The organism is Devosia sp. MC532 (assembly GCF_016461625.1).
Taxonomy (GTDB): Bacteria; Pseudomonadota; Alphaproteobacteria; order Rhizobiales; family Devosiaceae; genus Devosia.
Genome location: NZ_JAEMNZ010000008.1, coordinates 113,049 through 170,719 on the forward strand (window position 1 = coordinate 113,049; position 57,671 = coordinate 170,719).

Annotated in this window: 49 protein-coding genes and 2 tRNA genes (2 of these 51 cut by a window edge); 24 read left to right on the forward strand and 27 right to left on the reverse strand. The window is 57.6% G+C overall.

Features of this window, described 5'->3' with window-relative positions:
• Together rnpA and rpmH are read right to left on the reverse strand one after the other, a co-directional pair.
• Positions 1 to 345, reverse strand: partial view of a ribonuclease P protein component gene (gene rnpA, locus JHC09_RS11645; protein WP_169195984.1) — the 5' portion only. It extends 57 nt beyond the left edge of the window; 345 of the gene's 402 nt are visible here — the first part of the coding sequence; it begins with the start codon at positions 343 to 345; its stop codon lies off the left edge, out of view.
• Positions 346 to 359: 14 nt separating this feature from the next.
• A complete protein-coding gene (gene rpmH / locus JHC09_RS11650; protein ID WP_169195983.1) occupies positions 360 to 494 on the reverse strand; it encodes a 50S ribosomal protein L34 in 135 nt (44 codons plus the stop codon).
• Between the two features lie 225 nt (positions 495 to 719).
• Here rpmH and JHC09_RS11655 point away from each other — a divergent pair, with 225 nt between their 5' ends.
• From JHC09_RS11655 to JHC09_RS11680, 6 genes are all read left to right on the forward strand, one after another.
• Positions 720 to 2,153 (forward strand): FAD-dependent oxidoreductase, encoded by a 1,434-nt coding sequence (locus tag JHC09_RS11655; protein ID WP_199532063.1) that lies wholly within the window; start codon positions 720 to 722, stop codon positions 2,151 to 2,153.
• Between the two features lie 36 nt (positions 2,154 to 2,189).
• Positions 2,190 to 3,617, forward strand: coding sequence for a HAMP domain-containing sensor histidine kinase (locus JHC09_RS11660; RefSeq protein ID WP_199532064.1), 1,428 nt, complete (start codon positions 2,190 to 2,192; stop codon positions 3,615 to 3,617).
• A gap of 129 nt (positions 3,618 to 3,746) precedes the next feature.
• A tRNA-Arg gene (locus tag JHC09_RS11665) sits at positions 3,747 to 3,823 on the forward strand.
• A 55-nt stretch (positions 3,824 to 3,878) separates the two neighbouring features.
• Positions 3,879 to 3,955, forward strand: a tRNA-Arg gene (locus JHC09_RS11670).
• A gap of 403 nt (positions 3,956 to 4,358) precedes the next feature.
• A complete protein-coding gene (locus tag JHC09_RS11675; RefSeq protein ID WP_199532065.1) occupies positions 4,359 to 4,697 on the forward strand; it encodes a hypothetical protein in 339 nt (112 codons plus the stop codon).
• Between the two features lie 205 nt (positions 4,698 to 4,902).
• Entirely contained in the window at positions 4,903 to 8,055 is a 3,153-nt protein-coding gene (locus JHC09_RS11680; protein ID WP_199532066.1) for an AsmA family protein, read from the forward strand.
• A 187-nt stretch (positions 8,056 to 8,242) separates the two neighbouring features.
• On the opposite strand, the gene JHC09_RS17190 is transcribed toward JHC09_RS11680, so the two are convergent.
• Positions 8,243 to 8,809: a diguanylate cyclase gene (locus tag JHC09_RS17190; protein WP_169195978.1), complete on the reverse strand. Its 567-nt coding sequence runs from the start codon at positions 8,807 to 8,809 to the stop codon at positions 8,243 to 8,245.
• A gap of 250 nt (positions 8,810 to 9,059) precedes the next feature.
• On the opposite strand from JHC09_RS17190, the gene JHC09_RS11690 reads away from it, so the two are divergent.
• Positions 9,060 to 9,836: a transglutaminase-like cysteine peptidase gene (locus JHC09_RS11690; RefSeq protein ID WP_199532067.1), complete on the forward strand. Its 777-nt coding sequence runs from the start codon at positions 9,060 to 9,062 to the stop codon at positions 9,834 to 9,836.
• A gap of 9 nt (positions 9,837 to 9,845) precedes the next feature.
• On the opposite strand, the gene JHC09_RS11695 is transcribed toward JHC09_RS11690, so the two are convergent.
• From JHC09_RS11695 to JHC09_RS11720, 6 genes are all read right to left on the reverse strand, one after another.
• Positions 9,846 to 10,466 (reverse strand): ribbon-helix-helix domain-containing protein, encoded by a 621-nt coding sequence (locus JHC09_RS11695; protein ID WP_199532068.1) that lies wholly within the window; start codon positions 10,464 to 10,466, stop codon positions 9,846 to 9,848.
• A complete protein-coding gene (locus JHC09_RS11700; protein ID WP_199532069.1) occupies positions 10,456 to 11,784 on the reverse strand; it encodes an HlyD family type I secretion periplasmic adaptor subunit in 1,329 nt (442 codons plus the stop codon). The genes JHC09_RS11695 and JHC09_RS11700 overlap by 11 nt, the downstream gene beginning before the upstream one ends.
• Entirely contained in the window at positions 11,781 to 13,937 is a 2,157-nt protein-coding gene (locus tag JHC09_RS11705) for a type I secretion system permease/ATPase (protein WP_199532070.1), read from the reverse strand. Before JHC09_RS11705 ends, JHC09_RS11700 begins: the two co-directional genes overlap by 4 nt.
• Before the next feature lie 82 nt (positions 13,938 to 14,019).
• A complete protein-coding gene (locus JHC09_RS11710; protein WP_199532071.1) occupies positions 14,020 to 15,438 on the reverse strand; it encodes a TolC family outer membrane protein in 1,419 nt (472 codons plus the stop codon).
• A gap of 14 nt (positions 15,439 to 15,452) precedes the next feature.
• Positions 15,453 to 15,653, reverse strand: coding sequence for a hypothetical protein (locus JHC09_RS11715; protein WP_199532072.1), 201 nt, complete (start codon positions 15,651 to 15,653; stop codon positions 15,453 to 15,455).
• 558 nt (positions 15,654 to 16,211) lie between these two features.
• Positions 16,212 to 17,234 carry a glycosyltransferase family 2 protein gene (locus JHC09_RS11720; protein ID WP_199532073.1) on the reverse strand — a complete coding sequence of 341 codons (1,023 nt, stop codon included), beginning with the start codon at positions 17,232 to 17,234 and terminating at the stop codon, positions 16,212 to 16,214.
• 338 nt (positions 17,235 to 17,572) lie between these two features.
• Between JHC09_RS11720 and JHC09_RS11725 the strand changes: the two genes are divergently transcribed.
• Complete coding sequence (locus tag JHC09_RS11725; protein ID WP_199532074.1) at positions 17,573 to 18,181, forward strand: hypothetical protein; 609 nt, start codon at positions 17,573 to 17,575, stop codon at positions 18,179 to 18,181.
• Between the two features lie 8 nt (positions 18,182 to 18,189).
• Here the strand turns inward: JHC09_RS11725 and JHC09_RS11730 are convergent, their stop codons facing one another.
• Genes JHC09_RS11730 through JHC09_RS11745 form a run of 4 tightly spaced genes read right to left on the reverse strand, consistent with a single transcriptional unit; the run spans position 18,190 to position 23,055 of the window.
• Complete coding sequence (locus JHC09_RS11730) at positions 18,190 to 19,383, reverse strand: glycosyltransferase (RefSeq protein ID WP_199532075.1); 1,194 nt, start codon at positions 19,381 to 19,383, stop codon at positions 18,190 to 18,192.
• An 8-nt stretch (positions 19,384 to 19,391) separates the two neighbouring features.
• On the reverse strand, positions 19,392 to 20,513 hold the full coding sequence (locus JHC09_RS11735) for a glycosyltransferase family 4 protein (RefSeq protein WP_199532076.1): 1,122 nt from the start codon (positions 20,511 to 20,513) through the stop codon (positions 19,392 to 19,394).
• Positions 20,510 to 21,880, reverse strand: a complete 1,371-nt coding sequence (locus tag JHC09_RS11740) for an O-antigen ligase family protein (RefSeq protein ID WP_199532077.1) — start codon at positions 21,878 to 21,880, stop codon at positions 20,510 to 20,512. Before JHC09_RS11740 ends, JHC09_RS11735 begins: the two co-directional genes overlap by 4 nt.
• Positions 21,877 to 23,055: a glycosyltransferase gene (locus JHC09_RS11745; RefSeq protein ID WP_199532078.1), complete on the reverse strand. Its 1,179-nt coding sequence runs from the start codon at positions 23,053 to 23,055 to the stop codon at positions 21,877 to 21,879. Before JHC09_RS11745 ends, JHC09_RS11740 begins: the two co-directional genes overlap by 4 nt.
• A gap of 445 nt (positions 23,056 to 23,500) precedes the next feature.
• On the opposite strand from JHC09_RS11745, the gene JHC09_RS11750 reads away from it, so the two are divergent.
• A complete protein-coding gene (locus JHC09_RS11750) occupies positions 23,501 to 24,286 on the forward strand; it encodes a carbon-nitrogen hydrolase family protein (protein WP_199532079.1) in 786 nt (261 codons plus the stop codon).
• Entirely contained in the window at positions 24,283 to 25,500 is a 1,218-nt protein-coding gene (gene coaBC, locus JHC09_RS11755; RefSeq protein WP_199532080.1) for a bifunctional phosphopantothenoylcysteine decarboxylase/phosphopantothenate--cysteine ligase CoaBC, read from the forward strand. The genes JHC09_RS11750 and coaBC overlap by 4 nt, the downstream gene beginning before the upstream one ends.
• Before the next feature lie 35 nt (positions 25,501 to 25,535).
• Here coaBC and JHC09_RS17195 read toward each other — a convergent pair whose 3' ends face one another.
• Both JHC09_RS17195 and JHC09_RS11765 read right to left on the reverse strand, forming a co-directional pair.
• Positions 25,536 to 26,243 carry a GntR family transcriptional regulator gene (locus JHC09_RS17195; RefSeq protein WP_199532081.1) on the reverse strand — a complete coding sequence of 236 codons (708 nt, stop codon included), beginning with the start codon at positions 26,241 to 26,243 and terminating at the stop codon, positions 25,536 to 25,538.
• A gap of 276 nt (positions 26,244 to 26,519) precedes the next feature.
• Positions 26,520 to 27,038 (reverse strand): lipocalin family protein, encoded by a 519-nt coding sequence (locus tag JHC09_RS11765; protein WP_199532082.1) that lies wholly within the window; start codon positions 27,036 to 27,038, stop codon positions 26,520 to 26,522.
• A gap of 160 nt (positions 27,039 to 27,198) precedes the next feature.
• On the opposite strand from JHC09_RS11765, the gene JHC09_RS11770 reads away from it, so the two are divergent.
• The 4 genes from JHC09_RS11770 (at position 27,199) to JHC09_RS11785 (ending at position 33,108) form a co-directional block, all read left to right on the forward strand.
• The gene (locus JHC09_RS11770; protein ID WP_199532083.1) at positions 27,199 to 27,666 is read left to right on the forward strand and encodes a MarR family transcriptional regulator; all 468 of its coding nucleotides are present in this window, start codon (positions 27,199 to 27,201) and stop codon (positions 27,664 to 27,666) included.
• On the forward strand, positions 27,663 to 28,859 hold the full coding sequence (locus JHC09_RS11775) for an efflux RND transporter periplasmic adaptor subunit (protein ID WP_199532084.1): 1,197 nt from the start codon (positions 27,663 to 27,665) through the stop codon (positions 28,857 to 28,859). The genes JHC09_RS11770 and JHC09_RS11775 overlap by 4 nt, the downstream gene beginning before the upstream one ends.
• 3 nt (positions 28,860 to 28,862) lie before the next feature.
• Positions 28,863 to 32,009, forward strand: a complete 3,147-nt coding sequence (locus JHC09_RS11780) for an efflux RND transporter permease subunit (RefSeq protein ID WP_199532085.1) — start codon at positions 28,863 to 28,865, stop codon at positions 32,007 to 32,009.
• A gap of 112 nt (positions 32,010 to 32,121) precedes the next feature.
• Positions 32,122 to 33,108, forward strand: coding sequence for a UDP-glucuronic acid decarboxylase family protein (locus tag JHC09_RS11785; protein ID WP_199532086.1), 987 nt, complete (start codon positions 32,122 to 32,124; stop codon positions 33,106 to 33,108).
• 14 nt (positions 33,109 to 33,122) lie between these two features.
• On the opposite strand, the gene JHC09_RS11790 is transcribed toward JHC09_RS11785, so the two are convergent.
• From JHC09_RS11790 to fgd, 6 genes are all read right to left on the reverse strand, one after another.
• Positions 33,123 to 34,124, reverse strand: coding sequence for a TIGR03842 family LLM class F420-dependent oxidoreductase (locus JHC09_RS11790; RefSeq protein ID WP_169195956.1), 1,002 nt, complete (start codon positions 34,122 to 34,124; stop codon positions 33,123 to 33,125).
• A gap of 80 nt (positions 34,125 to 34,204) precedes the next feature.
• Positions 34,205 to 34,984 carry an ABC transporter ATP-binding protein gene (locus JHC09_RS11795; RefSeq protein ID WP_199532087.1) on the reverse strand — a complete coding sequence of 260 codons (780 nt, stop codon included), beginning with the start codon at positions 34,982 to 34,984 and terminating at the stop codon, positions 34,205 to 34,207.
• Positions 34,981 to 35,982 carry an iron chelate uptake ABC transporter family permease subunit gene (locus JHC09_RS11800; RefSeq protein WP_199532088.1) on the reverse strand — a complete coding sequence of 334 codons (1,002 nt, stop codon included), beginning with the start codon at positions 35,980 to 35,982 and terminating at the stop codon, positions 34,981 to 34,983. Before JHC09_RS11800 ends, JHC09_RS11795 begins: the two co-directional genes overlap by 4 nt.
• Positions 35,983 to 36,043: 61 nt before the next feature.
• Positions 36,044 to 36,973: an ABC transporter substrate-binding protein gene (locus JHC09_RS11805; protein WP_199532089.1), complete on the reverse strand. Its 930-nt coding sequence runs from the start codon at positions 36,971 to 36,973 to the stop codon at positions 36,044 to 36,046.
• A 27-nt stretch (positions 36,974 to 37,000) separates the two neighbouring features.
• Positions 37,001 to 37,897 carry a coenzyme F420-0:L-glutamate ligase gene (gene cofE / locus JHC09_RS11810; RefSeq protein ID WP_199532090.1) on the reverse strand — a complete coding sequence of 299 codons (897 nt, stop codon included), beginning with the start codon at positions 37,895 to 37,897 and terminating at the stop codon, positions 37,001 to 37,003.
• A gap of 2 nt (positions 37,898 to 37,899) precedes the next feature.
• A complete protein-coding gene (fgd, locus tag JHC09_RS11815) occupies positions 37,900 to 38,904 on the reverse strand; it encodes a glucose-6-phosphate dehydrogenase (coenzyme-F420) (protein WP_199532091.1) in 1,005 nt (334 codons plus the stop codon).
• 127 nt (positions 38,905 to 39,031) lie between these two features.
• Here fgd and JHC09_RS11820 point away from each other — a divergent pair, with 127 nt between their 5' ends.
• The 5 genes from JHC09_RS11820 to JHC09_RS11840 all read left to right on the forward strand — a co-directional run bounded on the left by JHC09_RS11820 (position 39,032) and on the right by JHC09_RS11840 (position 42,258).
• Positions 39,032 to 39,982, forward strand: coding sequence for a nucleoside hydrolase (locus JHC09_RS11820; protein ID WP_199532092.1), 951 nt, complete (start codon positions 39,032 to 39,034; stop codon positions 39,980 to 39,982).
• Between the two features lie 204 nt (positions 39,983 to 40,186).
• Positions 40,187 to 40,351 (forward strand): hypothetical protein, encoded by a 165-nt coding sequence (locus tag JHC09_RS11825; protein ID WP_182394274.1) that lies wholly within the window; start codon positions 40,187 to 40,189, stop codon positions 40,349 to 40,351.
• Positions 40,352 to 40,509: 158 nt separating this feature from the next.
• On the forward strand, positions 40,510 to 40,938 hold the full coding sequence (locus tag JHC09_RS11830; protein ID WP_182394273.1) for a hypothetical protein: 429 nt from the start codon (positions 40,510 to 40,512) through the stop codon (positions 40,936 to 40,938).
• Positions 40,939 to 40,979: 41 nt separating this feature from the next.
• Positions 40,980 to 41,951, forward strand: coding sequence for an acetylxylan esterase (locus JHC09_RS11835; RefSeq protein WP_199532093.1), 972 nt, complete (start codon positions 40,980 to 40,982; stop codon positions 41,949 to 41,951).
• A gap of 85 nt (positions 41,952 to 42,036) precedes the next feature.
• Complete coding sequence (locus tag JHC09_RS11840; RefSeq protein WP_199532094.1) at positions 42,037 to 42,258, forward strand: DUF2934 domain-containing protein; 222 nt, start codon at positions 42,037 to 42,039, stop codon at positions 42,256 to 42,258.
• A 49-nt stretch (positions 42,259 to 42,307) separates the two neighbouring features.
• Here JHC09_RS11840 and efp read toward each other — a convergent pair whose 3' ends face one another.
• On the reverse strand, positions 42,308 to 42,874 hold the full coding sequence (gene efp / locus JHC09_RS11845; protein ID WP_182394270.1) for an elongation factor P: 567 nt from the start codon (positions 42,872 to 42,874) through the stop codon (positions 42,308 to 42,310).
• A gap of 127 nt (positions 42,875 to 43,001) precedes the next feature.
• Between efp and epmA the strand changes: the two genes are divergently transcribed.
• Both epmA and JHC09_RS11855 read left to right on the forward strand, forming a co-directional pair.
• Positions 43,002 to 44,060, forward strand: coding sequence for an EF-P lysine aminoacylase EpmA (gene epmA, locus JHC09_RS11850; RefSeq protein WP_199532095.1), 1,059 nt, complete (start codon positions 43,002 to 43,004; stop codon positions 44,058 to 44,060).
• An 89-nt stretch (positions 44,061 to 44,149) separates the two neighbouring features.
• Complete coding sequence (locus JHC09_RS11855; RefSeq protein WP_349236543.1) at positions 44,150 to 45,190, forward strand: lysine-2,3-aminomutase-like protein; 1,041 nt, start codon at positions 44,150 to 44,152, stop codon at positions 45,188 to 45,190.
• Between the two features lie 32 nt (positions 45,191 to 45,222).
• On the opposite strand, the gene fabV is transcribed toward JHC09_RS11855, so the two are convergent.
• The 5 genes from fabV to JHC09_RS11880 all read right to left on the reverse strand — a co-directional run bounded on the left by fabV (position 45,223) and on the right by JHC09_RS11880 (position 50,726).
• Positions 45,223 to 46,392, reverse strand: a complete 1,170-nt coding sequence (gene fabV, locus JHC09_RS11860) for an enoyl-ACP reductase FabV (RefSeq protein ID WP_199532097.1) — start codon at positions 46,390 to 46,392, stop codon at positions 45,223 to 45,225.
• Between the two features lie 100 nt (positions 46,393 to 46,492).
• A complete protein-coding gene (locus JHC09_RS11865; RefSeq protein WP_199532098.1) occupies positions 46,493 to 47,143 on the reverse strand; it encodes a glutathione S-transferase in 651 nt (216 codons plus the stop codon).
• A gap of 3 nt (positions 47,144 to 47,146) precedes the next feature.
• The gene (locus JHC09_RS11870; protein ID WP_199532099.1) at positions 47,147 to 48,859 is read right to left on the reverse strand and encodes a Rieske 2Fe-2S domain-containing protein; all 1,713 of its coding nucleotides are present in this window, start codon (positions 48,857 to 48,859) and stop codon (positions 47,147 to 47,149) included.
• Between the two features lie 102 nt (positions 48,860 to 48,961).
• Positions 48,962 to 49,858: an aromatic ring-hydroxylating dioxygenase subunit alpha gene (locus JHC09_RS11875; protein ID WP_199532100.1), complete on the reverse strand. Its 897-nt coding sequence runs from the start codon at positions 49,856 to 49,858 to the stop codon at positions 48,962 to 48,964.
• A gap of 91 nt (positions 49,859 to 49,949) precedes the next feature.
• Entirely contained in the window at positions 49,950 to 50,726 is a 777-nt protein-coding gene (locus JHC09_RS11880) for an SDR family NAD(P)-dependent oxidoreductase (RefSeq protein ID WP_199532107.1), read from the reverse strand.
• Between the two features lie 294 nt (positions 50,727 to 51,020).
• On the opposite strand from JHC09_RS11880, the gene JHC09_RS11885 reads away from it, so the two are divergent.
• The 3 genes from JHC09_RS11885 to JHC09_RS11895 form a co-directional block, all read left to right on the forward strand.
• Positions 51,021 to 52,922: an autotransporter assembly complex family protein gene (locus JHC09_RS11885; protein ID WP_349236544.1), complete on the forward strand. Its 1,902-nt coding sequence runs from the start codon at positions 51,021 to 51,023 to the stop codon at positions 52,920 to 52,922.
• Positions 52,922 to 57,256 carry a translocation/assembly module TamB domain-containing protein gene (locus JHC09_RS11890; protein WP_199532101.1) on the forward strand — a complete coding sequence of 1,445 codons (4,335 nt, stop codon included), beginning with the start codon at positions 52,922 to 52,924 and terminating at the stop codon, positions 57,254 to 57,256. Before JHC09_RS11885 ends, JHC09_RS11890 begins: the two co-directional genes overlap by 1 nt.
• Before the next feature lie 133 nt (positions 57,257 to 57,389).
• Positions 57,390 to 57,671, forward strand: the 5' portion of a protein-coding gene (locus JHC09_RS11895) for an MFS transporter (protein ID WP_199532102.1). 957 nt of this gene lie beyond the right edge of the window; only the first 282 of its 1,239 coding nucleotides appear in the window; it begins with the start codon at positions 57,390 to 57,392; its stop codon lies off the right edge, out of view.

Consider the following 57,671-nt stretch of genomic DNA (forward strand, 5'->3'; position numbering starts at 1 on the left):
GTGCACGCGGGTAATGAGGGAGCCGAGATCGGCAACCAATTTGGCGAACGGCAGGCTTATAGCCTCTCGTCGCGCCAGAAGCACATAGTCATGTCCGGGATGAAAGTCACGCGCGCAAGCATCCGCGGCGGCGCGTAAGCGGCGCTTTATGCGGTTGCGCTCGGGCGAATTGCCGATTTTTTTGGTGACAGTGAAGCCAACCCCAGCATCCTCCTGCGGGGCGGTAACCACTTGCATCCCAAACGCAGAGCGCCCGGCGCGATTGCCCCGGGCAGCTCTTTGAAATTGCGTGCGCCGCTTGAGGCGGCGCAATTTAGCTTTCGACTGAGAATCGTCGGCCGTCATCCGGCCACCAATCCTTAGGCGGTCAGCTTCTTGCGGCCGTCTGCACGGCGGCGATTGATAATCGCACGGCCGTCCTTGGTTGCCATACGTGCACGGAAACCGTGACGACGGGCACGCACGAGCTTGCTGGGCTGGTATGTACGCTTCATAACATCAGACCGCGCTCGCGCACGGTTCCTCTAAATTCTAGCTGCTAAACGCAGGAATTGTCTTTGGGGCAGGCCCACGAGACCCACCTACAGGCTGGTGCGGTCTATAGGGAAAAGCTGACATCAAGTCAACGCGCCTCATGCCTAAAGCCGCGAATTCAGCAACAGTTGTAAACCGAACCAATCACCCTCATAAGTGAAGAAACCTTATACGCCTAGGAAGATATGGCTGAACCTCTTCGACCTGAGCTGTGCATTATTGGCGCTGGTGCGCTGGGGATTGCGTTAGCCAAATATGCCCAGAGCTTGGGTGCCAACGTCGTTCTGGCCAGCCGAGAGGCTGCAGAATCGGGCGATAATCCTCATTTAAACCTGCATTTGGCAGCTTTAGGCGCCAGTGCGGGCCTCGTGTCTGCCTTGCGCAATGGCCAATCTATGGGGCTCACCTCCGTTGACGCAAAGGTGAGTGTCAAAGCGGTTCAAGAGCGCGCCGCGCGCATTGTCGAGGCGGCGAAGGCGCAGGTTGCGCCCTCTACCCTTGCGGCCAGCGACATCGAATTTGTCGCAGGTCCGGTACAGTTCTTGGATCAGCGCACCATTGTTGTCGGCGAAAAGCAGATTCGTCCTCGCAACACGATTCTGGCTCTGGGCGCGCAATGGACGGTGCCACCGATTCCAGGCCTTTCAGAAATTGACTATCTCACGCCTGAGGCCTTGCTGGAAAACACGCGAAAGCTTTCGCACCTTCTGGTTATAGGCGGGTCTGGCGAGGCGTTCACCATTGCCCAGATTTATGCCCGCCTAGGCTCAATGGTCACCCTAGTTCCGCAAGGCGATGCTCTTCCCGGATTTGATCGGGAAACGGTCAATCTTCTCCTCGCCGATTTGCGGCGCGAAGGTGTACGCGTTTTTGAAGGCGCCTATGTGCAGTCCATTCATCCTCGTACCCAAGGCACGGGGGCGACTGTTGCCCATCCCAATGGCGACATCGAATCTCTTGATCTCTCGCATGTCGCAATTGCCGGTACGCGACACACAATGAGCGATGGTCTCGACCTCGATAAGGCGCGGGTACGCTCGCTGCCGGGGCTTGAAGCGCTGTTTGCTTCTGCCTCTTTGGGCGAAACGACCAATCCGCGTGTGCGGGTTGTCGGCTATGCGGCTGGCATGCCCCATTGGCAGATGGCGCTCGATCATGGCCGCGCGGTTGTAGACTCTCTTATACAAGGGCAAACCACAAGGCGCTGGCAAGGTTCGGCCCGCATGGTGGGAACCGACCCCGTCATCATCGAGATCGGTACCGTCCCTGATGCAGCGAGCATCGCCAAAGCTGGTTACAAAATTTACCGCTCCAATCTGGCCGAAAATGAATTGGCTCAAGCCGCCGATAAGGCGCGTGGGCTCGTCAAAATCATTACGCGCGCCAATGGCTCGATTGTGGGCGTCAGCGCGGTTGGCCCAGGGGCGAGTGAAATCTGCAGTGTCCTGTCATTGGCAATGGCTGCGGACATGCCAATCCAACGTCTCGGAGAGCTGCCGAGCCCTCAGTTAAGTTATTTATCAAACATAATTCGGCTGGTGGCGAACCAAACCACGCCCAAAACCGTATCTTGGGTAGATGTCCAATTGCGCACCTTACGAAAGCACCTGCCTTGGTAAGCTGAAAACGCGCAGTCGCGGGATATCTAGGTCAGAATGGAAAACTTGGTAACCGCGCTCAAGCGACGCTTTTCAGGACTGTCCTACCAGTTGATCACGACGATCACCTGCGTGATTCTGCTTGTCGCGGTCGTGATCTATCTGCCCGCTGTCGCCAGCTATCGCACAACTTGGCTTGAGGATCGCGTTCGTATCGGCGTCACCGCCACACGTGTTCTCGATGCCGTCCCCGACGTGCTGGCTTTGCCGCGTGAGTTGACCGACCGCCTCTTGGATTCGGCGGATGCCTTGGCGATTGTTTACCGCCGCGAAGGGCATTCCCAACTGATTGAACATGCCGAGCCTACGCAGGTGCGCAGCGTGGTGGTGGCCGATCTGCGCGATAATGGCCTGATCCAGTCCATTGTTGGCGCGCTCGACATCTTGTTCTCGACAGAGAACCGCACCTTGCGCGTGATTGGCGCGGCTGATGAGGGCGATACGCTTGTCGAGCTGCTCATGCCCGAGCGTCCGCTGCAGCGGGATCTTGTCGACTTCTCGCGCTCTATCGCACTGGTCTCGGCCGGCATTGCCGCCGTCACCGCCTTTGTTCTCTATCTCTTGGTCAGTCGGCTCTTCCTCGCGCCGGTCTATCGCCTCACCAATAATATCCTGCGCTTCCGGCAGGCGCCCGAGAATGCTGCGCTCATCTTAAAGCCTACCAAGCGCAAGGATGAGATCGGGATTTTGGCGCGTGAGCTTTCTGCGATGGAAAGCGAACTCTTCACCATGCTGCGTCAGCGACGCCATTTGGCTGACCTTGGCTTGGCTGTTGCCAAGATCAATCATGATCTGCGCAACACCTTGGCCTCCGCCCAAATGCTCTCCGATCAAGTGGCGACGCTCGACGATCCAAAAGTGCAGCGTCTCGCGCCGCGCCTTGTGACAACGCTGGATAAGGCCATCGGCTTTGCGCAGTCCGTTTTGGATTATGGTCGTCAGGCGGAGTCTATTCCCAATTTTGAAGCGGCCAAGCTGCGGCCTTTGGCGGAAGACGCAGCATTTGAGGCGCGCCTCATCAATCATCCGGGCATCAGCTTTATCAATGCCGTGCCGGACCAGCTCACGATGACTGTCGATCGGGGACAGTTCTCACGCGTCCTCGTCAATCTCCTAAAGAATGCCCGCGAGGCGCTCGAAACCCAAGCGGCCGATGCGCCGGACAATCAGGTGCAAGTGGATGCTCGTGTGGTGGGCTCTCATATAATTGTCTCCGTTAGTGATAACGGTCCGGGCCTGCCCGAGCGCGCCAAGAATAATCTCTTTGTTGCCTTCAAAGGTTCTGCGCGGGCAGGGGGCACGGGACTGGGTCTCGCCATTGCCCGAGAAATCACTGAGGCGCATGGTGGGCGGCTCACCCTCGCCAACGCCCCGATTGGCACGCGTTTCGATATTGCTATCCCCATTCATCCACAGGCAGTTTAATCGATCACAGTGAAATTTTTCCTGCCCTGCTTGCCAATCCCGATAACGCACTGTAGGTAATGCGCATCTTCAGAGGGGCGCCGCAGACGCGGGGTTCTAAAGAAGATGAAGCCACTAAAAATGGCATGCGCGCCCGTAGCTCAGCTGGATAGAGCATCAGACTACGAATCTGAGGGTCGGACGTTCGAATCGTTCCGGGCGCGCCATTTACATCACTTCCTGTGATGCGACGATGTTGAAAGACATCACTGAAATATATGCGCGCCCGTAGCTCAGCTGGATAGAGCATCAGACTACGAATCTGAGGGTCGGACGTTCGAATCGTTCCGGGCGCGCCATTTCACTGACAACCTCCCAACAAAAACGATCTTTGTTATCACGCCGTTAGCGCGTGATATGCGCTGTTTCTAAGCCCTGACACCTCAGTCGCTCCCCGGACACTCTGCACGCGTAGAGGTTGGTCGCTGTATGTCTCCGCCCCATCGCATCCACTGCGCCTCGGGCAGGACCCGCAAGCGTTCCACTTGGCATTACCTCCTGGCAAACTGGTCCTTTGAATGCGCTATCTCGACATCTGCACTTAACGCAGAGCGTTCTGTTCATGGTCGCGGGTGACGGGCGGTGGGGAGCGCGCCGGTGTCGGGGGTATGGCTGATTTCGATCCCATTGCTGACGTTCGCGCGGGTTGCATGAAGTGACCAAACCGGTCAGTCTTCTTGCATCATTTTCTGGGGTAACCGGATGTTGAGTAGGATTCCTATTGTTGTTGCTGGGGCGATAGCAATCGCCGTGCTCGGCGTCTGGTTAGGCTACGCCATTGCGTTTGAAATTTACAAACCGGATGAGGAAAGGCTTATGCAGATTGTCTCTGCCGAATACCTGCGGGATTGGTCCAGCTATACAAATCTACCGACCATCAAACCGGACGACTGCACTGTGAGAGCGGCCAGCCCTGATGAACTGCGCATCAACGTTTATTTCGTCGGTATTTGCCAATCCGATGTTGATGGCGAACTGATCACCTTCGAGGTCAGCCTCAACCAAGTAGGACGAGTCGAACGCTTCGAAATGGGGCTCTGAAGAACTAGGACAAGTCTGTTTACCATCACTCTCTTCCAAAACCCGCCAGTCCGCATCCCACCCCAAAAGCGCAGCGCCCTGACGCACCCATTCAGTGGTTAACGAATTACACTGTCATTTGCGGTAGTGCTGAATAATCATCGCGCTCCGAGCCATTGGGGGCGCTGCACCATACTATCTCTTGCCGCACCGCCGGGGGCTCCACATGAAGAAAACCGCTATAGTCGTGGGGCTCCTCTTCCTGACGCTTTTGGGACTGGTTTTTCTGCTGCCCTTTGCGGTCAGTTCCACGGCGTTGCGGACCGCGCTTGCCGATCAGCTGTCTCGTGCCTCCGGCGCAACCATCGCGCTGAATGGACCGCTGCAGTTTTCCATCGTGCCGGAATTTGGCATTGTCGTAGAAGACTTCTCTTTTGCGGCAGAGGACGGCTCCCTCTCAATGACAGCGGCCCGCTCGGTCGCCTCGGTCGCGCCACTGTCGCTGCTCTCTGGCCAGATCAAGGTGACCGGCATCGAGATCAAAAATCCCCGGATTGTGCTGTCTGCAGGCGCAGGGGAGACGGTGGCAGTGCCACAAGAGCCTAGCACCGAAGATATTTTTCAGGTCCTCGCCGGCTATCTGGAGAAAATCTCCATCGATCATATTGGGGTGATTGACGGCGAGGTCGTGCAAGACCAAGCGGGGACACTCGCGTCTCTCGCCAGCGCCATTAACCTGAAGATGTCCTTCCCCAGCATCAGCGCGCCAGTTTCCGTTGCCGTTTCCGGTGTTATGGATGGCAATAAATTGGAGCTTGGCGCTGAAATCGGCTCGCTCCGAGATCTGTTGGCGCGACAGCCTGCAACATTCGCCATTTCAGTCAAAGCGTCCCAGCCGCTGCATCCTGCGCTCGCCGATGTCAAAGCCTCGGGCAATATTCAACTGGCCGACGATGGCAGCTACCGCGTCACGGGTGGTGAAATCGACAGTATCGGCCAAAAGATGCTGCTCGACGCCAGCTATGTTCCCGGTGAGCAGCCTGTCGTTATTGCGCGTGTCAAAGCCGGTGTTCTCTCTTACGCAGATTTCCAACCGGTAAACGCCGATCCGGCTCCAAACGCCGCGCCTTCCACCAATGCAGCGGCCAGCGCGCCCGACCTCTCCGCGCTGAAGGCGCTGGATGCCGATATCGAGTTGCATGCCGAAGCCATCCAAGTCGGTGACGCTGTCGCGCGGGACGTGGTCATCGCAGCGCAACTGCAAAATGGTCGTCTCGTCTCAACCGTCGATTCCACCAGCGTGGCAGGCGGTAGCCTTGTTGCCAGTGTCGCCCTCGACGCCAATGACAGTCCTTCGGTCGCCAGCGGCTCAGTCAATCTGACCTCAATCGATATTGAACAACTGACAAAGTTGCTGGGCCAGAAAACGCCTGTAACGGGTCGGCTCTCCTCCGAGCTGCAGTATGCCTTCAAGGGGCTGGATGGTGCGTCCATTCGCAACTCCCTCAATTTGCGCGGATCGGTGTCGATCGCTGGCGGCAGCGTCGCTGTTCCTCAGCTTGTCTCTATTGCCGGGCAAGGGGCGGGCGTGGTGGACGCGCTGGAAGCAAATGTTCAAATCGACGACATTCGCCAGCCTGTTAGTGCGTCCGGATCGGCGCGTTGGAACGGCGAAGCCGTTAGTTTTGCGGCCTCCGTCACCCCGACGCAATTCCTATGGGAGGAGCCGGGCGCAGTCGCCTTCGATCTTAAATCCCAGCCTCTCAATGCCAACTTCTCGGGGACAGTCACACCCTCCGGGCAGGTCAGTGGCAAAGCGGATATCGCAACGCCATCCATGACCCGCGCTCTCGCTTGGCTCGGGCAATCTGTCGGGAGCCCGCTCGGCCAGTTCGCCTTCTCTGGCGGCGTGTCGGCTGGCGGCAACCAGTTCGCCGTGACCGATGCAACAATCCGCCTTGATGACATTCGCGCGAATGGTTCGGTGTCTGTGGCAATGGCGAGCAAGCCCAGTGTCACGGCGTCTTTGTCCGTTGACACGCTTGATCTGCGCTCGCTGGTCGGCGGTGGAGGCTCTGCGCCGGCCGCTGCCGCTTCCGGTCCATCGCCCATAGATCTTTCTATGTTGCGCCTGTTCAATGCCGACATTCGGTTTGCAGCAAACCAGCTGGCCTATGGCGATGTGAAACTGGGCCCCACCACGGCCACGCTGTCGGTTGCTGAGGGCGTTGCCAAGCTCAATATTCCGCAGGCGGGTTTTTATAATGGCGTGGTCGCGGCCAGCGTCACCGCCAATGGCGCTGGAAGCGTTCCCGCGATTGACCTTACGGCTTCCATGGAAAATGTGCAGGCACTGCCGCTGCTGACCGACGCCGCAGGGTTCGACAAGATTGAAGGGCAGTTGCAGGCCAGCGTTCAGGTGAGTGGCGCTGGCGCTGATAGCCAAGCCTTCGCGCGCTCGCTCAATGGCCCGGTTAATGTCGTTGTGTCGAATGGCGCGATACGCGGGATCGACGTGGCGGGCCTTGTGCGCAATGTGCGCTCGCTCATCGACGCTGGTTATACGCAGGATGCCGAGGCCAAGACCGAATTCACCGAATTGTCGGTGAACGTCAATATTGCCAATGGTGTCGCCACGGCCGAGACAATCCGCGTTCTCGGGCCGTTTGTCCGCATGAGCGGCGCTGGCAGTGTTGATCTGGCTGCTCAGACCATCGACATGCGTCTTGACCCGCGCGTTGTCGGGTCTCTGGATGGGCAAGGTGGGGACTTTGACGTTTCTGGCCTCGGTATGCCGATCATCATCAATGGGCCATTGTCCGGCCCGCGCATTTATCCCGATCTCACGGCCGTTCTGTCCGATCCCAATCGTGCTCTACAGGCGCTGTCACAGCTTGGCGTAGACGTCGGTGGTCTCACCGGCGGTGCTTCGGGCGTGCTCGACGGCATCGGTAGCGCACTTGGCGGCGAAGCCGGCGGGCTCAACAATGAGGTGTTGACCAATGCCATCGGACAGATGATCGGCGGGCAGGGTCTCGCGACCGATCCGAACGCTCCGCCAAGCCAACAGAGTATTCTGAACTCGGTGCTGGGCAATGTTCTCGGGCAGCAGGCCCCGACCACCACCCCCGCTCCAACTGCGCCTCTGCCAGCTCCAATGGAGACGATAACTTCTCCGGCGCAGCAGCCGGTCAATATTGCCCTGCCCAGACCCGATCCTCGTGGGCCAGCGCCTGTAGTGCCGTCGACACCAGCGCCTGCAGCTCCTCCAACGCCGCAGGACATCATCACCGACTTCCTTGCTCCGCAAGCGGCGCCGCAGCCTGAACAGATAGGACGCGATGCTCTTGAAGGTCTGATCAATCAACTCGGTCTGTAACCAGGCCGAGCGACAACGTGCTTTGGCCAGACATGATCCGGCTTTGTCAAAGGCTCAAGAGCGCGAGGCGACGCTGCGGTGCTGAACCTGCGTCGTTAGTGACGCTCGACGCTCACGGACATTGTCGTCGTCTCCGAGGCCCTTCGATCAGGGCCCGCCAATACGGCTCGTACGGTTTGGGATTGGCTTAGACGACGCAGATGCGTCGGTCTGTTGTGCGGGCGGTGTCGAGATTGTCTGAAGCCGAGCGCACCAAATCATCGGTAGGCTTGTCAAACTCTGCAAACACGATGCCGCCAACATCCACGCCAAGCGGGGCGATGCCGTCGCTGGTTAAAAAGATGGTGTTGTCGACCGACTGCAGAATACGTTCGGCCACGCTTGCCGCGATCTCTTGCTGCGCCCCGCGCAGCAGCACGGCAAACTTGTAGCCCTCAACGTGGGAAACAAGGTCGTCACTGCGCACGCATTGCACGATGGCCTGCGCCAGCCAGATCAGGGTCTCGTCGTGCAGTTCGGCAATCTCTGGCGTCATCCGCGCTGATTTTGCGTTGAGATCGATGAACAAGAGCGCCCCGCCGGGATGGCTCTTTTCCTGCTCCACCACGCGCGTAAATGTAGAGAAAGTAATCGTGCCGAGCGATGGGTCTCGATCCGCATCAGAGATGTCTGCTGGCACAATTGGCGCAGAGGCGCGACGCTGTTCGGGTTCCACATCGCCTGCGGCAAATTTGCTCAACCAAGATCTGACCACTGGGTCACTCCACTTCTAGACTTTGCGGATGGTGCACCAAAAAACCCAACTTGGCATCAGTTTACACGGTAAAGTTTTAGAGATTTACTAGTGTCGATCAATAAAAACTTATGCATGGACACGAATGATTTATAACCGTTCGGATTGTCAAATGTTTAGGCGTTGTGTTGGAAGCTCTCGATGAAATTTTATGGAGAGTTCCGTTTTGCCTATAAGGTCAGTTTCCCAGTTTGCAGCCATGATGGTTGTAATGTGTTCCGTCGAGGGAGCCTCTGCACAGTCGCTTTCCGATAACGGGCAGGGGGCTGCGCAGCTTATAGAAACGGCGACGATTTCTCCGACTGCGGGCGCTTTCCCAGAAGCAGAAACGGTTCTTCCAAAGGCCAAACTTGACGTTTTTCAGTCTGTGGCGATCTCGGCGCAGCGCCTTCCGGTCGCCTCAAAATGGCATGACATTCGCGCTCAGGATCACAGCGGGTTCTTCTCTGACAACTGCGTCGAGTTTGGATTTGATAGGTGTGAGACACAGTTTGCGCAGTCCTTGCGTGATGTTGTCTCTCAGGCCGAAGGTCGCTCGACACTCGATCAGCTGACTATGGTCAATGCTGCCGTTAATGGCGCAATCACCTATCGGGACGATCGCACGGTTTGGGCTCAAACCGACTATTGGGCGACACCCAGCGAAACCGCTGAGCTTGCTTGGGGCGACTGCGAAGATTACGCGATCACAAAATACTGGATGCTTCAGGAACTCGGGTTCGATGAAAGCCAGCTGCAGGTTGTCGTGCTGCAAGACACGCGCCGCCGGCTGTTCCATGCCGTGCTTGTGGTCCACACGGACCAAGGCGCATACGTGCTCGACAACACGACCGACCGCCTAGAGCTCGATACTGCTTACTCGCGTTATTTGCCCCTGATGAGTTTTGCGGGCAGCAAAAGCTATATCCATGGCTTTGCGGGCGGCAGTGTCTCGGTTGCCGATATGCCAAAGGACCTCAGCGCGATCTCGCCGGGCTCCTCGTTCTAAGCGTCTGGCCTAGTTGATGATGAACCCGACCAGAATATTGGCGGGGGCAGGTGGTGGGATGATGATCCGCGCCTGCGTCCGCCGCTCATGATTGTCGACGTGGATCGAGAGGCCACACTCGATGGACGATCCGGCCGGGATTTCGGTTAGAAGCACATCGGCAGGGCGTTCAAGCCGCAACTGCGCCCGCTCGACCGCACCTGCCTTTGCCATGACCGAGCGCAGATAGCGCACAAACTCATCGTTCACGCGCACCAGCTGCTTGTTTTTGTCGAGCGCGAACGAGGGCGTCGGTACGGTCTGCAACAGCCGCACCACCGATAGGGCTGAAGCGAGGGGGGCAAGGCGGTCGTTTTCGACGAGGAGTTGATGGGTGACGATGCTGCGCAGCGCACTCGAGAGATTGGTTGCCTCTTCACTGCTCCGCGAAATCAAGTCGCGCACCATGTCGGTTGGCTTGACGCTAGCGCGATGGGCCATAGTGGCGATGGCATCCCAGAACACCGCCTCCAGCCGCAAGGCCACACGCCCCTTGTGCGTATTCACAGTCCGAAAGATCGGCGTGGCATAATCGGCATGAGCCAGATCGCTCGCGATGACGCCATTTGTGTCAGGAGCGCTATCGTTCAATCAGGGCCTCCTGTTGGACCTTGTTCAATGGCTTGAGCAAATATTGTAAAATCGAGTGCTTGCCGGTGATGATGTCGACCGTTGTCACCATGCCGGGTAAAATCGCCAGATCGATCCCTCTGTGGTGCAGCACGGTTTCATCAGCCCGCACTGTCACGAGGTAATAGGTTTCGCGGGTTTGCTCATCGACGAGGCTGTCCGCTGAGATCGTCTCCACCACGCCCTGCAATCCGCCGTAGACCGAGAAGTCATAGGCCGTGAATTGAATGCGGGCGGACTGGCCGGGAATAACGAAGGCCACGTCAGCTGGCTTGAGCCGCGCTTCGACGAGCAGGAAATCGGATTTGGGCACCACATCCATCAGGCGCGAGCCAGCGGTTACGACCGCTCCGATGGTTGTGACTTCAATGGCATTGATAACCCCATCAACCGGAGAGCGCACTTCGGTGCGGCTCACGCGGTCGACGGCGCCGCGCAATTGCTGTTGCGCGCTAGCCAATTCGGCCCGCCTAAGCGTCAGTTCAGCCAAAGCCTCCTGCTGCATTTGCTGATCGGCTTGGCCTACCTGCAATTGCGCTTCTTGGAGTGCCGCCCGCAGCCGCGCCATGCTTTCTTCGGCGGCACTGATTTGCCCGCTGAGATCAGCAGCCTCCGAGCGCAAGGCCAAGAGATCTGTTTGTGCCACGAGCGCGCGTTGCGCCATCGGCTCGATCAAGTCGAGACGCTCTTGGGTGATCGCGAAGGTAGTCTGCATCCGCGTCCGGTTGATCTGCACCTCATTGAGCTCGCGCTGCCGCTGCTCAACACGCTGTTGCAACACCTCCGCATTGCCAGCTTTGCTCGCGAGGCGCGAATGGAGCAGGGCCAATTCGGTGGCGCAAACGTCCGGCGCCTGCTCTTGCACAAAATCCGCGCAAACAAAGTCGGTCGCGGGTAGCCCTTCGCTTTCAACGCGTAGGCGTTCGCTCTGTGCCGTCAGGGCCAAAACGCGCGCCTCGACCTCACCCGCACTGGAAGACGTGTTGGTATCATCGAGCCGGATCAGCAATTGCCCCGCGCTCACCTGCTCGCCCGAGCGCACCAAAATATCGCTAATCACGCCGGGCTCGGCGCTTTGCACAATTTGGGTTTTACCGGATGGGATCACTTTGCCTTCCGCGCGGCTGATCTGGTCGACCTCTGCCCAGTTTGACCACGCTAGAAACGCCACGACCGTAATGATCACGAGGACGATAATAGTCGTCCATTCCCGTGGGGGGCGGCTGGAGGGGTGATGGTGTTTATCGATGGCTTCTGCGTTCGGGCGATGCTGGTTCATGAGGCGTCAGCCCGCATGCGCAACTGCTTGAGAACCTCTTCTTTGGGTCCGTCAGCAACCAGCTTGCCATTGTCGAGCACCATCATGCGGGTGACCAGCGAGAGCAGGCTATAGCGGTGGGTGGCAATCAGCACTGTCTGATCCGGCATGAGGCTGTTTTCCAAATGCTTGATCAGCTGCTTTTCAGTCGCCAAATCCATTGAACTCGATGGTTCGTCGAGGAACAGGATTTTAGGCTCAACTAGCATGGTGCGCGCCAGCGCAATCGTTTGGCGTTGCCCGCCCGAAAGCAGCACGCCGCGCTCGCCCACGGGCATGTCGTAGCCCTGCGGATGGCGCGAGACAAAGCCTTCAACGCCAGCGCGCCGAGCGGCTGCCATTATGCGCTCTTCGCTCGCGCCAGGGTCGCTCATAATGATGTTGTCGCGCACGCTGCCGTTGAAAATCTCCGGGTCCTGCACGACGAGCCCCACAGCGCGCCGCAAGTCTTCAGGGTGATATTGGTCGATATCGACCCCATCGAGCAGCACTTCGCCTTCAGTGGCGCGGTGGAAATTGACCAGCAGCCGCCCAATAGTAGTCTTGCCCGAGCCAATGCGGCCGATAATGCCGATCTTTTCACCCGGCCGGACACTGAACGATATGCCATCGAGCACGTAGCTCTTGGACCCCGGATAGGTGAACCGCACCTTGTTGAAGGAAATCCTGCCTTCCCGCACGACGCGCTGCGCTTGCGCAGGGCGGTTGGGACGCTCATCGGGCAGTTTCATGATCTGGTCGACAGATCGATAGGCCTCAATCGCTGCGCGGGTTTTGAGCAATGTCCCGGCGATCATTCCAATAGGCGCAATGAGGCGGTTAGACAGCATCATCGCCGCAATGATCGATCCGGTGGTGACATCGCCGGAGGTGAACATATAGCTGCCGCCAACAATGATCCCGACCAGCGAGAGCTGCGAAAGCGTTGCGGTCGTGTTGGTGGCCAAAGATTGATAGGAGCGCAGTTTATCCTGCGTATGGGAGGAGGCCAAAACCGCCGCTTCCCAACGGTGCAGCAATTGCCCTTCGGCGCGCGAGGCTTTGACCGATTGGACGCCTGTCAGCGCCTCAACCAGAACGGCATTACGGGCCGAGGACTCTGCCAATGCCGACTTCACCGCTTTGCTTGAGAGCACAGCGATAACGATGGTGATAATCAGCGCGATCAGGCCCGCCAAAAGGGGGAACAGCACCAACCAGCCGACGAATATCGCAATGATGTAGGCGAAGAGGCCGAGAAACAGCAGGTCAACAAACATGACCAGCGTGCTCGCCGCCACAAATTCGCGCAGCACCTCATACTGGCCGATTTTGCTGATGAAAGCGCCGGTGGAATTGGGACGCGATGACATGGGGGTATTGAGCACCCGATCAAACAATGCTGACGACAAGCGGAAGTCGATCGAGCGCCCCACGTATTCGATAACGCCCGAGCGGGCGAGTTTGAGCAGCAGGTCAAAAATCGAGACCATGCCGATGCCGATGGCCAAAACCCAGAGCGTTGTCTGGGCCGAATTGGGCAGCACGCGGTCATAGACGTTCATGGTAAAGAGCGGGAAGGCCAGCGCAAACACGTTGACGAAAGCCGCCGCCAAAAGCACGTAGACAATACTGCGTGTATGCCCGCGCACAGCGGACCAAAACCAGTGTTTGGTATTGGCAAAGCGCGTGCCTGTGCTCTCCTGCACCACGGAGTAGTCAGGGGAAATCTGCAGCAGATCCACACTCTGGCGTGCATCCAGCGCCTTGGCCGAAATCGTTTTCTCGTCACCAATGCTCGGATCGAAGACGCGATAATTGCGGGAATTGAGCCGCCTCAGAATGACCAGCGGAGGCTGTTCGGAGCGCAGCAGGACGACGGGAAAATCAAAAGGCTGTAAGCGCGCAATCGATTGATGCAGCGGGTTTGCTGAAACACCCACTCGGGCCAATGCTGGCTCGATCAACTGGGTGGTCATTCGCCCGTTCTGTAGGGGAAGCCCGGCGGTGAGGATAGCCGGGGAGTCTGACTTGCGCCACGCACGGGCCAGAAACCGCACACAATCCAAAACCGGATCTGCCGTACCAAAGCTTTGGGCATTTTCAGGTGGTGTGGCAGAACTCTGTTCTGCCACGTCCGGGATTCTCATGATTTCCTACCGCAATGACCCAAATCTACGTTAGTAATAACGCTCAATTTGATCGAAGGTTCGGCTCTCAGTAGTTGCCTACTTTTTGCAGGTTCAGCGGTTCCAAAGTGCGTGGTTCGAACTGTTCCCAAGACTTCAAGTCAAAGGCCGAGAATGTACCAGCACTGGCGGCGTCGTGCGTTTGAACACCAAGGAAGTCGATCAGTGTGCCGCTTGCTGCCAACACGCGGTATTCGGCAAACATGACGCTGTAGCGTGCTGTTTCCTGCAGAATTTGCACGTTGAAGCGGGTGTTCTGGGAGTCGAGCAGATCCAGCAGTGATCTCTCACCAATGGTGAACTGTTCGCGGTAGGAGTCGACGAGGCCCGATGAGGAGTTCAACTGCTCATTATAGACCCGCGACAGCTCCGCTTGGCTCTTCATGCGGAGCCAGCTTTCCCGTACCGCCTGTTCAACTTCACGAGCGGTCTGGTCAAACACCATCTTGGCTTCGTTTTCACGGCGCATTTCTTCCTGCACGTGATTGCGTGCAATGCCGCCGTCATAAATGTTCCAGCGCAGCGACACGCGAGCGCTCAAATCGTTCTGCCATTCATGGGCGCCCGAGACGTCGTAACCAGTTGCGGCACGGCCTTCGAGCTGGATTTTCGGCATAAAGTCAGAGGCTGCCTGCTCAACCAAGGCCGAAGCGGCGTTGATGTCTGCGCCTGCCGTCTTCACCCGAGGGTTGTTGACGATGGCATTGGCGACAGCAATTTCCAGCGAGCCCGGAATGCCAGACGACGCCCGGGGTGGTGCATTTACCGCGCCAGGCATCAGTCCAACGAGCGTTTTGTATTCGATCTGCGCGGCGGCAAGTTCCACACCGGCTTCCGTCACCCGAGCGCGCGCTGCTGCCAGACGTTCAATCGACTGCAGGCGGTCTGCCTCGGTGAGTTGACCATTTTCGATGGCGCTCGAGACGTCCGAGGCGATGCCCTCGTGGAAGGAGGAATTCTGGCGTGTCAGGTTGACGATCTGCTGCTGCAACAGCACCTGATAATAAACGCGTGCAACTTGCAGAGCGATAAACTCGCTGCGTTCCAGCACGCGATAAGCCGCGCTGTCGACGCGCGCTGCTTGCCGGGAAAGCTCTGCGTCACGAAAACCGCCGTCGTAAAGGTCCCAGCGTGCGGTGACGCCCACTTGCGATGGATAGAGTGCATCATCTTCGATGCCGGTCGCGCGGCGCGATGGCGTGTTCAAATATTGGATGCCGGTTGACGCTTCAAGATCAACGCGTGGTGCCCAAAGACCTTGTGCTTGACGCAGTTCAAAGCCGATTGCGTCATGGTTTTGGATCGCCGCGCCGATTTGCGGATTGCTGTCGAGTGCCGTCTGCACAGCTTCACGCAAGCCCATGGCCTGCGCCGATAGCGGCATGACAAAAGCGATCCCGGCCAGCAGAGCGGACTTGAGGAGGGAGTTCATGATCTTGATGCTCACTTTATGTCTGCCCTCTACCGAAACGACAGATAGCGTTGGTGGAAGCAGTCGCACTTTTGGACGGACTCAACGTCCACAGTGCCGCCGTTCAGATACCCAACTGCGCCAGCACAGGCCCAACGTGCTTCCATCGCCCAGATGAATGCTGGGTCGCTGTCGCGTAGAACGGATTGGCTATTCATGCCGTCAATGGCGCTGGCCAAATTCTGGGACACGGTTTGACGTATCTCGCTGACTTGGCGTTGTGGCAGCACCGACTGGCGGTGGTTGGAGCAGTAGCTCCCTGATGGGGATTGATAGCTAGGTAGATCTGCCGCACTTACGGAGCCTACCAGTGTCGAAAACAAAACAAGCGCGGAAAGTCGTCTCTTCCAGGGGCTATTCATGGACGATTCCTTAAGCATAACAACGTTCGATTTATATCAACATTTTCCACGACTTCTGGGAAGGTAGATGAGTGGGTTTCGTCGATCACTTCTATTGCTTGTGTCTTGTTTTAAATCGAGTTTTACGCTGGTTTCTTATTATGTTTATGGTGCGGCGCGGCTGTCTTCTTTTTCGGATTTTGTGAAATTATAGTGTTCGTGTTCAACATTATTTGAACACGGAAACGCCCTCGTCTTCAGACGTCAGCGTGCTGTCCGAAACGGTCGGAACAGCTTCCGACCCCCGGCTTTTTCCCTAGGTGAAAATTTTTCCGTAATTTTGCCGGGTTTATATTTGGGTATACCTTCGCCTCTGAGCCTAGCTCCCGCGGCTACGTATTTTCCGAATCACACGTCTGTGATTCGAGATCCACCCTTGTCTTTTTGTGGTTGGATTTTGGACTTAGTCTGCCATCTCGTGGCCTTTCCGGGGGGCTCGACCCGAAAGCGCTTGGCCAGTCTCAGTCCTGCGCCAAAGCCAGACCAGCCGCCAACCACCATCCCAGTCAGGGCCCAAGGGCGTCTGATAAGCGCGTGAAGCGCATAGTACACACCCGGGCAATAGCGCTGTCCGATGGCAATAAAATAAGAGAAGTACTTGACCCTTTGCCAAAGAGTGGCGAAGGCGAGGTCCGTGGCGACAGTATTTGCTGTGTGGATGAAGCAATTGTCGGCGCTATAGTTCTCGCGCGCACCATCGGCGCGATCGGCCGCAAAGTGGTCGACGTCGACTTCTGGGCTCAGCACGATATGCCATCCCGCGTGAATGAGATTGGTGCAGAGCCAGCTTTCATTGCGATACTGTGCGCCTTGGCCGAGCAGTCGCGTGTCAAAATGAAGGCTGCCGAGGGCCGCTCTCCGCACTAGGAAATTGCAGCCCTTGATGCTGTCGACCACGCGCGCGGCGCCATAGGCGAGGTGGTGATCGCCGCGCAGAACGCCAAACCAGTTTCGCACGCCGGGGTGCTTGGCCACGCCCTCGATCACATGCCCGCGCTCATGTAGTCGATCGCGCGCACCGGCTGCCGCGACGCGCGGGTCTCTCATGATCCTCAGTAGCCTCCGAAGCCAGTCGGGGCTTATCAGAACGTCGTCATCCAAAAACGCGATGTAGTCACCATCCGCGACCGCGAGTCCCGCGTTGAGTGCTGCGACTTGGCCTGGAACGTCGACGGTGATGATCTTTAACTCCGGCGCTAAGCTCAACTGCGCCGTCAGCCACAACAAGCTTTCCGGGTCTTCTGTGGGGCGCACCACGACAATGATTTGCGCAAAGGGGTGATCGGAAATCCGCAGCCCCGTCAGGCAGCGGCGTAGGGTGTCGAGACGTCGAAAGGTGGGTACGACTGCGCTAACGCGCGTTGCGCTCATGACCAGACACCGTCGCCCCGCGTGGGCCAAGATACATCCGGGATGAAGTCTTGCGACAACCGATGTTTGGACAATTTATCCCCCAGCAAAAACGACTGACGATAATCGTGGTCCTTGGCGTGGCGCGTGTAGGCATGAATAGCTTTTCAGTTCATCAATAAAGCGCGCCGCTTCTGCTCATTCTGTAGAGGGGATTTATAAACTTGCTAGAGAATTCTTTGTCTATCAGCGCTGCGCCACGATCTGCGGCTGCGCTTCGACATGGTCTGCCGTCATCGGCATCCTGTATTGGGCTCTATGATCCTTCTGATCGTTCGAGCCTTTTTCAGGATGCCGCCATGACCATAGCGGTCTTGGCTGATGGCGACCCGGTCGGCGCGATGCGTGATCTCAGTGGCCGCGGCCATCACCTGCTTCAGACGAGCAGCGCTTCGCGTCCCGTGTATAAAACGAACTCAGGTCTGCACTGGCTTGAGGGCGACGGGATTGACGACTTTCTGGTCAGCACCATTGCTCTCGACAGCTATCCCTTCCAGATCATGGCGGGATTTTCGATGCTGGCTGCAGCCGACGAGGGCGGTATTGTTGCTTTGCGCAAAGATAACAGTGCTTACAAAACTCTGATGCAATCCAGTGCTGGCAGCTACCAGCTTCGGGCGACGGATCGGGCCAGTCTTACGCTCGATGCACGCTCGAACGTCAGCGACGCACAACAGATCGCCACAGCCAGTTTTGATGCTGGTGCCATGTCCTTAGCGGTCAATGGCGTGGTTAAAAACACCACGACGAACACAAATACTTCCGGTGACATGGTCGACCTAAGGCTCTTCTCTTTCCGCGATAATGACCGCTGGCAGGGCAGAATTTACGCTGTCGCCCTTGCCACAGGCAGCGTCGGGCCGGAGGTGCAGGTGTGGTTAGCCGCGCGCAGCGGTGTCACCCTTTAATGCTGCTCTCATGCGCGCCTGCAGCGAGAGCTGGCACTCCGGTCCGTCCCGTCTGGCTGTGCCGCCACGGACCGGAGTGCCAGCCAGACGGGCGGCAATGTGAGCTCAAGCGCAAAATGCTGTTCGGCGTAACGCCGCGCCGCAACCGCCATTCTCAGGCTCTGCTCGGTCTCGCGCAGGGCCGCTTCTATTGCCGTAGCTAGGGCCGTGGCACTATTGGGCGCGATCAATCGCCCGCTGACGCCGTTCTGCACAATTTCTGGCACGCCCCCACCGTTGCTGGCGATCACGGGCGTTCCGGCCAGCATGGCCTCGACGATGACTCGCCCAAAGGGTTCGGGCAAAGTTGATGCGTGGATGACAACGTCCACCCCGCCCATGATCTCGGCAATGTCGTCCCGGTGCCCGATACAGAAAACATCGCCGGCTTGGGTGTAGCGAGTGGCACTCTCGTGAAAATCCTGCCTGAAGTTTTCGCTCTCAAAAAGTGCCTCGCCAACGACCAGCAATTGCCAGTCGGTGCCCATCGAGAGGCCCAAAAGTGCCAGCGCTTGGCCCTTCCAAGGCCCAATGCGGCCAATCATGCCGATGATCGGGCGCATGGGGTCTAAACCATGTTCGGCGACCAGTTGCGCGCGCAGGTCTGCCCGCATTTCAGGTCTGAATTTTTCGAGAGTAAAGCCGTTATAAGCTATAAGTGGTAAGCACTTACCGCCATTGCTCTGGTAGGCGCGGGCGGTTGCGTCGGAGTTAGCAATTACCAGATCAGCCCCCCAATTGCCGCACCATCGGGCGACCAAACGCGCCAGCGGCGAGAAATGCTCGGGGACCAATAGGGAACGTAAATGCCAGACCATTTTTCGCCGATGGAAAGGCTTAGTTAGAACCGCAATCACCGCCGCCTTCATGCTGTTGGCATAGATCAAATCATATCCGCGGCTGAGGCGAACTAAACCAATCGCGACCACAATAAGTGAATATAATCGGATGGTTAGAGCAATCCATCTCCGACGTTTTGGTCGCTGAAAACCGCCGCCGAGCACATGAGTATCCACGCCCGCAGCAATAAGATCGTCATAGAGCGGTCCAGCCTGCATCAGTGCGACCCGGCAATGTCCGGGATAGTGCACCACCAGATCATAGAGCGAACGCTCCGCCCCGCCGTAAAGCCCTGCCTGATTGAAGAATAATACGCGGGGCATCGCCATTGTCATAGCGCGCGCCCGTAGGCGTCTCGGATCCGACGCGCGATTATGGGCCAGTCAAAACCGGCAGCGTAGGCCTGGCATTCGGAGGTGCTTGGCAAATTCTGACCGAGCATCGCTGCGGTGATGGCATCCGCCAATGCGTTGGAATGCGCTGCTGGAACAATGAGTTGCGGGGCGAATGGCAGCATCAGTTCAGCAAGCCCGCCAACATCTGTGACCACAACTGGCGTGCCCGCGGCGAGCGACTCCAGAACCACAAGCCCAAATCCTTCGAGCGCGATAGATGGCACAAGGGTGATATCTGCGGCTCGATACACCAACGGGAGCAACTCGTCCGGCAGGTGCCCAGTTAATTGCACATGGTTTTCAAGATCTTGAGCTTTGATTATCGAACTTAGGCTGGAGCCCAGGGGGCCACTCCCGACCAGCTTGATCTCAACGTCAGGCGCTCTGGATCTGAGAATTTCGGCAGCAGCAAGCACGGTGGTATGGCCCATGCGCGGCACCAATCGCCGCACACAGGCTGCGATAAACCGGCTCTCGCTCCAGCCTAAAATCTCGCGGGCTTCACGTCGGCTTGTGCTCGAATTGAAGCGCGAGATGTCGACGCCTCCGGGGACGATGTCGATCCTAGAGCGTGGAAACGTGTAGGTTTTTTCCAAGACGTCTGCGAATGCACTGGACAGAACTATCGCTCGGTCTGTTCGTTTGTAGACCTGTTTTTCGATATGGAATTTGACCGCCGCTTGAACCCGGTTCTGTCCAGATGCGATGCCTTCCTGCGCCCAAGGGCCATGAAAATGAGTGACCAAGGGCGTGTCAATTTCGCCGAGCACAGGAAACGTTGAAAGCGCGAAGTGGCTGGTAACTACATTCGGCTCTACTGTGGCTTTTAACGCCATGAAACTGCGCCTTGCGCCGATGGCTTTTGCCGCCAGACTAGCCTTGGGCTTAGCGAAAGCCACAACGGCACCCTCGGTCTCGTTGTCAACATTGTCTGTCCCGAGTACCATGCCGGCAAAGCTGAATACCCCATCGGACGCTCGCCATAATTCATTGTAATAACGCGGCAATCCGCCCGCGCGGTCAGAAAGCCATTCCAGTCCGATTTGTATGGTTTTCATTCGGTCAGGCTCTCCCCCGAACGAGCCGGCAAGGCCAATGCTAGAAGCGTAAAATACAGCACGCCAGCCAAGCCAACTAGGATGTTGAAGAAAACCATCTGTAGAACCAATGCACAAAGCGCTGCAGTGAACGGCAGCGATTGTGGTGCGCCCAATGCGTTACGCAGTGCTGCCCAAAGCCAGCACCCCAGCAGCACCCATATGGCCAATCCCGCCCAGCCTAGGGTGTAGGTCACGTCCAGAAAACCGCTGTCGAAAATCGGAAATATATTCTCGTCCTGTTGCCCGACGTTGGTCGAAATACCAGTAGAGCCAAGGCCATAGCCTAAGGGATTGGCCAGAACCGTCGGAACAATATCGCCGATAATGGCGAGGCGTGCCCAAAGACTGTCGTCGTCCGTAAGGCCAAAGATCGTCGCTATTCGGCTGAGCAACACATTGGGAACATCCAAGGTGCTCACGCCCAGGATAAGTAGGCATGCGCAGATCAGCCCGCCAACAAGCAGATCGAACTTGATCCTTATGGGGCTCAGTGCGAGTAAAATAGCGAAACCTAGTGCAGCGCCACCCCAGGCCGAACGCACTAAGGTTAGCCAGAGACAGATCGCAGTTGGCACCGCGAGCACCACAAACGCTTGCGGTTTTTTGAACGTGGTAAGCAGCAGCGCCACCATCAGAAAGACGGCAAGTATCCCCGGGGCATTTAGGGTGGCGTATATTCGCACTAAAAACGGAAAAGGTTGGCCGATGGATTGAATAGCCGCTTCGCGCATCCACTCGGCGTCCCACGGCAAAACATAAACGAACTGGATGACGCCATAGGCCGAGACAACCAGTCCATGAAGGATCAAAAGTCTGACGGTCCGCTGCCGTATGTAGCTCAGGTGGTCCCTCGCTGCGAGCAAATGAAGACCAAAGCCCATTGGGGCGAGATAGGCGAGACAGTCAAATAGGGCGGCAGCGCCATAGCCTCGCAAAACGCCATTGAGGCAGCCAAAGCAGATGAGGCTCGAATAGGTCAACATCGCACCAGCCTCGTGAGAGGAGACCATGCGCATGGCTTTGGCGCCGCTGAGTAGAGCGATTGCGGTAACGACATAGGGCGCGAGAATGATAAGACTGGCGTCCGTTCGGCCCAGTTGCCAATCAACGATCCGTCGCATCATGGGTGCGTATAGCCACAAGGCGAGAACAAGCCCAATGAAGCTGTTGTACGGGGACGTCATATAGGCCCATGCACCGAGCGCTACGACAACGGGTAAGAAGCCAAGTTGCACGACGTCCGCTCTACCGCTGTAAAGCAGCCCAGCCATGATGACCATCAACACCGCCACAACCCAAGAAAAGGGCAGGGCGAGCGGGCTCATGCCGGCGTTCTTGTTCGCAGCGATGCGGTCTGAGTGAGCTCGAGAACGTGTCCAACAAGCTGGGTATGGAACCGTCGCGATGAGAACTGCTCTGCCTGTGCCCGACAGTTCGCGCCACTTATACTGCCTTCGGCCTCTTCAAACTGGGCGATTGCGCGACGTAAGCTCGACGCGGTTTGCTGGTCAAAATGGACGCCGCTTGGTTGTGAGCGGTTCAGCCCCCTAATGGTCTCGGACGTACCGCCGCTATCGAAAGCAATGACCGGTGCGCCGCAGGCCTGCGCTTCGACAGGCGCAATGCCAAAATCCTCCTGCGCGGCGAAAATGAAGGCACGGCAACGCTGCAAGTAATCAATAACCACCTCGGTTGGCTGATAGCCAAGGATCGTCACATTGGCTGGCGCCATACGCTGGATTTTGGCCAGATCTGGTCCGTCGCCAATCACCACGAGCTGACGCTCTGGGGTGCCGGCAAAGGCTTCAATCATCAGTGGGATTTGTTTGTAGGGCACAAGGCGCGAGACCGTGAGGTAGAATGCTTCGCGTGGCTTCGCACCGGGCTGGAATTTGTCGATATCGACAGGAGGGTAGATTACCTCGGCTTCGCGTCGATAGAACTTCCAAATCCGTTCGCGGGTGAAGCGGGAATTTGCGATGCAGTGGTCGATACTGCTCACCGTTCGCATGTCCCAAACGCGATAGCGATGCATCATTTCATGGGCAATCAAGCGTCGGAGCGGGGCCAGTGGTCCTTTGATTGTCGCTAGATAGTCATGCGTCAGATCCCACGCATAACGCGTCGTCGAATGCATGTAGGCGATGTGATGTTGATTTGAGTGGGTGATAACGCCTTTTGCCAAGGCGGTGCTGGACGACAGAACGAGCTCATATTTGGAGATATCGAAGCGCTCGACAGCCCGCGTCGCCGCAAGCAAAAGATTGCGGTAGTAGTGCTGGACCTTGGGCAATTTGTTGAGGCCACTCGCGGTCACGCGCGTGTCCCCCAACAGTTCGGAGCGGTCTGTCGCGTTCAGGAAGTCGAAGACTGTGAACACATCTGCCTGTGGGCAGCAGGCGATCATTTCGGCCAGAACGCGCTCGGCGCCGCCGATAACCGGCATCCAGTCATGAACGAGCGCTGTTCGATACGGCAGTGTTGGACAGGAATACGACAATAAGCATACTCCCAGAGCCCGCGTAGGGCGTAAGTGAGGAATATTTTTCGATGATCGAGAGAGATTTATCTTGCGATGTTGATGAGTATTTTCTGTTAATTTTGCAGATCTAGTAAATAGTATAAAATATCGATTGCCTGATTCTGCGTGATTTTCGTATTTATATTCCTACCGTTTTTGCTTTTGTTGTTTATGGATTCGGTTTTATTTTTTTTACATCGAGGTGGGTTTTGGAGCCCGTTCTCTAGTCTCCACGTGGAATAACTTACGAATATTTCACAGAGGAATTTCCCTAGTTTGCATGAGCCCGCGGCCTGGGCTTGCTCGTGTCGGAAGCTTGGCGTGAGTGGTGCGAAGGGTAGGCGCTGGCGCGTTAAGGCACTATATGACACTCGACACTTAGGGCGCGTCAGCGTAGCGGCGCGACGGTGTCGAGGAGTATACAATGCGTGTGGTGCTGACACAGCCAAGTGTGCGGGGAACTGCCCAAGACAATTTCGCTTATGTCATGCGACTGCTCGATACGCATCGCCCTCGACTAGAGGGCCCTGATGTAATTGTCCTGCCCGAGCTCATTGGTTTCGGCTTGACCACCGAGCAATACCGTAATGCACTGGTGGAATTGGCTTCGCGCTATCATGCGCACATCATCGGTGGCAGTCATTTTCGCGATGAGAAAGATCACCTTGTTAATCAAGGGTTTGTGGTTGCGCCGGACGGTGAGATCCTTGCTTCATACGAAAAGGCCAATCCCTATTTCGGCGAGCGGGATCATGGAGCCGGTCGTGGAAATGGTGGTGCTAACGTCGTCATCAACGGTGTCGCTTGCTTTGTCACCATATGCGCTGACTTTTTCCATGCAGACACCTTTATGCGCTTCCAAGAGCGCGCCGATATTGTGTTTGTTACGGCCAGTTCGGTGAGCCGCAAACCAACACCCGATATGGCGAGAGCGCGGTGGAAGCATGCCATGATTGCTCGGGCCTTCGAGCAAACCGCTCATGTCGCTGTCAGCGATTGGGCTTATCCCGTTGGCGGACAAAACGAACTGCCAGCGAGTGGCGTTGCCGGCATTGCTTATCCGGACGCAGAACATCCGGACAATCTGATTTCAACTCTGGGCGAGTCTGAGATCGCAGTTTACGATATTGATATCAGCCGTGGTCGGATGCTCTTTGCCGATCAGGAGGCGCGCGGCTTCGCTATCGCCGGAACAAGGGGACACGCATGAGCTTGGTCGGTAAGCGCATTCTGCTGATCGTTACAGGCGGTATCGCCAGCTATAAAAGTCCCGATCTCGTCCGCCGCCTGCGTGAGGCTGGAGCGGTGGTTCGCTGTGCCATGACAGAGGCCTCAAAGAACTTCATTCAGCCAACTGTCCTGGCGGCGGTGAGTGGGACGCCGGTTGTCTCCGAACTCTTTGACCCGGTTGAAGGTATGGATGTTGGCCATGTGCGCCTAGCGCGCGAGGCCGACCTCATCATCATTGCCCCCGCGACGGCCGACATTTTGGGCAAGCTCGCTCATGGCATTGCAAACGATCTGGCGTCGACCATTCTGCTTGCGGCCGACGGACCAGTGCTCATTGCACCCGCGATGAATCCCAAGATGTGGAACCATGCTGCGGTTATGCGCAATGTTGCGACACTCAAGGCGGACGGCTACCAGTTTGTTGGTCCCGAAAGTGGGGAAATGGCGGAGAGCCATGAGGCGGGCGTTGGTCGTATGTCTGAGCCGCTCGCAATTCTTGCTGCGGCCCAATCCATTTTCGCAGCGTCAAGCGCGGCTCTCGCGGGGCGTCATTTTGTGGTGACGTCTGGCCCAACAGAAGAGCCTCTTGATCCCGTGCGCTATATTTCCAATCGCTCTTCGGGCAAGCAAGGCCACGCCATCGCCGCCGCTCTTTTGGCGGAAGGCGCTCGCGTCACCCTTGTGTCTGGTCGTGTCACTGTGCCAGCCCCCGCAGGCGCTGAGGTGAAGAAGGTGTCGACAGCTGCGGAAATGCTCGATGCTGTCGAGGCAGCACTCCCAGCAGATGGTGCCATTTTCGCCGCTGCTGTTGCAGACTGGCGTGCCGCCAGCGTCGCCGATGAGAAAATGAAAAAGCAGGATGGGCAGGAGGAGTTGGTTATCCGCCTCGTGCGCAACCCAGATATTCTGGCTACGATTGGTCACCATGCGTCGCGGCCTGCGCTGGTGATTGGCTTTGCAGCCGAAACCCAAGATCTGATCGCTAATGCCCAGCGCAAACTGTCGAGCAAAGGTGCAGACTGGATCTTTGCGAATGACGTCTCCAGGGCCCAAGGCGTGTTTGGCGGCGATAGTAATCACGTTCACCGCGTTTCACATGACGGTGTCGAAGACTGGGGTGCGGCCGGTAAGGACCAAACCGCTCAGATGATCGTTGAGAAAATCGCAGAGCACTTCGGCCGCGCAGACCCCTAAGGCTCTGACGCGGCTCGGTGCTGGGCCCCGTGTTCCTAGGGGCGGATCGCAACGTCTTCCATAGACCGTCGCAGGCGGGGCGCAGCCAGGGCGCTGAGCACTTGGTTATGCGTCTCGAAATTATGTTCGATGATAGCGCTGCGGACGCTCTTCAAGTCGCGTTTGCGTAGTGCGCTAACGATAGCAAGGTGATCTTCGTTCAGGTCCCGGCTCAGCTCTGGCAGTCGTGCGCCGCGGTGGAAATAGCGTTCCATTTCGTCGAAATGGTGCTCTGCAATCGTAAAAATACGCTTGTTCTGATGGGCCTTAGCGAGGGCCAGATGGAAGGCGCGATTGGTATTGATGATATCACTGGCCGTTTGCACCTGCGCCGGATCGCGGCTGGCGTGGGCGAGGGCCTCAAGCGCGTCTAGCTCTTCTTCAGATATGCGTTCGATAATGTCTTCGACAATCGCGCTTTCTAGGATGCCACGGATTTCGAACAGTTCCGTCAAATCGTCGATCGTTAGTGGCGTGATTTGATATCCGCGTCGCGGCAGAGGCTTTACGAAACCTTCGAGTGCAAGACGCCCCAGAGCTTCTCGCACTGGGGTCTTGCTCATTCCCAGACTGTCGGCAATTTCGCCCTCAGATACTTCTGAGCCCGGCTGTAGGGTACAGTTTCGTATATCTAGGCTGATGCGTTGATAGGCCTGTTGGGTGAGTGAATCACTTGAGGCTTTTCCGGTTTTATTCTTCTGCACTCGATTCCCCCCGAAATCTCAGCATGCGCAGGCGATGATGATTGCTATAGCGTTGTATAGACGCTCGAATCTTATCGTCACGCGGTGCTATCGCGCTGTAGGAATTACTTGACGATGCGCTTAGTCGCCCGTCAGTATTCTACAAAATATTCTATTTGATCCCGTGTATTTGTCAAAATACAGCAGTCGCGTCAGCTTCGATAAGGGTGTACGTAAAATTTGCGGTGAGTTTTTTGATTGGCTGTAGGGAGTTGGGGGGTCTTGTCCTGTTCTACTCTACTTACTCTTGTCAGCCTCGATCTGCGCGTCGGTCACTTCGCGTCCGGTGTGACGCGGCACAATAAGCTGATCAAGGTCGAACCCTTGGCGCTGAGCTTCAAGGAGATAGTCCGCTTTCACGTCGTCTTCGATGTGTGGAGAGCGGGATAGGAGCCAAAGGTTCTTATTGTCCGGCGTCCCGACTAGTGCGTGCTGGTAATCGCTGTCGAGCTTGATAATCCAATAGTCGCCACTGGTAAAAGGCAGCCAGCGGATGAACTCTGGCAGGAAGGTGACTTTCAACTGACTGTTGGCGTCGTTTTGAACGCTGGCTTCACCAATCGATTGGCTGGCTTTTCCGTCCTCATCAAAGCAGCGGTTGTCCACGCGCACTGTACCGCTGTCGTTAAGAGAATAGTTGGCGGTAATATCGGTCGCTTTGGGATCTTCCCACTTCAGGGGCAGACGGGCCACCTCATACCAGCGGCCCAAATAACGATTGAGGTCGACATGAGGAACAGTGGTCACTGTGGTCATCAACTATCTCCGTTCTTTGATAATGAACGAGTTGATCTGTTCTCCGTTCCCTCCCGTATTGTCTTGTGGCGATGCGTCGCAGGCGGTGCAGCAATGCAATTGGATTGATTGTTCGTCGCGTAAAGATCGTTTAGTAGGGACTGAACGATAGGGGTGTCCCGTGTCTGCAATCGACGCATTCATCGAAGAAATGGGCCTGATGGCTCAGGAGCATGGTGATGCACGCATCTCTGGGCGTGTGCTCGGCTTGCTTGTAGCCGAGGGGCAGGAGATGAGCCTTGCGCAGATAAGCGAACGTCTGGGCGTGAGCCGGGCAAGTGTCAGCACCAATGCTCGGCAATTGACTCAACGAGGGATGATACGGCGCATGGCGCACTCGGGTGATCGTCAAGACTACTATCTTGTCGACGGGACGTTTCAGCAACACATGTTGGAACGCATGGCGACGCAAGCTCGAGGCAATGCGAGTAGGATAATGGCCTGCGCCAAAGGAATTGAGGGGGAGGACGCAGCGGCCGCCACACGCGTTCTCGAACTCCATAAACTATACGAAAAATCTGCAGATATTCTTGCCTACTGGGCTGGCGACTTGCAAAACGACGCCACGCCGCGAAAGGAACCGACATGACGGACGCACATAAGAAGCCCGAATGGGCGCAAAGCAAGTTCGATAAAATGAACGAAGAGCGCATCGCTCAAGGGCTTAAGCCGAAGAAGAAGGTTCTTCGTTGGGTCGTTCTCGGCGTTATCGTTGTCGGGGGCGCGGCGTTCATGCTTACTCGCCCACAGCCAGAGGCGCCTGCGGTGGTTGAGGACACAACCGCTGTTGCCAAGCAGCTGATCCCGACCGAGATTGTCGAGATCGCGCCGACAACGCTCAAGCAGTCGGTAAAAGTCACCGGCTCGCTGGTGCCGGGTCATCAGGCCAGTATATCTGCGCAGGCGTCCGGTCGTGTTCTCTCGGTCACCGTCAGCCCAGGCGACACGGTGAGCGAAGGTGACGTGCTCGCCGAGATCGATCGCGCTACCCTCGAAATTCAGCTTAATCAGCAGCGTGCGACGGCGGAAGCCACCCGCATTCAGCTCTCCAACAGCCGTCAGCAGCTCGAGCGCACGGAAGAATTGGCGCGTCAGGGGCTCACCAGCCCTTCGGCTCTTGAGCAGGCCCGTTCGGCCACTGCTGCTCTGGAATCCAATTTGGCAGCGCTTGAAAATGGTGTCGCAGCGGCTGAGATCGCACTCGACAATGCCACCGTGCGCTCGCCGCTTTCTGGCGTCGTGTCCGCTCGTAGCGTTGAGCCCGGTCAAATCATCGGTGCAGGCACACCATTGTTCACAGTCGTGAACCTTGACTCCATGGAGTTCCAAGCGTCCGCTTCGGTAAACTCCAGCGCCCTCGTCACCGCTGGCCAGCCAGTTGCCGTTTCGGTCAACGGCGTGAACGGCCAAGCCTTTGAAGGCAAGGTTGTGCGCGTTAATCCAGTTGCGACCGCAGGCACACGAACCGTGCCAATGTACATCGAGATTAACAATGTCGACGGCATCCTGCGTGGTGGCATGTTCGCTGTGGGCGAAGTTACCGTCGCTGAAAAGCCAGATGCGATAGCTCTGCCTGCAGCAGCAGTGCGTGAGGACGCCGACGGCAAGTTTGTTCTCGCTCTCAATAATGGCACACTTGAGCGCAAGGCTATCAAAGTCGGCGCAGCGTGGGACCGTGGTCGCATTGTTGAGGTCACAGGCCTCACCGTTGGCGAAAGCGTTATCGCAGCAGCGTTGTCGGAAGTTTCGGCTGGCGATACCTACGAACTCGTGGGGAAATAACTAATGTTTTTAACGCGCATAAGCGTAAACAACCCAGTTTTCACGACCATGATCATGGTCGCGATCCTGGTGTTTGGTATCTTTTCGTATTCACGTCTGCCGGTTGAGCAGCTCCCCGACATCGACTTGCCAGTCGTTGCGGTGGTGGTCTCCTATCCGGGGGCTTCGCCGGAAGCGGTTGAGCAGGATTTGATCGAGCCGATCGAAGACGCGGTCAATACCATTGCTGGTCTTGATACGGTGCAGTCGATCGCGCAGCCTGGTCGCGCCATGGTCATCATGATGTTTGACCTGGAAGCGAACTCGCAGCAGAAGGCGCAGGACGTTCGCGACAAGATCGATCCGATCAAGGCGAATTTTCCAGCGGCCGCGATGGACCCGCAGGTGTTGCGTTTTGACCCGTCGGCATTGCCGGTGCTTTCCCTTGCGGTCAGCTCGGATACGCTGTCGGCTCGTGACCTAACGGCTCTGACCGAAGAGATCATCGTCAAGCGCCTGTCCAACATTAATGGTGTTGGTTCGGCGACTGTTGTCGGTGGCACGCCACGTCAGCTGAACATCCAGCTCGATCCGAACCTGCTCAGCGCCTACAATATTAGCCCTGCGGCTGTTATCAACGCGCTCAAGGCCGCCAATAAGGATCTGGCTGCTGGCTCGATCACTGAAAACAGCATTGTGCGCTCGATCCAGGTCCTCGGTCGCATTGAAGACCAGCAGGACTATTACGACATCACCGTGGGCAACCAAGGTGGCCAGCCGGTCACGCTGCGCGACGTTGCAATCATTGAAGATGGCACTGGCGAGACAGACTCTCTGGCGATCTTGAATGGTGAACCCGCTCTCGCCATCAATATTCTGAAGACGCAGGGTGCCAATACCGTTGGCGTTGCCACCGATATTCGCAAGACCATTGATCGTCTTCTGGCGACAGAACTGCCAAACGGCGAAGTGAATATCGAGGTTGTGGTCGACAACGCTAAGCCCGTTGAAGACAGCTTCCATGCCGTTCAGAACATGCTGATCGAAGGCGCGGTTCTCGCCGTCGTCATCGTCTTCCTGTTCCTGAACTCCTGGCGTTCGACCATTATTACCGGTCTGACTCTACCGATTTCGATCATCGGTACCATGGTGGCGCTGAGTTTCCTCGGCTTCTCGCTCAACACCATGACCCTGCTCGCGCTATCGCTTGCTGTTGGTATTCTTATCGACGACGCGATCGTGGTTCGTGAAAACATCACGCGCCACCTGCACATGGGCAAGAGCCACCGTCAGGCGGCTTTTGATGGTACAAATGAAATCGGCCTGGCTGTTCTGGCTACCACGCTCTCCATCGTTGCAGTGTTCCTGCCGGTGGCGTTCATGGACGGCATCATGGGCAAGTTCTTCTTGCAGTTTGGTGTCACTGTTTCTGTTGCCGTTCTCATCTCGCTGTTCGTAGCGTTTACGCTCGATCCGATGATGTCGAGCGTGTGGTATGATCCAGCCTCGAACCCCAATGCAAAGCGTGGCCCTGTTGGTCGTGCCATTCAGGGTTTTGATCGCTGGTTCGAAGGCATCACCGAAGGCTATCGTCACCTCATTCGTTGGGGTCTCAAGAGCCGCAAGACAGTGCTGCTGATCGCATTGCTGTCGCTGGTTGGTGCTGTTGCCCTGTTCCCACGGGTCGGCGTCGAATTCGTTCCGGCGACTGACAACGGCATTTTCACCGTTAAGGTGGAAACTCCTTCGGGTTCTTCGAAGGAGTATACCGAAAGCAAGCTCCGTCAGGCTGAGCTGATCGTTCGCGCCCACCCAGAAGTGGAGCGTACATATTCCACTATCGCTGGTGGTATGTCTGCGGACGGCGCCAATGTTGGCACGATGACCGTCACTCTGGTCGGTGCAGCGGAGCGTGATATTAGCGTCGCTGACTTCATGCCTAAGCTGCGTCGTGATCTGCAGGCGATCCCAGGCAGCAAGTTCGAAGTTGCCGTTGCCTCGATGATGGGTCCGAGCACAGCGCCGGTGTCCGTCACTCTTTATGGCGACAGCTTTGAAGTGCTCGGAAGTCTCGCAGATGGCTTCATGGAAGATCTCCGCCAGATTCCTGGCCTGATCGATATTTCTTCGTCGCTCGATGAGGCCCAGCCCGTTGTCGGCATTCAGATCAACCGCGAGCTCGCTGATAGCCTTGGCGTTTCGCTGGGTCAGATTGCTGCAACCTTGGGGCCGCTGATCTCGGGTGAAGACGTATCGGATTGGGTCGCGCCAAATGGTCAGGTCTACAAGGTTGTCGTGCGTCTTCCAGAAAGCCTGCGCAATGACATCGAAGCCATCGGCAATCTGCCGATTGCGCAGACCGGCACTGGCACTCAGGAAATGATCACGCTCGGTCAGGTTGCTGAAGTCGTTGAAAGCAACGGCCCGGCCACTATCAACCGTCAGGATCTTCAGCGCGGCGTAACCATCTCAGCCAACCTTGAAGGTGTTGAGTTGGGGACCGTTATTCCGCAGGTGCAGGCTGCCATCGACAAGATCGAGTTCCCAGTGGGCTACCGTAGTGGCTTTGGTGGTGAAGCTGAGCAGATTGCCGATACCATGGGTTCGGTTGGCTCGGCCTTGCTGCTGGCTGTGATCTTCATCTACCTCGTTCTTGCCTCCCAGTTTGGTAGCTTCTTGCAGCCGCTGGCGATCATGGGTTCGCTGCCATTGGCTCTGATCGGGGTGATGGTCGGTTTGCTCGTTGGTGGCTCGACGCTGAATATGTTCTCCGCAATCGGCTTCATCATGTTGATGGGTCTTGTGGTGAAGAACGCTATTCTTCTAGTCGACAATGCCAATCAGCACGTTAAGGCGGGCATGAACCTCTACGAGGCGCTCGTCGAAGCTGGTGTCACCCGCTTCCGTCCAATTATCATGACCACACTGGCCATGATTTTTGGCATGCTGCCGCTGGCTCTAAGTCTGCACGAAGGCAGCGGGCAGAACGCACCGATGGCACACGCTGTTATCGGTGGTCTGATCTCCTCAACGGCATTGACGCTGTTGGTGGTGCCTGTGCTGCTGACCTATATCGATAGCTTCAGCGCCTTCACCCGCCGCTTCATGCCAAAGGGCCCGGATGATGGGCACCATGGCGAAGAAGAGACCAAGCCGGCACCAGCCGAGTAATCAAATAAGAAGCCGCCCTACCGGGCGGTTTTTTATGGGCACTAGTCTTGTGCGCGGGCGCTATGCCGTTATGGTCGACGCATATTTTTTTGAGTTGGCAACGAGTTATTTCATGAGTGGATCAGAACGCACCGAGCCGAAGACAATTTTGGTTGCTGGCGGTGCGGGGTTTCTAGGATCGCATTTGTGCGAGACCCTTCTGGGAATGGGCGCGAAGGTTCTTTGTCTCGATAGTTTCCAGACCGGACGCCGACAAAATATTGCGGCGCTAGAAAACCACCCTAAGTTCAAGCTGATTGAGGGTGACGTTCGTTCGCTGCCGATGATCAACGAGCGGCTCGAGGAGATTTATAACCTCGCTTGCCCCGCGTCACCTCCGCACTACCAAGCCGATCCAATCGGCACGATGATGACCTGCGTTCTGGGAACCAAAAACCTGCTTGATCTGGCCGAAGCAAACGGCGCGCGCTTGGTGCAGGCCTCCACCAGCGAAGTTTATGGCGATCCAGACGTTCACCCTCAGCGTGAGGACTATGTCGGGCATGTAAACTGCACTGGTCCGCGCGCTTGCTATGATGAGGGCAAGCGCGCAGCAGAGGCCCTCTGTTTTGACTATCTGCGTTTGGGCAAGGCCGACGTCCGCGTCGCTCGCATCTTCAATACCTACGGGCCTCGCATGCGGGCGGACGATGGGCGGATTGTTTCCAATCTTATTGTTCAGGCGCTTGCTGGGCAGGCCCTGACCATCTACGGCGACGGGTCACAAACACGGTCCTTCTGCTTTGTGTCGGACCTCGTTGCGGGCTTATGCGATCTCATGGCGCTCCAGCTCAACCCGGAGGCGCCGGTCAATCTGGGTAATCCCGGTGAGTTCACGATTTCGGAATTGGCAGAGAAAGTTTCCCGACTTATCCCCGGCCAGAGCAAGCTCGTTTATTCTCCATTGCCAGCGGATGATCCAAAGCGTCGTCGCCCAGACATTTCGCGTGCGGAAGAACTTATTGGGTGGCGGCCAAGAATTGCGCTCGATGAGGGATTGATGCGCACCGTTGCGTGGTTCGCACAGACCGAGAAAGGTCCTGCGCTAGACGTGGCCTAGCGCAGGGGAGCTTCTTAGCGGAAAGCCGGGATGACGTGACGGCCGTAGTTGGCGATGATTTCTTCTTCATCACCGCTGTCGAGATAGATGTTGAACTGGGTGACGCCAGCGTCTTCCAGTTTGCGGATCTTGGCGATGTGGTCGTCGGGCTCTCCGAGCACGCAAAAGCTCTCAACGACGTCATCGGAGATGAAGTCGAGGAATGGGTTATCGGCTTGACCATGCTTGGAATAGTCGTAGCCGCGGCGCTTTTCGATGTAGCTGGTCAGACTTGCCGGAACTTTGTCGCTATCCGAGCCATATTTTTCCACGATGTCAGCGACGTGGTTGCCGACCATCGCCGGGAACCATTTGACCTTCTCGATAGCGCGCTTTTTGTCGCCGAAATAGGCCGGGGCAGCGGCCATGGAGCGGTAGTTGCTCATGTCTCTGCCTGCGGCCTTGCCAGCGTCGATGCACTGGTCGGTAAACCACTTGCAGAGGCCGGGGTCGGCAATCTGTAAGACAACGCCGTCGGCGCTTTCGCCAGCGGTCTTGAGGGCCAGCGGACCATAAGCAGCGATCCAGCTCGGCATGTCATGGCCGACAGCCCACGGAAACTTCACAGCCGCTGGGATTTCGCCGTAGTGAACTTCTTCGCCACGCACCATTGCCTTTGTTTTGTCGATAAATTCGGCAACGCGGGCGAGGGTGGCGGGCTTTTTGCCCATGACGCGCATGGAGCTGTCACCACGGCCAACGGCGAGGTCGAACCGACCGCCGGACTGTTTGGCGAGAGAACCAAAAATTGAGGCAGCGACGGACCAGTCCCGCACGTCCGGATTGGTCACCAGTGGGCCGAAGCGCATGTCCGTTGTGTGTTCCATGCACATGGCAATAGCGGCGTAGCAATCGCGCCAGAGGATGTGGCTGTCGTAAAACCAGCAGTAGGAAAACCCGGCATATTCCGCCGCACGGACCAGATATCGTGCCCGCTCGTGTTCGATAAAACCCTTAAATGTAATGCCAAATTCCATTTATTCCCCCGCGCTCCCTGCCAGCAATAAATTTGACCAGATGATCAAATTTTTCATGCTCTAATTGTGGTTTGTCAATCTCAATTCCAACTGTCGGAGACATCTTCAAAAAAGACGCTGATGTGATCGCCATTTTGTAGATGTGCTTTCACCCCGTAGACTGTGCGCAGAAGATCCTCGGTGATGATTTCTTTGGGTCTGCCTTGGGTGATAACTTTACTACGGTCCATGACGACCAGATGGTTGCAGAATCGGACGGCGTGGTTGAGATCATGAATTGCCAAGACAATTGTCATGCCGCTCTCCGCTAGGCGTCGCAGCAGTGTCAGCAGTTGCAATTGCGCTTTGAGGTCAAGGTGACTGGTCGGCTCATCAAGCAGCAGGAGGCGCGGTGCTTGGGCTAGGGCACGTGAGATCAGCACGCGCTGCTGCTCCCCGCCTGAAAGAGTATGAAATCTCTGAGCGGAGAACGCCGTCATTCCGGTTGCGCTTAGCGCAGCGCCGACAATGAGTTCGTCTTGCGGTGAAAGGGCGCTTGCCCAAGCGGGTTGATGTGGAATGCGCCCGAGAGCAACCACATCGGCAACGGTGAGCCGCTCTTCAGTTGAAACCGACTGCTCCACAAAAGCAGCAATCTTGGCGCGCTCGTGTCTCGGCATGGCGTGAAGGTCATTGCCCTCAAAGCCAACGGTGCCGCTTGCAGGGGTAAGGCCGAGGATGGCGGTGAGCAGTGTTGACTTGCCCGCACCATTGGGGCCGATGAGGCCGGTGATCGCTCCGGCGGGCGCGATCAAGCTAGCACCGGAAACAATGGTTTTACCGCCGCGGGCAACAGTGAGCTGGCGAACGTCCAAACTCATGTCAGCCTCCGATAGCGCATGAGCACGACTAGGAAGATCGGGGCGCCGAGAAGAGCGGTGATAATGCCCACCGGCAGCTCGCGCGGCTCGAATAGGGTACGGGCGGCGGTGTCGGTGCTCAGCATGAAAACTGCGCCGCAGAAGGCGGCATGGGGCAACAACAGACGGTGGCGTGGCCCGGTTGCAAGGCGCACGACATGGGGAACAACAAGACCAACAAAACCGATAGCGCCGCCAATTGATACCATGATGCCGGTTAGGAGGGCTGTGACGGCTAGCAAGGAAAAGCGCAAGTGCGGCACATCAATGCCAAGGCTGGCGGCAGCGATATCGCCAAAGGCAAAGGCGTCGAGCGCTTTACCAGCGTGGAGAATGATTGGGACGGACACGACGAGCACTGTGTAAATGAGACCGGTTTCGGGCCACGTGGTCCCGGCAAGGGAGCCCATCAGCCAGCTTAGGATTTCGCGATAGCTATCGCCTGTGGCGGACCAGAAGATGAGGAATGAGGTGGCGGCGGTTGCTAGGGCAGAGATGCAGATGCCAGCCAGAATGGCGCGGCTCGGTGTGGTGCCGCCAAGCAATTTGGCAATGGTGAGCGCGAGGGTTAGAGCGGCAAGACTACCGATGAACGCACCGAAGGACAGAACCAGCGTCCACCCCAGCAGCATAAAGATAACAGCGCCGAGCGCGGCGCCCGAGCTGAGGCCCAAGAGATAGGGGTCGGCCAATGGATTGCGGGTGAGGGCCTGCATCACTGTTCCTGCCAAGGCTAGGCCCGCTCCGGTGCCTATGGCGGCAAGCACGCGCGGTAGGCGAAGGTCCCAGATAATGGCGGTGCGGAGGGCTGAAAGTGGGCTCTCGGGCAGAAGGCCGAGCTTATAGGCGATAACGGCAAGGGCATCACTTGGGGTGATGTCGGCTGGGCCGATGGTGATTGCGACAATAGCTCCCAAGAAAGTCAGCATAAAGAGAAGCGGGAGCAACACTCGGGTCATGGAGCCGCCTCTGTGTTCTTCTCTTCCGATGCGCTGACGTCATTTATTGGCGGCCAAAAAGTCATGGTATGCTGAGGTTCGACAGCTGCTTAGATAGGTCAACAATAGCGGGGATGGTGCGAACACCTGCTTCCGCAGCGGGGAAGGGCAGAGTGAGGTAGCGGGTGTTCTTGACCGCATCCATTTCTTTGGTCACCGGGTTCTCCGCCAGCAAAGTTCTCTTCTGCTCGGCAGTGTTCCAAGGGGTTTCAACGAGGATAATGATGTCCGGGTTGGCATCAGCAACGGCTTCCCAGCTTACAGAGGTCCAGCCTTCCGGGATGTCGGCAAAGACATTGGTGAGGCCGAGAGCTTCCATCATCATGGCGGGTGCATTGTTGCCGGCTCCGACATAAGGGGTTTTTGTCGCAGAGGAATACCAGACGGCGGTCAGGCCACGCGTGTCGGGCGTAATGCTCGCGAGGGTCAACTTTTGTTCTGCGATCAGATCGTTGGCTGTGGAGGTGGCATTAAAAATGCTGCCCATTTCGGTGATTTCAGCAAAGAGGTCGTCGAAGGTCAGTTTGGGGGGAGCAATGCTCCGGCAGGCTGCGGGGGCGACGTAGTTGGCGACGCCAAGCTTAGTGAGAGTTGAGCGCTCACCCGCGCCGTCGGCGGTGAAATTGCTCTCCCAGCCGCCATAGATAAAGTCTGGTTCGACTTCGAGAACCACTTCTTGGCTGGGCAGCGCATCAGCAAGGACATTGAGCTGCGTGCCAGAGAGATGCGCTGGGAGCGGAGCATCTTGAAAACCGACACCAACGATTTTGTCGCCTAGGCCAAGCGAGAGTAGAAGCTCGGTTGCGGTCGACTTGATGGTAACGACGCGCTCGGGGGCTTGCGGAATTGTGATGGTCTCGCCGCAGTTTTCGACGGTGAGGGGATAGATCGTCTGGGCATGGGCCGGGACGCTGAACACGGCCGCAGTGGCAATAAACATAAGTGTACGCATGCGACGGTTCCTGCGGAGAGCGGTGAGCTAGAGTGCATTTCCCTTGTGGGAGCTGGACCTGTTTTCTGCTTTCGGTGGGCTTTGGGAGGCCGCTGCATCCGGTTCCGTCGAACGCGCTCTGCGCCTCGGACGAGGCGACGTGTTTTGCTCCGCCAGAGCGGCCTGATAGCCGAGCCGATAGGCTTCGGCGGAGCCAAAGCGGAACATATCATCGTCGCCCGTTCGGGTAAGGGTTCGCGCGCCTAGCGCGTCCAAATCGCGGACGAAGTGGCCAAGGCCGCGCACGATGGCGACGGGAATATTGGTGGTTTTGCCTTTCACCAAGTCGGCAGCGCCAGCGATCTCATCGGCGATGACGGCCTGAGTGACATGCAGCGGCCGCCCATTGGCGTCATTGGCACCCCGCAAATCGTCGGTGAGCTGTAGCCCAGCCGCGCCAATGGCTTGGTCTGTCTGGCCAACACGCCAAGGGCGACCGATGGTGTCGGTGATAATGAGGCCGAGATCAAAGCCAAACGTCTCGCGCAGCCCTGCACAAAGGGCGCGGGCGGAGGTATCTGGGTCGGTAGGCAGGCGAAGGGCTATGCCCTCAGGGACATTGGACATGTCAATGCCAGCGGCCGCCATGACGAGACCTTGACGGGTTTCGACAATCCGAGTCACGCCGCCGGGATGAATACGTTCGGCGACGACGCGCACTGTATCTTCGGCGATAGCCTTTTCACGGTCTTGCGCGGGCACCTGCATGCCTTCGGCTTTCGACACGATTTTGGAGGTGACGACCAGAATATCACCAGCTTGCACGGCACAATCTGGCTCTGCACTGGCCTGCTCGATCAATGCTTTCCCGATGAGAGCGACGAGGTCGTCGCCCTTGGTGATTTCAGGAATTCCGGGGACGCCCCAAGCCGAAATTCTTGCCATTTTTAGCCTGCCAGTTTCCGCAACCGGGGGAGAATTTCTTCCGAATAGAGATCCAAGAAGCGATGCTGGTCTGGGCCGGGGGCGTGGAAGACCAGATGATCAAACCCATAGTCGATATAGGTTTTAATCTGCTCGACATGCTCGTCGGGGTCGGAAGACACAATCCAGCGCTTAGCGACACGCTCAATCGGCAGGGCATCTGCGAGGCGTTCCATCTCCTCGGCATCTTGCACCGAGTGCTTTTCTTCAGCGGAGAGGGCGAGAGCGGCCCAATGGCGGCAATCATTTAGAGCGCGGTTCGCGTCTGGATCAAAGGAGACTTTCACCTCGATCATGCGCTCAAAGGGCTTTGCCGCGCGTTCGCTTTCACCGCGACCAATTTCAACATTGGGCAGAAGTTCTTTGGTATAGAGATCGGGACCCTTGCCGGAGGTGCAGATGAAACCATCGCCAGCGCGGCCGGCATATTTGGCATTCAGCGGACCGCCAGCGGCGATGTAAATCGGCACAGGTTCGGCAGGCTTATCGTAGATGGTGGCGTTGACCGTTTTGTAGTACTCGCCTTCAAACGTCACGCGGTCTTGGCTCCACAAGGTTCGGATGAGTTTGACCGCTTCGCGTAGCCGGGCTGAACGTTCTTTAAGCTCTGGCCATTCCATGCCGGTGGCAGGAACTTCATTGAGACCTTCACCCGTGCCAACCCCGAGAATGACGCGGCCGGGGAACATCGCCGCCATAGTGCCAAAGGCATGGGCGACGACGGTCGGGTGCAAGCGGAAGGTGGGGGTGAGCACCGAGGTGCCCAGGATAATGCGCTCGGTGCGAGCGAGAACCGCGGACATCCAGCCCGGAGCGAAAGGGGCGTGGCCGTCAGTGTGCTTCCATGGTTGGAAATGGTCAGACACGAAGACGGAGTCAAATCCGGCCTTTTCGGCCGCGACAGCAAAATCGAGAAGCGTGCTTGGCCCGAACTGTTCTGCCGAAGCCTTATACCCGAAACGCATCATGACCCTCCCAAGTCAGACGAACGTATTTTTGATCGTTTGGTCAAAAATGGTTCATAGTCAAGCGGGATGTACTAGGGGGACGCCGATATTTGCTATACACCAGCCTCAGACACAAAGGACTAATCGCATGAAGGTCATTTTCGACACCGATCCAGGCATCGATGATGCTATGGCGCTGCTGTATATCAGCAAGCTGCCACAACTCGAACTTCTGGGCATTACCACTGTTGTGGGCAATGCCGACATTGCGACGACGACCCGTAATGCGCTGGTACTGCGTGAAATGTTTGGCATTTCTGCTCCGGTCGCGCGCGGCGCCGGCGAAACGCTGGACGGCGTCTACAAGGAAGAGCCTGCCGCTATTCACGGTGTGAACGGCTTGGGTGATGTGGAGCTGCCGGAAGTCGACGAATCTGGTCTGGCGCCGGTTTCGGCGACCCAGTTCATCATCGATACCGTGCGCAAGTTTCCAGGCGAAGTGACCATTATTGCTGTTGGCCGTATGACCAATCTGGCTCTGGCGCTGCGTCAGGACCCAGAAGTGGCCAAGCTGACCAAACAGGTCATCATCATGGGCGGCGCGTTCGGCTATAAGGGCCGTTCGGGCAACATGACCCCGCTGGCAGAAGCCAATATCTGCGGTGACCCGGTTGCAGCCGACGAAATGTTTGCGGCAGAATGGCCGGTGCATGTCATCGGGCTCGATGTCACGCACGATATTATCGTTACGGATAAGATGCTGGACGTGGTTGCCGACAAGGGCGGCGCCAACGGCAAGTTCATCCGTGACGTGTCTCAGCTTTATGCTGGTTTCTACAAGGCCGTGATGGACATCGATGGTGTGGTTGGCCATGACATGGTTGCAGTGACCTACGCCCTGTTCCCGGAATGGTTTGAAACCCGTACTGGTCCGATTGTCGTGATCCGCGATGGTCTGGCCGCAGGTCAGACGGCGCAGTGGCCCGATAGCCGCAAGGGTGGTCACCCGGCGTGGACTGGTCGTCGCTCTAATACGATCTGCACGGAAATTCAGGCCGATAAGGTGCTGCAACACTTTATGGACACAGTCGGGCGCTAACGCGCCCGATATAGGGCTGGTTGAGTAGGATATATCCGCGCACGGGAGGGGGGCTTTCGGCACTCAAATATCCCGAAAAATACCTTCCCCTTTTTGGCGTACATCTTATTAACCGGCTGTTATTCCAAAATTATCTCGAATTGGCTTGGCAGAATATTCGTTTATTCGATAGCCTAGCTGCAGTCCTCGACCGTGGGGCCCCGATTGCATTTTACAATTGGGAAGGTCGAGGCAGTCGCCGCAGGCGGTGCTGGCTTTGGTCAGCGCGGTCGTAGCGATACGTGTGGTGCGGTGGCAGCGACATTGGTGGTGGCCGGATATCCAACACCCGTCGCCGTCGCCGCCGCACTGTTGATGCGCTCGGTGTGAGCGCTCCCATTGCTTTAGCGTTCCCCTATTGCCACTCATTGCTCACATAGGCTCTGTGTGCGGGCCAGAACTCGCGGTTTTTCTCTGCGTCGGGAGGACACTGAGGACTTTACTGCCCGTAAAATTTGCGTAGGTTCTTGCCCTAGAGGCGCGTACCCATGGCAGATGACGATTCCAGCAGCGGCTTTGGAGAGGCGGCCCAAGCGTTCTTTGACTATTCAGAGATCGCCACCCTCGCTAACCGCTTGATGGAACAATACCGTTTCCGCTGTGCGGTGAGCGGCGCGGATCTTTCAAACAAAAATCTTGAGCCGACGGTGTTCTTCCTCCAGCCCTTGGAGCATGGTGGCCGTATTCATCCCGAGAATGCGGTTCTGGTTGAGCGCGCTAGCGGGCGCTTGTTACAATCGGGATTAGTCCTGATATCCGACGCTTTCGAGGCCTTTATTGCTCGCGCTGATCTCATGGATAGCAGTGCGCGATCACTGCCGAGTGGCGTCCGAAAATTGTTTCTCCCTGACAGTGCAGAATTTTGGCCAAGCACGGCCATGATCGCCTATCATCGAAGTCTATTCCGCGCGCAGTGATTTGTGCTGCGTGCGCTGTCCTGTTGGCCGGAGCTTTGAAAGTGCCCTTTCCCGATCTGCAACACCCCGCTATCGACGCCTATGAAAGCCAGGTGACGATGCCTGATGATTTTGCTGCCTTTTGGGACAGCACACTGGCAGAGGCGCGTTCCGTGGGCGGGGAAGTGGTGATGATCCCGGCTGAGACGACGCTCAAGCTGGTGGAGGTTTTTGACGTGACCTTCCCCGGTTTTGGTGGGCATCCGGTAAAGGGATGGCTTGCGCTGCCGAAACATCGTCCAGAAAAACTGCCGCTGCTGGTGCAGTTTGTCGGTTATGGCGGTGGCCGGGGGTTCCCTCATGAACTCTTGCATTGGGCCGCATCTGGCTATGCTTATTTCCGTATGGATACACGCGGACAAGGCTCAAGTTGGAGCATGGGGGCAACGCCAGATCCTGTCGGCTCGACCAGCCAGATTCCGGGCATGATGACCAAGGGCGTGCTCGACAAAAACGACTATTACTACCGCCGCGTCTTTACTGACGGCGTTCGGGCGCTCGACGCAATGATTGGGCAAGACTTCGTTGACCCTACCCGCGTGGCCGTCAACGGTGGCTCGCAGGGCGGTGGTATTGCCATTGCTGTGGCCGGGCTCGATCCTCGCGTTAAAGCTGTGATGCCGGACGTGCCGTTCCTCTGCGATTTCCCGCGTTCGGTCCGTCAGGCCGGGCGCGATCCCTATCTTGAAATCGTGCGTTTCCTTGCTCAGCATCGGGAAAAAACCGCGCAGGTGTTTGATACCCTGCGTTATTTTGATGGGGTCAATTTTGCGCGGCGCAGCTCGGCAGCGGCGCTGTTCTCTGTTGGTATGATGGATGACATCTGTCCACCATCGACCGTGTTTGCGGCGTTTAAGGCCTTCTCGGGCAGCGATAAAACGCTCGTTGAGTATGAATTTAACAACCACGAAGGCGGTGGGCCTTTCCAGGACCGTGAGCAAATGAAGTGGCTCACAGAGCGCTTTCGGCCTTAAGGGTCACGCTTTAGTTAGTACGGAACAAGTGGGGCGCTGGCGCGGTTGATAGATTACGTAATCTTTCAACGGTGTGGGTGCCTAAGTGCATAAAAATACGGTTATGGCGGAGCGGGTTCGTCAGACAGCCTATTTTCTTTGGGAGCAGGATGGTTGTCCGGAAGGGCAAGCCATGGACTATTGGCTCAAGGCCAAGGGCGCGCATCAGCGCCAGCTCGCTTATGATCGTTGGCTGGCTGAAGGGACCCCGCCTGACCGATCTTCATCGCACTGGTATGCCGCCGAAAACGCTATCGACAACAAATAAAAACGGGCCCTGAGGGGCCCGTTTGTATGTCCAGCGGACGCGTCGAAGATTACTTCGCGCGTTCAACGTAGGAGTTGTCTTCGGTCAGGATAACGATCTTGGTGCCAGCGTCGATGTGCGGTGGGACCATGACACGCAGGCCGTTGTTGAGGATTGCAGGCTTGTACGAAGACGAAGCTGTCTGGCCCTTAACTACTGGCTCGGTTTCAACGATTTCGAAGGTCATGCGCATTGGCAGGTCCATCGAGAGCGCGATGCCTTCGTGGGTCAGAAGGTGAACCTTCATGCCGTCCGAAAGGTAAGCCTTCTGGTCGCCGATCACGTCGTCACCAACGGTAATCTGTTCGTAGGTGGTGGGCTCCATGAAGTGGTGGCCCTCGCCATCCGAGTAGAGGTAATCGTATTCACGATCATCAACGTCGGCCTTTTCCACCATTTCAACGGTGCGCCAGCGGCCGAGAACCTTAACGCCGTCCGAGATGCGGCGCATGGTGACGTTGGTCACCGAATTGCCCTTACCTGGGTGGACGTTTTCTGCCGTGAGGACGACGTGCAGGGCGTTGTCCTGCTCGACGACGTTGCCCTTACGCAGGGACGAGGCAATCACCTTGACCATAATTATTCCTTGTTCGTGTCGCTGGCGCGGTCTAGAGGCAATGCCATCTAGGCGCCGGAATATGTTCTGTGGAGCGCCGGATACAATATTCTGCGCCTTTTCGCCAGACCGGACCGCAAGAAACACCATGACCAAGCCATTTCCATCGGGTGAAACGCCTTGGTGGCACCCTGATCGCCATGCAGACCGCCGCCCGCTGCTCATTGGCCGGGCCAAGATTGATGCTGCTGTGCGCATTTGGATGGCCGAGCGTGACTTCCTTGTGATCGATCCACCGGGGCTGCAACGTTCGCCGGGGAATGAGACTCATCTGCATGCATTTGGCACGCAGATGATCGGTAATGATGGGGAAGGGCGGACCATGTATCTGCACACCTCGCCCGAGTTCACCATGAAGAAACTGCTGGCTGCGGGAGAGCGCCGCATAGCTAGCCTGCAGCACGTCTGGCGCAATCGTGAACGATCTGCGACCCACCATCCCGAGTTCACCATGCTCGAGTGGTATAGGGTCGGCGAAGCTTATGATGTCATCATTGAGGACACGGTGGCACTGATTAAACTGGCAGCAGAAACGACCGGGATCGCTGAGTTCGCCTTTAAGGGCCGAACCTGTGACCCGCGCTTGCCCGCCGAACGTGTCAGCGTGGCCGATGCTTTCTTGCAGTTTGCTGGTGTCGATCTTTTAGCGACCATGGACGAAGACGGAGTGCCGGACGGTGAAAAGCTTGCGGCGCAAATGAAGGCTGTCGGAATGGCAATTCCTGACGATAAATCATGGAGTTACCTCTTTACGCATGTGCTCGTGGAGAAGGTTGAACCGGAACTGGGCAACGGCCGGGTGACAGTGCTCGACCGCTATCCTGCCTGTGAGGCAGCGCTGGCCCGACGCGTCCCGGGGGATCGGCGCGTGTCTGAGCGGTTCGAGGTCTATGCTTGTGGTGTGGAGCTTGCCAATGGCTTTGGCGAGCTGACAGACCCAGCTGAACAGCGTGTACGCTTTGAGGATGAGATGAACGAGAAAGCGCGCATCTATGGTGAGCGCTATCCAGTCGACGAGGATTTCTTGGCAGCATTGGCCTTTACGCCTGAAGCTTCGGGTGTAGCCCTTGGCTTTGATCGCGTGGTGATGCTGGCGACGGGGGCCCAGCGCATCGATGCTGTTTTGTGGGCTCCTGTGGCGGAATGAACTCCTTGCCTAGTGTATCTGCCGATGACGTTTCATCCCTCACCCCAACCCTTTCCCCTGAAGGGCGAGGGAGTAGTCCTGCGCGCTCGATAAAGTCGGTTTCAGAACTACAGGCCGCAGGTTTCGCTCAGAATGTAACAGGGCTAGATGCCGTCGGGGATAAGTATGCCATTGGCATTACGCCTGCGGTCGCAGCGCTGATCGATCCGAATGACCCGAATGACCCAATGGCGCGCCAATTTGTGCCGCGGGTAGAAGAGCTTACGACCACGCCGGAAGAGCGGGACGATCCCATTGGCGATCTTGCGCATTCGCCGGTTGAGGGGATTGTGCATCGCTATCCGGATCGAGTTCTGCTCAAGGCTGTGCATGTCTGCCCGGTCTATTGCCGCTTCTGTTTCCGCCGCGAAATGGTGGGGCCGCAGGGGTTAGGGACGCTGACGCCAGCGGAGCTGGATGCTGCGATTGCCTATATCGCTGAGCATGAGGAAATCTGGGAAGTCATCCTCACCGGTGGCGATCCGCTGGTGCTCTCGCCGCGCCGGTTGCGTGATTTGATGGAGCGTCTGGCGCCGATTGAACATGTAAAAATCGTTAGATTTCATACACGTGTGCCGGTGGTTGAGCCGGAACGGGTTGATGATGCGATGGTTTCGGCGCTCAGGGCTTCGGGCAAGACGACCTATCTGGCGGTGCATGCCAATCATCCGCGTGAGTTTACGGCAGTTGCCAAAACCGCGTTCGCCCGGCTGGTTGAGGGGGGCGTTGCTCTTGTCAGCCAGAGCGTGCTGCTTCAAGGGGTCAATGACGACTTTGATACGCTCGCCGCTCTGATGCGTGGTTTTGTCGAAAACCGTATTAAACCCTACTACTTACACCATCCGGACCTGGCGCCGGGCACGGGGCATTTCCGGGTTTCCGTGGAGCGGGGTCAGGAATTGGTGGCGCAGTTGCGCGGGCGGCTATCGGGCCTGTGCCAGCCGACCTACGTGCTCGATATTCCCGGCGGACATGGGAAATCTCCTTTGGCCAATTCTATGGCCCAATTGGCCGATCAGGGGCATTTAGTGGCCGATTGGCAGGGCAATGTGCATCAATATCCGCCCAAAACGCCAAATTCTGAGCAATAAAAAAGGGGCGCCGGAGCGCCCCTAAATTTTTTTTACTCGACGATCCGAGGATCAACGTCCTTGGAGTAGTCCACGCCGCCAACGGCAAAGCCGAAGAGGCGCATGAACTCTTCGCGGTACTTCGGCAGGTCCGCGAGATCGGCAAGGGTCTCGGTGGACAGTTCTGCCCAACGCTTCTTGAGTTCGGCCTGCATGGCTTCGGAGAGTTCCCAATCGTCAACACGAATGCGGTTCTCGTCGTCCAGCGCAACGTCGCCCTGAAGCTTTTCGCGGAAGAGGCGATCGATCTGGTGGATTGGGCCTTCGCCCAGACCCAGTTCGTCCTCGACCTTGATCAAGAGTGTACCATAGAGCGGAACGACGGGGATTGCCGAGCTTGCCTGTGTGACAACAGCCTTGAGCGCAACAACGTTTGCCGAGTCCTTGCCGTGGCTGGCGCGGATGGCAGCTGCAGCACGGTCGAGGTCAGCCTTAGCGCGGCCAAGAGTGCCTTTGTGGTAAATCGGCCAAGTCAGCTCTGAGCCGAGATAGGTGTAGTTGAGGGTGCGGAAGCCATCAGCGAGAACGCCAGCTTCGGCAAGCGCCGCAATCCAGAGTTCCCAGTCTTCGCCGCCCATGACCTTGACGGTCGCCTGAGCTTCTTCTTCGGTCGCCGGTTCAACGGTGATTTCAGAAACTTCACCGGTGCCCGTGTTGAGCGTCTTGGAGGTGACCTGCGAACCGTATGGCTTGATGGCCGAACGGTAGGTGACGCCGTCCTTGGGGTCGGTGCGGACTGGGGAGGCGAGCGAGTAGACGATGAGGTCAACCTGACCCAAGTTCGCCTTGATCGCTTCGATGGTCTCAGCCTTTACCGCGTCCGAGAAGGCGTCGCCTTCAATGGTGACGGCCTTGCGACCAGCAGCCTTGGCGCGGTTCTCGAAGGCACGGTTGTTGTACCAGCCAGCCGACGCTGGCTTGGCTTCACCGGGCTCGCGTTCGAAGGAAACACCAACGGTGTCGGCATCAGAGCCGAAAGTGGTGACGATGCGCGAGGCAAGGCCATAGCCCGTGGAGCAGCCGAGCACGAGAACGCGCTTGCGATCTGACGGGATAGCGCCCTTGATCGTGACGTGATCAATCTGGTTTTGCACATTGCGGGCGCAACCAGTTGGGTGGGCGGTGGTGCAGATAAAGCCGCGAATTTTGGGCTCGATAATCATGAGAATAACTCCTCGATCTTGCCACGCTGATAGCGTTTATGGCGGCTGGTTTCCAGCCGCCACGGGTTGTTTTGCCCGCTAGGGGCAAATTTCGGGTGATTTATGCGCTTTCCTTGGCCTTGCCGGCCGGGAAAATGCCCGACATGACCATGAAGCCGGGTATGCGACGGACGCGGTCTGTCCAACGTCGGAGCGCTGGATAGTCCTGACGGGAAATGCCGCCTTCTTCCGAAAGCATGACATAAGGGAAGCAGGCGATGTCGGCCGTGGTCGGGTGGGATGGCGAGCAGAGCCAATCGCGGCCCTGGCGTTCGCCGAACCACAAATGCTCGTCCATCAGGCGGAAGATGCGGTGAGCACCGGCCTGAACCTTCTCGATGTTGAAATCATAGCCATAGCCGAGGGCGAGACGCGCTGCCGAGCTGGTGGAGGTGATGTCATCCGCGACCGAGTGCCAACGCAGGATTTCTGCGGTGACGGCAGGATTGTCCGGGAACCACTGGCCGGTGGTGTCATATTTTTTGGCCAGATAGGCGAGGATTGCTCCTGAGTCCGAAAGGACGAGTTCATCGTCTTTCAGGACGGGCAGCTGGCCGAAGGGATTGAGGCGCAAGAACCAATCGGACTTGTGCTCCTTGCCGGGGAAGAATTCCACCGGATGCATATCGGCAGGCTGGTTCAGGATGTTGAGCAGCAGGCGGACTTTGTAGCAGTTGCCCGAAAGCTCGAAATCATAAAGCGTGATGGCCATGGGTTAGATATCCAGTACCAGACGAGAGGATTTGGCACGGCTGACGCAGGTCATCATGCAGGTGTTGGAGGCTTTTTCGGTCTTGTTCAGGTAGACGTCCTGATGGTCAACCTCGCCTTCCATGACGCCGGTGAGGCAGGTGCCGCAGGCGCCTTGTTCACAGGACGATGGCACGGTGAGGCCTGCTTCGCGCATGACTTCCAGAATGGTCTTGCCAGCTGGGACGTGCAGCGTCATGGCCGAACGGGCCAGTTCGATGTCGAAAGCAGAGGAGCTGTCGATCTCGGTGGTGTTCTGGAAATATTCGAAGTGGATGGCTTCATCCGGCCAGCCGAGTTCGGTGGCGGTGTCGCGGACCATTTCCAGCAAGGGGCCGGGGCCGCAGATATAGACGTGGTTGGAGAAGTCGTAAGCGCCGAGAACTTCGGTGACCTTTGCCTTCACTGCTGCCGGATCGAGGCCGAGGTGATTGGTGATCGCACCATGGAGCGCGCCAAGCTCGCTCTTGAAAGCGAGGTTTTCTTCGTTGCGCGCGAAGTAGTGCATTTCATAGGGCAGGCTCGACTTGTCGAGGAAGCGAGCCATGGAGAGGATCGGCGTGATGCCGATGCCGCCAGCGATAAGCACGGTGCGGGTCGCGTCGCGGCGGAGCGGGAAGTTGTTGCGTGGCTCGGAAATGGCCAGCATGTCACCTTCGCGCACGGTTTCTACCAAGGCTTTGGAGCCGCCCTTGGAGGCGTTCTCAAGCTTGACGCCAATAACATAGGACGAGAGGTCGCCCGGGCCGTTGGTCAGCGAATATTGGCGGATGAGACCGTTGGGCAGGTGCACGTCGATATGCGCGCCGGGCTGGAAAGTCGGCATGTGCTTGCCGTCGCGGTCGGCGAACTGGAAGGCCATGATGCCATCGGCGGTCTGCCACTTGCGCTTGACCACGACAGGCATGGTGTTGCCACGCGGTACGGCAATATCGGGCATGGTGGAGAGCTCTACCGATACCTTTTCGAAAGCAGGTTCGAGCGGCGTTGGCTGGCTGGCCTTACGGATTTGCGCGCGTTCGAGGCGATCGCGCAGCTTGGTGAGAAGCTCATTGTAGTGGCGCAGGATCGCCAGCTCGTCGGACGGCTTGCCTTCTACGAGGCCGCGGATTTGGGCGCGAGTGGCGTCAATCGGCTGGACGAAGAAAATCGCGTGGCCAAGACGGACCGCCATTGCGGGCAGGATTTCGGCGGGCTGATCATCAGGCGCGAGGCGCGCTAGACCGGCGACCACATCTTCAGGTTCAGCATTGATCGGGATCGGGCGCAGGGCGAACCAGTTGCCGCTCTCCGAGCCCGGGAAGGGCGAGAAGGGCAGGTCTTCATTAGCAGCCGACCAGATGAGGCCGAAAGCTTCTTTGACGGGGTATTTGCGGTTTTCAATGCGGCGCGCAGGAGCGTCGGCGGGGTGAGCCGGAATGTAGGTGCAGCCAGCGGACTGATTGGCATAACGCCAGCCGTGGTATTGGCACTTGAGTTCTTGGCCTTCGTTGATGCCGATGGAAAGACGGACGCCGCGGTGCAGGCAGCGATTTTCCCAGACGTTCACATTGCCGTCGTCAGCGCGCCAAACGGCGAGCTCGCGGCCAAGCAATTGTCCTTGGTAGACGTGGCGGAATGGTAGGTCATCGCTTGAGGCGATTGGGTACCAATTGGGGTCGGAGAGGGACAGGGCCATGTCGATCTGATCCGAGTGGTTGGATCGCGCCACGATCTTGATTTAGTCGTCGCACTCCCTGGCGTACGGGGAGGCCGAATGCGTCTCGGAAGAGAGGCGTGATTAGCTCGCTTGTGGGATCACACCGTAGGTGATGCCCTTTTGGCTGAGCCAGCGGCGGTAGGCGATGGCGCTTTTATCAGCGCGGATCGGGGTTTCAGAACGCGGATCAAGCGGAAGCTTTTTCGGGTACTGGTTTTCGAGGATCGGCTTATCCTGACCGAAAATGGTCTGCTGGAAGCGGCGGAGATCTTCGAGGGAGGAATAGCTGTCGATCATCGACTGCAGCAGGTGAGCGCGGCAGGTTTCCTGAGTCATCGGCTGGAGAAGAATTGCGATGACGTCGCGACGGCTTTCGTCTTCTGGGCAGGACTTATAAAGAACCGAGCAGAAGGGGTGCGGCACGCGGTAGACATATTCTACTTCCATCGGCTTGGTGGCCGACTTGGCAGCGCGTGGCTGGATGAACTTGCACTTGGTGGCGAGCACTTCGTCGCGTTCTTCCGACACTTCTACGTCGTATTCCTTCACTTCCGTATGTGGTTCAGCGCCGAGAATGTCGGTGTGAACATAAGGGAAGTGGCCCATGTCGAGGAAGTTCTCAACGGCACGAGGCGCCGAGCAGGCAATGCCGATGGAGCCGCAGTTCATGTTCCTGCGGTCGGGTTCGGCAAATTCTGGGATGGGGAACAGGGCTATTGTTGGATTGCCGAGGCAAGTCCACGTGTAGCCATACGCGGTTTTCACCGGGAGGCGGTCGAGGATGGACTCGGCGTCGATGTCGTCGCCGTCTTCCTCATTGCTGCGCAGCCAAACAACCGGTTCGCCATCAACCCCACGGGTCATGGAGATTTTGCGGTCGAGCAGCATGGTGTTTTCAACGAGCCCGATCTTAAGCTCGTCCGTGGCTGCAATCACGTGCCAAAGGTCACGTGTGAATGGGTCCAGGTCAGTTGTCATGGGGCCTATCTCATTATTGCCCCGTGATCATACAAATCTAAGCGCGCGGCGTCACTGGAAACTTGGCCGCAGCCGCGCGCCCTCGTGCGACTTATTTCTCGCGGTAGATGTCAAACGCGCCGATCGCTTGGGTCGTCGCCATAAGCTGGATCTTGTTGACGTTCACGTGTTCGGGCAGAGAGGTGGCCCAGAAGATGCTTTCAGCAATGTCTTCGGCCGTCATCGGCTTGGTGCCCTTATAGACATTGTCGGCCTTGTTCTGGTCGCCTGCAAAGCGAACGACAGAAAACTCGGTTTCGGTCAGGCCCGGCTCAATATCGGTGACGCGGACGTTCTTGCCTTGCAAGTCCGAGCGAATGGCGAGGGCGAAGTGTTTTACGAATGCCTTGGACGCCGCATAGACGGAAGCGCCGGGATAGGTGAACTCACCCGCAACCGAGCCCAAAGTTACAACGTGGCCGCCGCCGCGTTCAACGAGCCCAGGCAGCAGCAGGCGCACCGTATAGACAAGGCCAGAAATATTGGTGTCGATCATGGTCTGCCAGTCGTCGAGGCTGGCTTCGTGGGCAGGGCCGAGGCCAAGCGCTAGGCCTGCGTTGGCGAGGACAATGTTGATGTTCTTGAAGGGACCGGGAATGTCAGCGATGGCAGCTTCGATGGCGGCGCGATCGCGGACATCGAGCTCGATGATGTGGCATTTCTCGGCGCCAAGCTCGATCTGCAGATCGATCAAGCGATCCATACGACGCCCAGTGGCAATCACTTTGGCACCCGCTGCCACATAGCGGCGAGCGGCGGCCTGACCAAAACCAGAGGTTGCGCCTGTGATGAAAACGATAAAGCGGCTTGCGTCGAGCAGCTGATACATACCGGGTCCTAGAAGGAATTTCAGTGTTGAGTGGTGGCTATGCTGTACCGCCATGCCGCGCGCGTCAACGTCGTTGCCCATGCGCCACTCTGATCAAGGAATGCCACGAAAAATACCAAGAAGGGTATTTTTGAGCTCTGGATCAGCTTAAACTGGTTAACGGTCGTTCACGACTATGCGATCCGCTGGGGAGTTGCTGCAGGTTTAACTCTTTGTTTCCGTAACGGAATCAATTGTGTGCTTCAGCCCCGTATCTGGTTTGTTGCGTAATAGGGCAGGTTACCTTTGTTCAAAGTGCGTCTCGTTTCGAGTTTTGGCGCTCTGTGTATCGCTGCGGCCGCACTGTCGGTTTCGGTGCTACCTGCCTCTGCGTTCGACTTTTTCGGCCTCTTCAAGAGTGATGCGGACAAAGCGGCTGATGCCGTCGTTGTCGATCCCAAAAACTACACCGTCGTGTTTTCCAGCTCCGAAGGGGGCGCGATAGAATCGGCGTTGCGCAATGCTTCGGGATTGCTCGCTGATCAAACTGAGCCCGCCTCGGGCGCAGCGGGGCTGATTGCAAAAGCGCGCGGCGATTATCGCCGTTTGCTCGCTGCTCTCTATAGTGAGGGCTATTATGGCGGGGTCGTGAGTGTTCGTATTGGCGGGCAGGAGGCATCAAACCTTCCGCCCGATACCAATCTGCCCGATCAGGTTGAGGTGACGGTGTCCGTCAATCCCGGACCCCTTTTCCGTTTCAACAGCGTGGCCATTGCCAATCAGGCAGCGCCGACCAGCGATCCGGCTGATCAGGTCGATGCGCCGATTATGCGTGGCTACGCGTCGGGAGAAATTGCGCGCGCCGGGGTGATTACCCGTGCCGAAGGTCTTGCGTTGGAAGCATGGCGTCAGCAGGGCTATCCCAAGGCCGAGATCGTCTCGCGCGATGTGGTTGCCGATCACAAAACCAATACGATTGACGCGTTGATCACCGTCAATCCTGGTCGCAAGGCTGGGTTTGGTGCGATCCGCGTGACCGGCGCTGATCGGATGAACCCCGATTTCGTTGCCCAACAGACCGGCCTTGCCGTGGGGCAGGAGTATGATCCGGACGAGTTGAAAAAGGCGCAGAAGCGGCTTGATCGTCTCGAGGTCTTCCGTTCCGCGCGGTTTGAAGCGGCGCAGGACATTGGCTCGGATGGCTTGCTGCCGTTTGAATTGACGGTCGAAGAAATGGCCGGTCGACGCTTTGGCGTTGGCGCGAATTATTCCACGACCGATGGTCTGGGCGTGGAAGGCTATCATCTGTGGCGCAATCTTTTCGGACAGGCCGAGCGCTTGCGGCTTGATGCGCGTGTGGCCTCGATTGGTTATCCGATCGATACCGCGCAGTTTGACTATCTCTTGGGCGGCACTTTCACCAAGCCCGGTTTTTACCATCCCGACGTTGATCTGGTCGCTGCGATCGCCGCTGAGCGCAACGTCTACACGACCTATGCTGAAACCGCCGTCGGCGGGTCGCTGGGGTTGAAGTGGTATTTCTCCAATGAAATTACGCTGACAGGCGGGGTCCAGGCGAAACGGGCACGTTTTGACGATAGTTTCGGAACGCGTGACTTCGCCTATTTCGGCGCCTATGGCGGTGTCGTCTTTGACAATCGCGACAGCGCGGTGGATGCCACCGAAGGCTTCTATGCCGCTGCAACCGTCGCTCCTTGGTACGACGTTATTTATAACAAGCCGGGAGCCAAGGTTGAGGTTGAGGGACGCACCTATTTTGGCTTTGGCGAAGACGACCAGTTCGTGCTCGCAGGGCGCGTGAAGCTAGGCGCGTTGCTCGGCCCCGATCTGGCAGAAATTTCACCCGATCAGCTGTTCTTTGCTGGCGGTGGCGGCTCCGTGCGTGGCTACGGACACAAGTCTATCGGTGTCGACAATGGGGCAGGGGCCGAAACTGGCGGACGCTATTTGGTGGAAGGCTCTATTGAAGCCCGCGCTAAGGTGACCGAGGATATCGGCGTCGTCGCCTTCGTCGATGCTGGCTATGTCGCTGCCGACACGATTCCGAGCTTACAGGACATGCGTATCGGCTCGGGTCTTGGGGTTCGCTACTACACCGGCCTTGGGCCGCTTCGCCTTGATGTCGCCGTTCCGCTCAACAAGCGTGCGAATGATGCGCACTGGGCCATCTACGCAGGTATCGGACAGGCATTCTAATGGCAAAATTTTCGACCAAGCGCCGTCTTGTCCTTGCTGCGCTGCTGTTGGGCGGGGCCGCTGTCCCAGTGACCCTGTTCGCGCAGGACATGAGCAATGAAGAGCAGAAGGATTGGCTGACGAGTTTCGTCGAGGGCCAGCTTTCGACGCCTGAACGCCAGATCCGCCTGTCCAATATCGACGGCGTGCTTGGCTCGGACGTAACTATCCGCGAAATCAGCATTGCCGACGAAGAAGGCGTTTGGTTGCGGATCAACAATGCGGCGCTGAACTGGAACCAAGGCGCGCTGTTCTTTGGCAAGCTTGAGGTCAATTCCCTCAAGGCAGAGAGCATTGATTACCTGCGCAACGCCAAACCCGCCGAAAATTCAGTTGATCTGCCGGCGCCGGAAGCTGGCGGATTTGAAGTGCCGCAATTCCCGGTGGCCATCCAGATTGGCGAAATCGCTGTCCCAAGCGTGACCTTTGGCGAAAGCGTCTTTGGGCTTGGCTCGCGCATTGGCCTCAAGGGCTGGGTGACGCTGGAAAATGGCGATCTTGACGTCTTTGCTGATATCGACCGTGTCGATGAGCCGGGCGGAACGCTTGATCTTGATCTCAAGTATCGTCGTGAAAATGCTGAAGTGGACGTCACTTTCAATTTGGCGGAACCGCCAGATGGGGTGATCGCCAATCTGCTCAATATCGAGGGACGACCAGCAGTTGACCTCAACCTTATCGGCAAGGGGCCGGTGACTGATCTCAACGCTGAGCTGAAATTGCTGGCCAATGGCCAAGAAGCATTGGCCGGTACGGGCCGTATAGCGCAGGCGAGCGCCGGTCTGGCGGTGAGCGTTGATCTTGGTGGTCCGCTCTCAACGCTGGTGGCTCAGCCCTATCGTCCGTTCTTTGGTGCGGACACGCGCCTTGGCGTCAACGCGTTGGTGCGGACCGCGGGCGGCTTTGACATTTCTGACATTCGCCTCAGTGGCGGGCAGTTGGGTCTGGTGGGCTCGGCCGAGACCACTGCGGACAATTTCCTCTCGAAGCTGGATTTGACTGCAACAATTGCTGATCCAGCGGGTGGCAAAGTGGTGCTGCCTTTGGCGGGCGCTGACACCAGCGTGCAGGGCGCGGAATTGCGCATTGGCTTTGGTATTTCGGCAGATGACAGCTGGAAGGCTGATCTCACCGTCGCCAATTTTGTCACAGACGGCTTTGCCGCGCGGGACCTAGAATTCGGCGTTGGTGGCGTTGCCAAGAACTTGGCGGATCCAGCCGCGCGCCTCGTCACGTTTAATGGCGACGGCGTTTTGTCGGGCATCGCCGCTGATGCGGGCGTAGAGGCCGCCCTCGGCTCCAACGTCGGTCTGGGCCTTGCAGGCGTTTGGAACGCTGGGCAGCCGATCGATCTCGCCGAGTTCCGCATTGCCGGTAAGGCGCTGACGGCTGGGCTGGTCGGCAAGATCGACGGCACTAATTTTGACGGCACGATTTCGATCGACACAGCGAGCATTGCGCCGTTCTCGTCGCTGGCCGGGCGCTCGCTGAGTGGTGGGCTAAACCTGACCGCGACTGGGCGTGTGGAAGCCGTGGGCGGTGGGTTCAACCTCGTGCTTGATGGCACGGGCGATACGCTGCGCATTGATGATCCGACTGTGGATCGTTTGCTCAACGGCGAGATACAGCTATCGGGCCGCGTGGCGCGAGATGGTGGCGGGTTCTCGGCAGAGAATTTCAAGCTCGGCAACCAGCTCATTCAGGTCACTGCGGATGGCGTCTATGCGAGCGATAGCGCCGATTTCAATATCGGCCTTGATCTATCCGATCTCGGTCTGGTGGCGGAAAATGCCTCCGGTGCCTTGCGAGTGACGGGTTCGGCCCGTTCGGAAAATGCCGAAGCGCCGCTGGTGCTGGCTTTGGACGGTGTTGTTCCGACTGGGACACTGTCTGACTACGAGCTTCGCGACGCTAAGTTCGGCGTTGCAGCGTCGCTGTTCAATGGCGCGACCGACGGCACGATCAGCGGCAGCGCAGCGCTCGACGGGCATTTGGCGCAGCTGGCCTCGCAGTTCAAAGTCGACGAAGTTGCCCAATCGCTCTCGGGCCTGTCGTTTGACATCGCCGGAACCAAGGTGACCGGGCAGGCGCTGCGTGATGCGGAGACTGGTCTCATCAACGGCGGTTTTGATATTGCTGCACCAGATGTGTCTTTGGCAGCAGCTCTGGCGCTAACCGAAGCCTCGGGCGCGCTCAATGCCAAGGTGACGCTGGCGCCAGTGGATGGCGAGCAGGGCGCGCAGCTCACCGCCAATGCCAGCGATCTCAAGGTCAGGGGCGTCGCCATTGGGCGTGCCGATGTGGCCGCAACTATTGGCGATCTCTTTGGTGTTCCGGCGATTGACGGCATGGCAAATGCATCGACCATTGTGGCCGGGGGCACGGTGATCAACTCCGTGACCGCCAAGGCCAACCAATCGGGCGATACCACCAATTTTGATGCGCAGGCGGCGCTGGCAACGGGTACGAATATTGATCTCGCTGGCGCGTTGAGCCCGATTGCTGACGGCTATCGCCTGGCGCTCAATCGCGCTAACCTCACGCAGGGGCAGTTGGCGGCGACATTGGCGAGCCCAACGGAGCTTATTGTAGCGGGCGAAAGCGTTTCGCTCGATGCCTTGCGCCTTAATGTCGGTTCGGGCTCGATCACTGCTTCCGGCACAGCAGGCGATGTCTTGGATATGCGCGTCGTCATTGACGCCCTGCCGCTCAACATCGCCAATGCCATCGTTCCATCGCTGGGTGTCGCGGGCACGCTGAATGGTGAAGCGATTGTGACGGGCGCTGCGAGCGATCCAAATGTGCGTTTCAACGCCAACGGCAACGGCATTTCGACAGCGCAGATCGCGCCCTTCGGGATCGCCCCAATCTCGGCCTCGCTGGCGGGCAGTTTTGCGGCCAACACTGTGACCATTGAGAGCCTCACTGCCAATGGGAACGGTGGGCTCAATGTTTCAGGTTCGGGCCGCATTCCACTTGCTGGTGCGGACATGGCCGTGAGCATCAAGGGCTCGGCGCCGCTGGCGCTGGCAAACCGCTTCGTCGCTGACCGTGGCGCGCAGGTTTCGGGCACGGCCAGTTTTGATGCACAAGTTGGGGGATCGATTTCTAGCCCGCAATTTGGAGGCAGCGTTTCGCTGGCTGACGGCGGCTATATCGACCCAGAACTAAACCTGCGACTGCAGGGGATCACTGGTCGTGCTTCGCTTTCGGGCACAACCGCAACGGTCGAAAACCTCACGGCAAATCTTGCGACGGGCGGAAGTGTGTCGGTGGGCGGGACTATTGGTCTTAAGGGCAATCTGCCTGCCAACCTTACGATAGCGATCAATTCGGCCCGCTATGCCGATGGCGATCTTTTCATCGCGACCATACGTGGTGGCCTCAAGGTAACGGGTGGCCTCATGGCGACCCCGCTGCTATCGGGCGGCTTGACCGTAGAGCAGGCCAATATCACCGTACCAGATAGCTTTGGCGGCGCAGGGCAGATAATTGATGTCAACCATCGTTCGACCCCAGCCGACGTTGAGCAGACCTTGGTTCGTGCGAAGGTCGGCACCGATGCTGCCTCTCGCTCGGCTGTTGCGGGGGCAGGTCCTCAGCTTGCGCTCGACGTCACGATTGACGCGCCTAACCAGATCTTTATTCGCGGCCGTGGGCTCGATGCTGAAGTTGGTGGGTCGCTGCGCCTGACAGGGCCGGCAAGCAATATTCAGCCGGTTGGTGCGTTCAACTTGATCCGCGGCAGGCTGTCGATCCTCGGTCAACGCATCACCTTCACCTCGGGTGGGGTAACTCTGCTGGGTGATCTGGATCCGCAGATCAATCTCGTGGCGACGACATCAAACGACGATATCGACGTGACGGTGACTGTGTCTGGGCGGGCTTCTGCTCTAGACGTGACCTTCGGCTCCAGCCCGACCTTGCCGCAAGACGAAGTGCTCAGTCGTTTGATCTTCAATCGTCCGATCAGTGAACTGTCGCCACTACAATTGGCGCAACTGGCGGCCGCGGCGGCGGAACTGGTTGGTGGAGGCGGCGGTGGTCTTGTCGGCAGTCTGCGCGGTGCTGCAGGCTTGGCGGACCTCGACGTTGTCACCGATGCGGAAGGCAATGTTGGCGTGAAGGCCGGGACCTACATCCAAGACAATGTCTACCTAGGGGTAACGGCTGGGGCCAATGGCCAGTCCAAGGTCAACATCAACCTCGATGTGACCGACGATTTGACCGTGCGGGGAGCTGCCGGACAGGACGGAAGTTCAAGCCTGGGCGTCTACTTCGAGCGCGATTACTAAAATTTGGGGCCGGGCTGATTATCAGTCCGGCCTTTGTTTTTGCTGATAGTTGAGGGTTTTCTTGCTTGTTGGCTTGCGTTTCAGCGTGCCCACCGATCTAGTCGGCGCACATTAAGACGCAGGGGAGGGCGTTTTGAAGCATAGGTCTTTGATCGCTCTAGCACTGGCAACCGTCGCCTCGATTGGCGGCACGCGTTTATCGGCCGTTGCGATTCCCTGGCTGGTCCTAACAACGACGAATTCTCCCGTACTGACTGGCGCAGTGGCTATGGCCGAATTGCTGCCCTATGTGGCGGCGCAGTTTTTGGCCGGGCCCTACATTGACCGCTTGGGTGCACGCAGAGTTGCCGTCGTGTGCGACGTGATCTCTGTTGTACTGTTGATGATCATTCCAGTTCTATTCGCTTTGGGGATT

Bases quoted from the DNA above. Each gene is read 5' to 3' on its own strand.
- rpmH (WP_169195983.1), bottom strand. From the start codon at position 494: ATGAAGCGTACATACCAGCCCAGCAAGCTCGTGCGTGCCCGTCGTCAC.
- JHC09_RS11655 (WP_199532063.1), top strand. From the start codon at position 720: ATGGCTGAACCTCTTCGACCTGAGCTGTGCATTATTGGCGCTGGTGCG.
- JHC09_RS11660 (WP_199532064.1), top strand. From the start codon at position 2,190: ATGGAAAACTTGGTAACCGCGCTCAAGCGACGCTTTTCAGGACTGTCC.
- JHC09_RS11675 (WP_199532065.1), top strand. From the start codon at position 4,359: ATGTTGAGTAGGATTCCTATTGTTGTTGCTGGGGCGATAGCAATCGCC.
- JHC09_RS11680 (WP_199532066.1), top strand. From the start codon at position 4,903: ATGAAGAAAACCGCTATAGTCGTGGGGCTCCTCTTCCTGACGCTTTTG.
- JHC09_RS11690 (WP_199532067.1), top strand. From the start codon at position 9,060: ATGTGTTCCGTCGAGGGAGCCTCTGCACAGTCGCTTTCCGATAACGGG.
- JHC09_RS11700 (WP_199532069.1), bottom strand. From the start codon at position 11,784: ATGAACCAGCATCGCCCGAACGCAGAAGCCATCGATAAACACCATCAC.
- JHC09_RS11720 (WP_199532073.1), bottom strand. From the start codon at position 17,234: ATGAGCGCAACGCGCGTTAGCGCAGTCGTACCCACCTTTCGACGTCTC.
- JHC09_RS11725 (WP_199532074.1), top strand. From the start codon at position 17,573: ATGACCATAGCGGTCTTGGCTGATGGCGACCCGGTCGGCGCGATGCGT.
- JHC09_RS11730 (WP_199532075.1), bottom strand. From the start codon at position 19,383: ATGCCCCGCGTATTATTCTTCAATCAGGCAGGGCTTTACGGCGGGGCG.
- JHC09_RS11735 (WP_199532076.1), bottom strand. From the start codon at position 20,513: ATGAAAACCATACAAATCGGACTGGAATGGCTTTCTGACCGCGCGGGC.
- JHC09_RS11740 (WP_199532077.1), bottom strand. From the start codon at position 21,880: ATGAGCCCGCTCGCCCTGCCCTTTTCTTGGGTTGTGGCGGTGTTGATG.
- JHC09_RS11750 (WP_199532079.1), top strand. From the start codon at position 23,501: ATGCGTGTGGTGCTGACACAGCCAAGTGTGCGGGGAACTGCCCAAGAC.
- coaBC (WP_199532080.1), top strand. From the start codon at position 24,283: ATGAGCTTGGTCGGTAAGCGCATTCTGCTGATCGTTACAGGCGGTATC.
- JHC09_RS11765 (WP_199532082.1), bottom strand. From the start codon at position 27,038: ATGACCACAGTGACCACTGTTCCTCATGTCGACCTCAATCGTTATTTG.
- JHC09_RS11775 (WP_199532084.1), top strand. From the start codon at position 27,663: ATGACGGACGCACATAAGAAGCCCGAATGGGCGCAAAGCAAGTTCGAT.
- JHC09_RS11780 (WP_199532085.1), top strand. From the start codon at position 28,863: ATGTTTTTAACGCGCATAAGCGTAAACAACCCAGTTTTCACGACCATG.
- JHC09_RS11785 (WP_199532086.1), top strand. From the start codon at position 32,122: ATGAGTGGATCAGAACGCACCGAGCCGAAGACAATTTTGGTTGCTGGC.
- JHC09_RS11790 (WP_169195956.1), bottom strand. From the start codon at position 34,124: ATGGAATTTGGCATTACATTTAAGGGTTTTATCGAACACGAGCGGGCA.
- JHC09_RS11795 (WP_199532087.1), bottom strand. From the start codon at position 34,984: ATGAGTTTGGACGTTCGCCAGCTCACTGTTGCCCGCGGCGGTAAAACC.
- JHC09_RS11800 (WP_199532088.1), bottom strand. From the start codon at position 35,982: ATGACCCGAGTGTTGCTCCCGCTTCTCTTTATGCTGACTTTCTTGGGA.
- JHC09_RS11805 (WP_199532089.1), bottom strand. From the start codon at position 36,973: ATGCGTACACTTATGTTTATTGCCACTGCGGCCGTGTTCAGCGTCCCG.
- cofE (WP_199532090.1), bottom strand. From the start codon at position 37,897: ATGGCAAGAATTTCGGCTTGGGGCGTCCCCGGAATTCCTGAAATCACC.
- fgd (WP_199532091.1), bottom strand. From the start codon at position 38,904: ATGATGCGTTTCGGGTATAAGGCTTCGGCAGAACAGTTCGGGCCAAGC.
- JHC09_RS11820 (WP_199532092.1), top strand. From the start codon at position 39,032: ATGAAGGTCATTTTCGACACCGATCCAGGCATCGATGATGCTATGGCG.
- JHC09_RS11830 (WP_182394273.1), top strand. From the start codon at position 40,510: ATGGCAGATGACGATTCCAGCAGCGGCTTTGGAGAGGCGGCCCAAGCG.
- efp (WP_182394270.1), bottom strand. From the start codon at position 42,874: ATGGTCAAGGTGATTGCCTCGTCCCTGCGTAAGGGCAACGTCGTCGAG.
- epmA (WP_199532095.1), top strand. From the start codon at position 43,002: ATGACCAAGCCATTTCCATCGGGTGAAACGCCTTGGTGGCACCCTGAT.
- fabV (WP_199532097.1), bottom strand. From the start codon at position 46,392: ATGATTATCGAGCCCAAAATTCGCGGCTTTATCTGCACCACCGCCCAC.
- JHC09_RS11865 (WP_199532098.1), bottom strand. From the start codon at position 47,143: ATGGCCATCACGCTTTATGATTTCGAGCTTTCGGGCAACTGCTACAAA.
- JHC09_RS11870 (WP_199532099.1), bottom strand. From the start codon at position 48,859: ATGGCCCTGTCCCTCTCCGACCCCAATTGGTACCCAATCGCCTCAAGC.
- JHC09_RS11875 (WP_199532100.1), bottom strand. From the start codon at position 49,858: ATGACAACTGACCTGGACCCATTCACACGTGACCTTTGGCACGTGATT.
- JHC09_RS11880 (WP_199532107.1), bottom strand. From the start codon at position 50,726: ATGTATCAGCTGCTCGACGCAAGCCGCTTTATCGTTTTCATCACAGGC.
- JHC09_RS11890 (WP_199532101.1), top strand. From the start codon at position 52,922: ATGGCAAAATTTTCGACCAAGCGCCGTCTTGTCCTTGCTGCGCTGCTG.